We start from the raw sequence: 56,859 nt of genomic DNA, 5'->3' as shown, positions 1-56,859 counted from the left end.
AGCTCAATAATCGTTGACATGTGACCATTGGGCGCCCATATGCGGGCCAACCGTCAAAGTCCTGCCGCGTGAGCAGGTGGGCAAAGCCCCCCTTTGACGCCTTACCCCATGATCCCCTCACGCAGGGTTCAGACGCGGCCATTCGGTCTGGGCCATGAGGCTCCGGATCAGCAATTCGTCGCCCTGTGCGTTGCACCCCTTGGCCATATGGCCTGGGCGTTTTCGCTTTTGTGAAAGGGTCATCTTGTGACCGACTTTACCATGCTGGGGCTTAACCCCAAGCTTATGAAAAACATTGCCGATGCCGGCTTTGATAAAGCCACGCCAATTCAGGCGCAGGCAATTCCACTGGTGCTTCAAGGTACTGACGTGATGGGCCTTGCCCAAACAGGTACTGGCAAAACTGCTGCTTTTGGCCTGCCAATGGCAGAACTACTGATGGACCAAATCGGCAAGCCGATGCCCAAAACAGTCAAGGCCCTCGTGCTGGCGCCAACCCGCGAGTTGGTGAACCAGATCTGCGACAACCTGAAAATCTATGTGGCCGGCACACCGCTTAAGGTGAACTCGGTCGTTGGTGGTCAATCCATCAACAAGCAAATCAACCTGCTGCAACGGGGCACGGATATTCTGGTGGCGACACCGGGCCGTTTGATGGACCTTGTTGACCGCAAAGCAGTTTATCTGGACAGCGCCAAGATGCTGGTACTCGATGAAGCGGATCAGATGCTGGATATGGGCTTTATCCACGCGCTGCGCAAAATTGCACCGCTGTTGGGCACCCCGCGTCAAACCATGTTGTTCTCGGCTACAATGTCGAAACAGATGGAAGAGCTTGCGGGCGCGTTCCTGAACAACCCCAAGAAAATCCAAGTCAGCGCACCAGGCAAAGCCGCAGACAAAATCAAACAATCGCTTTGGTACGAACCCCAAGCCTACAAAGCCGATAAGCTGGTTCAGCTGCTATCAGAGCACAAAGGCGATCAAGCGATTGTCTTTGGCCGCACCAAACACGGCTGCGAAAAGCTGATGAAATTCTTGGTCGCCCAAGGGTATGAGGCAGTGTCGATCCACGGCAACAAATCGCAAAACCAACGCGATCGCGCCCTGAACGCGTTCAAAAAAGCCGAAGCCACTGTCTTGGTTGCAACGGACGTTGCCGCACGCGGCATCGACATTCCGGATGTGCGCTATGTCTACAACTTCGAACTGCCCGAGGTGGCTGAAAACTACGTGCACCGCATTGGCCGTACGGCCCGCGCAGGTGCCCAAGGTGAAGCAATCGCTTTGGTTTCAGCCCAAGAAATTGGCTACCTACGCCAGATCCAGAAAGTCATGAAGTTCACCATTCCCGTTGCGGGTGGCCGTGAGCCAATGGAAGAAGATCCCCCCAAGCGCGGTGGTGGCGGCGGTGGCCGTCGTCGCGGTGGTGGTGGGGGCGGTGCTCCTAAGGCGGGCGGCAAGCCACGTCGCTTCGGCAAACCATCTGGTGGTGGCGGCAATGGCGGCCCCGGTGGTGGTGCAGGTGGCGGCAAACCGCGTCGCCGTCGCAAACCCGCAGCGTAACTGCTGATCCCCACAAGAAATTCAGTGCGGCGCGTTGCTAAAAACCCGCCGCACCGCTCTTTGATCTAAAACTTGGTTAACACGTTTTGGATAAACCTATGCGCAAGGACGTCCCCGCATTGGTTTGACACGCTGATGCACTCACGAGCTACTGACACGCAGCAGGCTTTCCACCTGATCTGACGTGTCGTCCAACGGACTGCGAGAGGGGTAAAATCCACCGCGCAAGGACACAGCATATTGGGCGGCGCCGCCTTATTTAACGGCCACTTCCCTTACATAATAATTGAGCGATGACGCAGCAACGCTGCCGACAGCCGATGCCTCAAAACGGGACATGGGCCAATTGGCGTTTCTCAATCACGATTTAGCGGAACAACAACAGCGGGACATGGGCCGAACGCACCATCTCGGTGGTGGTGGAACCGATTATCAAACTGCGCACACGGCTGTGCCCATAAGCACCCATCACCAACATATCCGCACCCTCATCACCCACCAGACCGGCAATCGCTGTCTCGGGCTGTCCATCCACAAACGACGCAGTAATCTCAAGGCCCGCACCGGACAACAACGCCGCAGCACCGTCCAGCTTTTGCTTAGCCTCGGCGGTTTGGGTGCCAACCGTTACAACTTGGCCAGGCAACCCTTGGAACAGCTTTGCATTCGCCACATGGTCCGCCGCTTTCAACGAAGAGGTGCCGCCGTCAAACGCAAGCGCAAAGCTTTCAACCGGCTTGAACGCGCGTGATGTAACAAGGATCGGCTTTTCGCAAGAACGCACGACGCGCTCAACGTTGGAGCCAAGATGCAGCTTGGCAAAATCCGCTGCCTCGCCGCGCTTACCGATCACAACCAACTCAGCATCCGCCGCCAATGTCGCAAGCTCAGCCAGCAGATCACCTTGGCGCAAAACCGTGCTGACCGAAACACCGGCGGCAGCGATACGCGCCTCGGCATCTTCCAAAATGGCACGGCCCCGCACTTGGTTCAGTTTGGCGCGTTCTTCATCAAGGGCCGCAAGGTCCTCCATCAACTTGGTACGTGCGCCCAGTCCAATGTTGCCCGAACGATCCGCCTTGGCTTCGCGGCGCCCCAAAATATGCGCCACAACAACGTGGCCGCCAATTTTGCTGGCGACCCAAGCCGCATGATCACACACGCTGTGCGAATACTCAGAGCCATCAACAAGTGCGACAATCTTTTCCAACGTATCAGCCATGTTAGTGTCCAATCATATCTTCAAGCGCGCCCGGTTTGTCCGCGACACCCAGTTTATCAACGATGGTTTCTGATGCCTCATTCAGGCCAATCACATCCACCTCTGCACCGTCGCGGCGGAACTTCATCACAACCATATCAAAGGCCGCCACTGACGAAATATCCCAAATATGCGCGTTGCTTACGTCAATCGTAACACGTTCAAGCGCTTCGCCAAAATCAAACGATTTGGTGAACTGATCAGACGAGGCAAAGAAAATCTGACCCTCAACAGTGTAGGTGCGGTGACGCCCATCATCAGACAACACACTGCGCACCCGAAAGATTTGCGCAATTTTGCCAGCAAAGAAAATGCCCGACAGCAACACACCAGTCAGAACACCGATGGCCAAGTTGTGCGAATAGACAGTGACCGCAACTGTGGCCAACATCACGATAGACGATGACATCGGGTGCTCACGCAGGTCTTTCAGAGAGGACCAGCTGAACGTGCCGATCGACACCATGATCATGATCGCCACCAAGGCAGGCATCGGAATTTGCTTCACGATATCGCCCAGCACAACAATCAAGAACAGCAAGAAAACACCCGCCGCAAAGCACGACAAACGCCCGCGCCCACCGGATTTCACGTTAATCATCGATTGGCCAATCATCGCACAACCGGCCATGCCGCCGATGAAACCAGTGGCCGTGTTGGCCAAACCTTGGCCAATGCATTCGATGTTTTTGTCAGAATTTGTATCCGTCAGATCATCAACCAATGAAGCAGTCATCAAGCTTTCCAGCAGACCCACAACCGCAATAGCAAGCGCCACAGGGAAGATGATCTGCAATGTCTCAAACGTCAGCGGAATGTCAGGCAACAAAAAGATCGGCAGGGTATCGGGCAGCTCGCCCATGTCGCCCACAACGCGCACATCAAGCCCCATGAACATCGCAAGCGACGTCAGCACAACAATCGTTACCAGCGGCGATGGAATGGCCGTGGTCACGTAAGGGAACAGATAAATAATCGCCAAACCCGCCGCCGTCATCACATAGGTCAGCGTGTTCACACCACCTGTAGCGGGGTTCAGTTCCGGCAATTGCGCGAGGAAAATAAGGATCGCCAGCGCATTCACAAAACCTGTCATCACAGATTTGGAAACAAAGCGCATCACACTGCCAAGCTTTAACACACCCGCACCGATCTGGATCAGACCTGCCAGAACCGTGGTCGCCAACAGATATTCCAGACCGTGATCGCGCACCAACGTCACCATCAAAACAGCCGTCGCGGCGGTAGCAGCACTGATCATACCGGGGCGGCCGCCCGTGATCGCGGTAATCACCGCAATGCTGAACGAGGCATAAAGACCAACCTTAGGATCAACGCCCGCAATGATCGAAAACGCAATCGCCTCGGGGATCAGCGCAAGCGCCACCACAAGGCCCGCAAGCAAATCATTGCGGATGTTGCCAAACCAATCGTTGCGAAAGTTCGTTATATAATACGCCAGCATCTTTATGTGTCCTCAGTCGGGGTTAGGCGCGATGTAACAGGGGCGCTGCGCGATGCATACCCCCCTCCTCACATACGGCCCTTTGTGACCAAAGACGCTATGCAGTGCGCGCACTGTTCCGGCCTAGTCCGTGCGGTCTTCAGAAAAAGCGTAAATCACCAAACCGATGGTAATGGTCACAGCGAACAAACCAAAGATTACTGGATATGCACCCTGCGCGCCAAAACTGTCGTAGATGCGCCCTGTGAGCATCTGAAAAATGCCAACGCCGCCAATCCCGAACAAGTTCAACAACGTCACACCGCGCCCCGTCAGATGGGACGGGAAAAAGCTGCGCGCGTGGGCGGTAATCACCGGAAATCCGGACCCCGCCATGCCAATCACCGCAAGCAAGATCACCGCAGTCCAAACTTGTGGCACCGGATTAATCGCCAGAAACGCCAGACACAGCACACCGATGCTGTTGCCAATAATGATGACCCATTTGCGCGTGCCAAAAATGCGGTCTGCCGGCGCATAAAGGAATGTGCCCGCAACCATGGCAAGCCCCATCACAAGACCCGCTGTGCCAATAAACGCCGGAAGCGCGCCGTGCAGATCATCGAAATACGGCCCAATCCAAAGCCCCCTAATCCCTGCGGCGGCGGCATAATTCACAAACATCAACGGGAAAATTAACCACAGCGCGGGCATCCGCAACAGCGTAAGAACAGAGCCGTCTTTGGGCGCGTCCACTTCACGCGCAGGATCGCGGATCAGGGCAAACATCACCACAGCCGTGGCTGCCGTAAGTGCCGCAAGCCCCATCAACGTGGCGCGCCAGCCAAAGGCCTCAACCGCCCAAGCAGTGGGTGCGGCAGATAGCAAATTACCCAAACTCCCAATCCCGATCATCACACCCGCAAGGGTGGCAAACACAGCCGGTGCATAGATTTTGGCAAAGATGAAATACCCCGCCATCAACACCGCTGAACATCCGATGCCAATCAAAACCATCGCCAATTTGATGTGCAGCACAGTGGTGGCCATCGCAAAAACCACCGCCCCAAGCGCGCCAATCATCAACAATGCGGGCGCTGTTTTGCGCGGCCCGATTGTATCAAGCGCCCAGCCCACGGGGATTTGCATGACCGCAAATGTCAAAAACCACAGGCCCGAAGCCGCCGCCAGATCATCAGGCGTGGCGCCAATATCGCGACCTAGAACACCTGTCAAAACCGCCAAAAACGCGCGGTAGAATTGCGACAACACATAAGCAAAAATCAATGCGGCGATGCCAGCTTTCATGGGGGTGCTCGGGTTCAAATTGTCCTAGGGCGTACCGCTGCCATGCAACGGGCAGCCGCGCAAGTCTGCAATCAACTTTGCGGCGCAGCGCGCCTATGCCATAAATCACACCATGACAGTCCTGACCCCCTCCGCCGGCCCTGCTGAATCCCGTGGCCTTTGCACAGATTGCGGCGTCTCGCGCATGGGGATCGCCAAGTCCTGCGGCACCGCGTGCCAGTTCATCAAACCAGACTACCCCGCGATGGAAACCGTCGTACAAGGGCGCACACGGCGCGCAACGGGGGACGAGGTTTTCTTTGGTCCGTTCCAGGCCATGTACCGCGCCGCTTTAACCCCCGCGCGCGAGGGGGCGCAATGGACGGGGCTGACCACGCGGCTCGCTGAAAAGATGCTGGAAGACGGCAGTGTGGACGGCGTGATTTGTATGGTGCCGGACGCTGATGATCCGTGGAAACCCGTTCCCGCGATCATTACTGAGGCCGCCGATATGGCCCAAGCCCGCGGGATGCGAATGGGTTACGCACCGCTGCTGGCCATGCTGGAACCCGCCGCCGAAATGGGCCTTAAACGGCTGGCGATGATCGGCATCCCCTGTCAGGTGTATGCCCTGCGCCGCATCGAAGAGCAGCTTGGATTTGAGTCCATCACAGTCATCGGAACACCGTGTTCCGACAACACCACCACCGCCAATTTCCATGACTTTTTGGCGCGCCTGTCCGACAAACCCGAGACAATCACATATCTTGAGTTTCGCGCTGATTATCACGTTGAGCTGCGCTTTGACGATGGCCGCTCGCAGACCATCCCGTTCCTGCAGTTGCCGCTGTCTGATTTATCGCCTGACTTCTTTCCACTGACCTGTCGCACCTGCGTGGATTACACCAACACGCTGGCTGATATTACCGTGGGCTACATGGGCGGCACCGGTGAGCAATGGGTGATCGTGCGCAATGACCGCGGCGCCCGCGCCCTTGAGGCCATCCGCCCAGAGGTCAAACTTTCAGCCCCCGCCGGTAAGGGCAAACGCGCCGGTGCGGTGGCCGGTTTTCGTGACAACACTGCGCGCGCGGCGGGCGGGCTTCCCCTGCGCAAAATGCCAAATTGGTTGCGCCCAATTGTAGGCTGGCTCATGCCCCGCATCGGACCGCGCGGCATCGAATTTGCCCGCGCAAGGCTTGAGATGAAAGCAGTTGAAGCCGTGTTGCACCTGCGCCGCGAAGAGCCTGCAAAGATGAAGAATATGATCCCCGATCATGTCTGGGACCTTGCTGCGCCCTATGATGTGACCCCCCAAGAGGGCGAACGTCAAAAGCCGTAAAGCCGCGCAGGTGTATCGACCAGAATGCGGCGGCGGGTGTCCTCATCGGTGACGATCCCCATGAAGTGGTTCAGCAAGACCCCCGCATCCGGCAGTTTCGCATCCGCCAGCATAATATGGGGCCAATCGCTGCCCCAAACGCAGGCGTCAGGATTGGCGCGCGCCAGTGTTTCGATAAAGCTGCTGGCAGCTTCATACGGCGCATCGCACAGCCTGTAAGGGGCGCTTAGCTTTACGTGACAAGCCCCATCGGACACCAATTGGCGCAATGTCTCAAAGCCTTCTTGCTGGGTGCCAAGGCTTAGATCAGGCCAACCGATGTGGTCAAAACATACGGGCACCGGCATGGCACGCACATCATCCGCAAGTTCTTGCATGTGTTTGTGAGTGTTCATCAGCATCTGCACATGCATCCCGCGCGCCGCAAGCATCGGCGCAATCCGCTTCACGCCGTCCCACGACAATACACCACCGTGCACATAGTTCAGACGCACGCCCACAATGCCCGCATCACGCAGATCATCCAGATCCGCCTCGGTCGCCTCATCCGTGACAAGCCCGATCCCCCGCGCAGCATCGCCCATCGCCGAAACAGCGGCTTTCGTCACATCGTTATTCGCCCCGTAGAGGATCGAGTGCACGATCACGCAGCGCTCCATGCCCAGCACGTCCATATGATGGCGGTAGCGCGTGACATACTCATAAAGGCTGCCGGCGGCCGGGTCCTCAACACGGCCATCCCACAACGGCATATCATCGCCCACCATATGAATATGCGCATCACACGCCCCACGCGGCACGTTTCCAATGGGCGACGTGGGTGTGTCAATCGGGGGCAAGGCAGCGGGCAGCATGTCGGCTCCTATCGGATTTATGGCGTTTCTTAGCTTTGGAGTAGCCCAGCAGGTTTGGTAGAGACAAGGGATGGAAACATTTGCCGACATACTGCTGCGCGCCTTTGCTCTGATCGCCCAAGGGGATCCGGTGCTGCGCGGTGTTGTGGGGCTGTCACTTTATGTCACCCTAAGTGCGACTGCAATTGCCTGTGTGATTGGCCTGCCGTTGGGCGCGGTTGTGGGCGGCACACAGTTTGCCGGACGCGGCGGCGTTATCATCTTTCTGAACGCGTTGATGGGCCTGCCGCCTGTGGTGGTGGGTTTGGTGGTGTATCTGCTGTTGTCAGCAAGTGGGCCGCTTGGGGTGCTGGGCCTGCTTTACACGCCTGCCGCCATGATTATTGCGCAGACCATTCTGATCACGCCGATTGTTGCGGCCCTAACGGTGCAAGTGACATCGGATATGCACAGCGAATACCGCGAGCAGTTCCGTTCTATGGGCGTTGGACGGCTGGCACAGATTGGAGCGCTGATGTGGGATGCGCGGCTGGCGTTGGTGCCTGTGGCGCTTGCGGGTTTTGGCCGTGCCGTGGCCGAAGTAGGCGCGGTCATGATTGTGGGTGGGAACATCAACCACGTCACCCGTGTCATGACCACCTCGATCGCGCTTGAAACCAGCAAGGGCAATCTTGAGCTGGCGCTGGCCCTTGGGATTGTGCTGTTGCTGATCGCACTTCTGGTGAATGCGGCCGTGATGACATTGCGCTCTGCCTCTGTGAGGGCTGCTTATGCGTGAGCCCGCAAATATCATCCGCGCTGATTTCGGCGGCACCCTTCTTGAGACACGCGGGCTAACCTACCGCGCCGATGGCACGCGCTTTGTGGATGACGTTTCGCTTCGTCTGCGCGAGGGGCGCATCACCACAATTTTGGGGCCCAACGGTGCGGGCAAAAGCCTGTTGCTGCGTTTGATCCACGGGTTGATCGCGCCGACATCTGGCGATGTCATCTGGAACGGGCGCACCCTTGATGCCCCTGCCCGCGCGGCCCAAGCGATGGTGTTTCAGCGCCCCGTGATGATGCGCCGCTCTGTTGCGGGCAACTTACGATTTGCGCTGAAGGTAAAGGGTGTGCCCCGCAACGCGCGCGCCGCCCAAGTAGAGGCGCTGCTGACCAAGGCGGGCCTTCAGGATATGGCAACACGCCCCGCACGGCTTTTGTCCGGTGGTGAGCAACAAAAGCTGGCGATTGTGCGTGCCACCATTGGTGCGCCGCGCATGCTGATGCTTGATGAGCCGACGGCCAACCTTGATCCATCAGCCACGCGCGCCGTCGAAACATTGGTGCAAGATGTCCAGGCCCAAGGCACCACGGTGGTGATGGTCACCCACGACCAAGGACAGGCCAAACGCCTTGCTCAAGATGTGGCGTTTTTACAAAGCGGCCGCCTTGCCGAGGCCGGTCCCGCCGCGCGCCTTTTGACCGAACCACAATCACGCCCCATGAAAGCGTGGCTGGGTGGAGAGCTTTATGTGGACTAAATGCGCGGGTCTGATTTTTGCGTTGGTACTGTCTGTGCCGGTGATGCCAACGGGGGCAAAAGCTGAGCAATTCATCGTGGTACAATCCACCACATCTACCCAAAACTCTGGGCTGTTTGATGCGATTTTACCTGTGTTTGAGGCCGCAACCGGCATTGAAGTCCGCGTTGTGGCAGTTGGCACAGGACAGGCGTTGCGCAATGCCCAAAACGGCGACGGAGATGTTTTGCTGGTGCATGCCAAAGCTGCAGAGCAGGCCTTTGTGGATGCGGGCTACGGCCTGCCGCGCCGCGATGTGATGTATAACGACTTCGTGCTGATCGGCCCAAAAGACGATCCTGCGGGCATTCGCGGAACACGCAGCGCGGCTGGGGCGCTGGCCCGTATCGCCGCCCAAAAAGTACCCTTTGCCAGCCGCGGTGATGACAGCGGCACCCACAAAGCCGAGATGCGGATGTGGGGCGCGCTTGACCCAACAGATGCCTCAGGCACGTGGTACCGCGAAACGGGCAGCGGCATGGGCGCGACCCTGAACACCGGCATCGCCATGGGGGCGTATGTGCTAAGCGACCGCGCCACGTGGCTGGCCTTCGGCAACAAAGCAAACCACGACGTACTGGTTGAGGGCGATCCGGCGATGTTCAACCAATACGGCGTGATCGTGGTAAACCCCGCGCGCCACCCTCACGTCAAAGTGGCCGAGGCCCAACGCTTTGCTGCCTGGTTAACCCAAGATGAAGGACAGAGCGCCATCGCCGCGTTCACCGTCGCCGGCACCCAGCTTTTCTATCCAAACGCAACACCACGTTAAGGGCTGTCATTTGCCGCGCGATGGTGATTTATCACGGCGGAGTTTGACGGACGTTTTACAAGGGACATCCAAATGGACAAAGATCTGAGCTTTTTCTTGATCATCGGCCTAATGCTTGTGGTCGGTGTGATGGTTGCCCTTCAAGGGCCGCTTAACGCCAAACTGTCACAAAACATCGGCAGCTTTGTTCTTGGCTCAGCCATTTCATTTGCTGTTGGCTTGGTCGCGCTGATCATCTTGTGGTTTGCGGGCGGCGCACAAGGCAGCCTTGCCGCAATCAAAGTGCAGCCACTTTATCTGTTAAGCGGTGGTTTGTTGGGCGTATGCTTTGTGTGGGCCTTCACATGGGCAGTGCCGCAAATTGGTGTGTTCTTCGTGGTGATCTCGGCAATCATCGGACAGATGATCGGCGCAGTTGTGATTGCGCGGATCGGCATGTTTGGGGTCGCCCCCAGCTATCTCGGCCTATCACAGTTTGTCGGGCTTGGCTTTTTGACTGTAGGCGCCGTGCTGATCTATCGCTAGATCATTGGGCCTGTTGCGACCGGCCTTTCAAACAGAAATCATTGCTGATCGATAATCCCGCGTTTGCGCAACGTGGGGCTAAGACGGGCGGCTGTACCTGTTTCAAACCGTGAACGGGTGCGCAGAACCGGCGTCGTTTCAGAGGCGTCTTTTGTACCCTCGCGGAACACAATAATCAAACCACTGGCAATGATGATCGCTGCACCAAGTAGGGTCGTCGCGTCAGGGAATTCCGAAAAGAGCAGCACGCCAAAAATGGTCGCCCAAATGATTTGGCTATACTGCATCGGCGCGACGATTGCCGCGTCCCCCTTTTTGTAGGCCACAATCATGCAAAGCCCCGCAAGGTTCACAAGGATAGACATAGCGAGGGTACCGACCAAATCAGGAAGGGTCATGGGAACATAGACAAACGGCAGGGCCACGCCCATCAACACAAAGTTGGCCATCATGGGGTACAACATCAAAACAATCGTACGTTCGTCCTTACCAATTTTGCGCACGATCACCGAGGCAAGCGCTCCGCCAAACGCGCCCATCAACGCAGCGGCATGGCCAAGCCCCAGCTCGGTTCCCCCCGGGCGCAGCACCACCAAAACACCGCTTAGGCCCAGCGCAACCGCAACCCAGCGCCGCCAGCCGACAGTCTCCCCCAAGATCGGAATGGACAGTACGGTAATGATCAGCGGACTTGCGAAAATAATGGCGTAGGTCTGGGTCAACGGCAGCACGGAGAAGGCGTAGAACACGCTGATACCTGTGGCGACTGCGGCAAGGGTGCGCAGGGCGGTCCACCACGGGTGACGCGGAATAAGGTTGGATTCGGTCTGGTCGCGCATAAGCATCATCATGACCATCGGAAAGCCGAACAGCCCGCTGAAGAACAAAATCTGGAAAGGCTGATAGCTTACGCCCAGTACTTTGACGATCACATCATGAGTCGAGAAAATAGCAAAACCCAAAAGGGCATAAAGCGCGGCAGATGTATTGTTGGACATAAAGGCGGCCTGACTGGTTTTAGTCATGGCTAAAACAAACGCCCGCCCTGTGACAAGATGCATCAGGGCGGGCGCTGTGAATTGTTGTGAAGCGTGCCCTTAAAGGGACGCGTCCAAAGCGGCCAAGATAACGTCGCCCATCTGGCTGGTGCTGATTGGGGTGCCACCGTCTGGGCCCATCAGATCACCAGTACGCGCACCATCGGCAAGCACTTTTTCAACCGCTGCTTCAAGGCGAGCAGCCTCGGCGCCTTGGTCAAACGAATAGCGCAGCGCCATCGCGAAGGACAAAATACACGCGATTGGGTTCGCTTTGCTTTGGCCTGTGATGTCAGGTGCGGAACCGTGTACCGGCTCATAGAGCGCTTTGGGGCGACCGTTTTCGCCAATTGCACCAAGAGATGCGGAAGGCAGCATGCCAAGCGAGCCAGTCAGCATTGCAGCACAGTCAGACAAAATATCACCAAACAGGTTGTCTGTCAGGATCACGTCAAACTGCTTAGGCGCGCGGACCAACTGCATTGCGCCGTTGTCTGCGTACATGTGGCTTAGCTCAACTTCGGGGTATTCAGCGTGCACTTTGGTCACGACTTCGCGCCACAAAATGCCGCTTTCCATCACGTTCGCTTTTTCCATAGAGCAAACGCGTTTGTTACGGCGCATAGCCAACTCAAACGCAGAGCGCGCAACGCGGTCAATCTCGGCTTCGGTATAGCGCTGGGTGTTGATGCCCACGCGTTGGCCGTCTTCTTCGAAGATGCCCCGTGGCTCGCCGAAGTATGAACCTGATGTCAGCTCACGAACGATCATGATGTCGAGGCCAGAGACGATGTCACGCTTCAGGCTTGAGAAGTCAGCCAATGCGTCAAAACACTGTGCCGGGCGCAGGTTTGAGAACAGATCCATCTCTTTGCGCAGGCGCAGCAGGCCGCGCTCGGGCTTCACGGAGAAGTCCAAATCATCATAGGCAGGGCCACCAACGGCACCGAGCAAAACGGCGTCCGCGGCATGTGCTTTGGCCATCGTGTCATCGTGCAAAGGCGTGCCGTGAGCATCGTAAGCCGCACCACCGACAAGGTCGGTTTCAACGTCAAACAACAGGTCGCGCTTGTCGCCGAACCACGCGATAACGCGCTCAACCTCGGCCATGACTTCGGGGCCAATGCCGTCACCGGGCAGGATCAAAAGGGAGGGGTTCGCCATTGCAACAAGTCCTTCTTAAAATTGGTTGCCTAGCGGGTAGCCCGTTCGCCCCCAATGGTCAAGAAATCAGGGCCTCAGGGTAACGTCCGCCCAGACCAAACCGTGCCGCCCCATGCCGGCAGACGGCCATAAAACACCGCTGCTGCGCGGTGTAATATCGGGCGAGGCCAGAACATAACTAAGCCGTAAGCGGTAGGCATTTCGAAATTCAGCTGTGTGGGCAGTTGGTGCTGCATCCTGCAGATCAGCGCGCGCAAACATTTGCCCCATCAGTGGGCCCTGCGTTGGATCAAGATTAAAGAGGCCCGCAAGAATGAAGGACTGAGACATGCTTGCGGCCCCGTTTGGCGCACCACGCTCGGCCAAGGCGGTATCAAGGCGACCATCCAATAGATGCGCCCAAAGGCGGATCTCGTCTGCGTTACGTTTGCCGTTGCGGTCTTCGTCCCTATCAAAAATGGGTGGCGTTGCCGCAAAAGTAGCTAGGACAAAGCCATCAAACGGCACGATCCAATGCACCTGAGATGACAGCCGTTGCGCCGCTTGGGCGCGCGCAGACGGGAAAGGGGCGCCATCGGGATAAGTTGGCAAATCAGCATCAGGCAAGTCGCGCCATAACAGATCAGACAGATCGATCACTGGCCCAGCGATGGGGCGTTTTGAAAGCACTGCAACACCGCCGTGGCCCGCAAACCGTCCGTACCCTTAGGCGTCGCGGGGTTGGCCCAGCTTACCGTCGCCATCCATATCAAGCCCCGTAGCCATGCCCGCGTTAGGCAAGCTGGTAAACATATGATCAAAACCAAGATGGGCGTTCAGGACGGTAAGCGCGCGGGCGTCATAATCCCAATCAATGCCCTGCAAGATCAAAACATCCGGATTTGCCTGTTTGATCAGCGCGACGCGGGCCATGACTTCATCAGTTTCGCGTTTGATATCGCGGAGCAAAAGCGCGGGACCACGGGCCTGAAGTTCTGCTTGATAGGTTGCAATGCGCAGGGTCTGAGACATCGCCAAGCCCGCGCAAACTGTTACCCAGATACAAAGGGCCGTCAAGATTGGTTTCGCAAAGCCACTGAAGCCTAGGCCACCAGAAAATCGTCGGCCTCGGCGACTTCTGCGGCATAGGTGCGGCGGCGTTGGTCGGCGATCATATGGGCCACGCGGCTCATCGCGATGCCACGCATAAACAAAGATGCCGGTAAAATGCCCACGCTGCCATCGTCCATACCAAGGTCTGCGGATTGGTCATTGCCATCGGGCCAAAGAAATCAGCCGAAAGCTGAACCACCACAGGGATGATGAATGGCAGCAGAAACCTTAACATAATGTTAAAACGCGCATCCTTGTTGAGGCGGCGCACCACATCACCACCAGCGGTTGGATCGAACATAGGCAGGTTGATCCACACGTTGAACGTGCCCGAATTACTCGGCCAACGGGACAAACGAAGCGCGGCCAAAAATACCGCAAGCGATAGCAGCGAGGTCAGATAGCTGATGCCTGCGGCGGTGCGCACGGCATTGACAATCTCGGCGGGGCTGTCCGCAGGAAGCATGCCCACCACCAGACGCACGGGCGAGAACGGAAAATCAATCGATGCGCCAATCAGCTGGCCGATGGCGGCGGTAAATTCGGTTACGGGCGTGGCGTCGTACTTCCCACTACAAATAATCGACAGAACCAAAACGGTGAAAAATAGAGAACCGAAACGAATCCGATTAAAGGGCGGTGCAAAGCGGAACTCAATAAGCGAGGGATAGTCCGATTTATATTCGATGAACGTCAGAATGGCCGCAGCGATGGCGATGAAGGATACAATTTCCGACCCACCAGCGATGGTTGTGGGCAACATCACTGACGGCAACGCGATAAGCAGGATGACACAAAAGGCGCGAATAGCTGCGCCAGCAAAACGGGAAAACATCACCAAAACCTCAAACTCGTTATGCATAAACCAGGTATACACACGCTTATTTACGCACCCTTTTGCGCGAAAACCTGCGCATGGGCGTCTAGTTAATGATCAAGATATGCCCATATTCAAAAATCCAAACAACTGTTTTGCATCTGTGATGTCTGATTTTGATACTACTTTAGGGAGGAAGTAGTGCGGGTTTGCACCACGTTTGGAAATCCCAAAAAACAAGGCACAAGATGTTGCGAGAGGCAAAAATGAAGGCACAAGTCCGTTAAGCCAAGATGAACAGCAACAGTCAGCTATTTACGCAAACTTGCCCAAACCCGCGGCCCAAAACGAAAAACGCCCACCCAGAAACCACTGGATGGGCGCATAATCTGAAAGCCTAAGGGCGTTAGACCCAAGGACGGCTTTTGGACAGCTCGGCCTCGAATGTGTCGATGGAGGCGGCCTTTTCCATGGTCAAGCCAATGTCATCAAGACCGTTCATCAGGCAGTGCTTTTTGAACGCATCAACTTCGAAAGAGAACGCTTCGCCGTCGGACGACGTGACGGTTTGCGCTTCCAGATCGATGATCATGCGCGCGTTCGAGCCTTTCTCCGCGTCTTTCATCAACACATCAACGGCCTCTTGGGGCAGCACGATCGGCAGAATGCCGTTCTTGAAGCAGTTGTTGAAAAAGATGTCTGCAAAGCTGGTTGAGATGACAGACTTCACGCCGAAGTCTTTCAGCGCCCACGGCGCGTGCTCGCGCGAAGAGCCGCAGCCAAAGTTATCGCCAGCGACCAAAATCTCGGCGTTGCGGTAGGCGTCTTGGTTCAGAACGAACGTAGGAATTTCCGCGCCGTCGTCATCATAACGCATTTCGTCGAACAGGTTCACACCTAGGCCCGAACGTTTGATGGTTTTCAAAAATTGCTTTGGGATGATCATATCAGTGTCGATATTGATCAAAGGAAGCGGCGCGGCGATCCCAGTAAGGGTTTCGAATTTATCCATAATGGTCTCCTTCGTGAGACAGAAATTTATGTGGCCCGCTGCTGCGCATTTTGCGGCGTGCAGCAGGCAAAAGACTTAGCTAAAATCCCGAATGTCAGTAAGCTTGCCGGTTACAGCAGCCGCCGCCGCCATGGCAGGTGACATCAAGTGCGTACGACCACCGCGGCCCTGACGGCCTTCGAAGTTACGATTGGACGTTGCCGCACAGCGCTCGCCGGGGGCGAGTTGGTCGGGGTTCATCGCAAGGCACATAGAACAGCCCGCAAGGCGCCATTCGAAACCGGCTTCCTTGAAGATGTCCGCAAGGCCTTCTTCTTCGGCTTGTGCGCGCACAAGGCCGGAACCGGGTACGACCATTGCGCGCATACCGTCTTTGATCTTTTTGCCTTTGAGGATTTCCGCCGCTGCGCGCAAATCTTCGATACGGCCGTTGGTGCATGACCCGATGAAGACTGTGTCAATCTCAACGTCAGTCAGCGGTGTTCCTGAGGTCAGGCCCATGTAATCAAGCGAGCGTTGCGCTGCGTCGACTTTGCCGCCTTGGAAATCAGCCGCCGCTGGAACATCTGCGGTGATTGGCAGCACATCTTCGGGGGATGTGCCCCATGTGACGACCGGTGCGATGTCTTCTGCTGCGATGGTCACAACCATGTCCCAATGCGCGTCATCGTCGGAATAGAGCGTTTTCCACCACGCAACTGCAGCATCCCAATCAGCGCCTGTTGGCGCGTTGGGGCGACCTTTGCAGTAATCGAATGTTTTCTCATCAGGGGCGATGATACCCGCACGGGCACCACCTTCGATGGCCATGTTGCAAACCGTCATGCGGCCTTCCATAGACAGATCGCGGATCGCTTCGCCGCAATACTCAATCACGTAGCCAGTACCACCTGCCGTACCGGTTTTGCCGATAACAGTCAGGGTGATGTCTTTTGCAGTTACGCCTGGGCGCAGTTTGCCTGTGATCTCAACCTTAAGGTTCTTTGACTTTTTCTGGATCAACGTTTGTGTCGCCAGAACGTGCTCAACCTCGGATGTGCCGATGCCGTGGGCCAGCGCACCAAATGCGCCGTGGGTGGCCGTGTGGCTGTCGCCGCACACAACAGTCATACCCGGCAGGGTCCAGCCTTGCTCGGGGCCGACGATGTGCACGATACCTTGGCGCACGTCAGACACGGGATAGTAGTGAATGCCGAATTCTTTGGCGTTGCTGTCCAGCGCGGCCACTTGAATGGCGCTGTCTTCGGTCATGTTTTTAGGATCATCGCGGCCCGGCGTTGTTGGCACGTTGTGATCCGGAACAGCGATTGTCTTTTCTGGTGCGCGCACAGTGCGGCCAGTCATGCGCAGACCTTCGAACGCTTGGGGTGACGTTACTTCGTGCACCAAGTGGCGGTCGATGTACAAAAGGCACGTGCCGTCTTCGGCTTCGTGGGCCACGTGGGCATCCCAGATTTTATCGTAAAGTGTTTTGGGGGACATGTTGGTCCTCTCCCGTAATATATGTGTGAAGAATAGAAGGTGGATAGAGAATTGAGGGCTAGCGCCTAGTGTAGTCGCGCAAGCACAGTCATGGACGCGCCGTAAAAGCGTTCGCGCAGGCGGGCTCGGTCTTCCATGATGTATCGTTGTTCCATAGCGCTCAGATACAGAGAATCGGCCCTTCTCGCAAGAAGTTAGGCTTGAGATATCTGTATGCGTGGCGCAAACTCACCCCATGGCAGGACATATTGGTGAGACGCGGAGCGATTGGGGCCCAGACCCCGAGACGGCAACAGCCGCCCCTGACGCGTTTCAACCCGCAACGATCGAAGTCATAACAGACACCGCGACGGGCATTTTGCGCCAAGCCGAAATTTTCGCCCAAGGGCTGCTGCGCCCCTCAAGTCTTGTGCAGATCGCAGTTGTCGTTGTTCTGCTGATTATTGCCGAAGTATTGCGGCGGCTGATTAAACCCAGAATGCAGGCGTGGGTGCGCGGCAAGCAGGGTATTCCCAAGTGGCAATTAAGGTGGTTTTTGGTGATCCAGAACCGTCTGCGCGGCATCATGTTTGTGCCCCTTGCCTACGGCGCTGTGGCGATCATGCAGGATCTCTACCGCTTTCCATCAAAATATTACCTGTTGGTTATTGTTGCCAACCTTGCCACGGCTTGGCTGATCGTGGCGTTTGCCACACGGCTTATTCACAACAACCTCTTGCGGCGCGTGGTGAATTGGGCGGCTTGGACGTGGATCACTTTGCGCATCGTCGGGCTGGATAGCGAAATCCAACAGATGCTGGAAAGCGCGCGCATTGGCCTTGGCGAAAGCACCATCAGCGTCTGGCAGATTTTGCAGGGTCTAACCCTGTTGGCGCTGCTCTTTGTTGGCGCGCGCTTTCTGACCCGAACGACCACAACGCGGGTAAACAGCAACGAGGAAATGTCGCCTTCAATGCGGGTGTTGGTGGTAAAGGCCACGCAGGTTGCCCTGTACGGTGCGGCGTTTTTCATTGGGATGCGGGCAGTTGGAATTGATCTGACCGGGCTGGCAGTGCTGTCTGGTGCTATTGGTTTGGGGCTTGGTTTTGGGCTTCAAAAAGTGGTCTCGAACCTTGTGTCCGGCGTGATCATCTTGCTGGATAAGTCCATCAAACCAGGCGACGTGATCAGCCTTGGCGACACATTTGGTTGGATCAACAGCCTTGGCGCGCGGTACGTCAGCGTCGTGACACGCAACGGCAAGGAATACCTCATCCCAAATGAGGATCTTATCACCGGCCAAGTGGTGAATTGGTCTCACTCGAATGATTATGTGCGTCTCGATATTTATTTTGGCACCGCCTATCACGATGACCCCCACAACGTCCGCACCCTTGCGATTGAAGCCGCCAAAAGCGTGGACCGCGTCCTTAGCAGCCCGCGTGCACCAGTCTGTCATATTGTTGGTTTTGGAGATTCGTCCGTTGACTATATCCTGCGGTTTTGGATCAAAGACCCCACAGGCGGGCTGACAAACGTGCGCGGACAAGTCTTTTTGGCCCTGTGGGACACCTTCAAAGCCAATGATATCTCTATTCCGTTCCCGCAAAGGGAGGTAAAGATGATAGAAGGGTCACAGTTAAGCACCAATGCGCTCGACTAGGCGACAGACCGTCACGTTTGTGTTTACATCCTGATTATTGAGATTTAGCAGGCCCGATGCTACTTTGGTGGCAGGCCCAGCGTCGGGGCTTTGGCGACGCGTATAAAGGAGGACAATGTTCTGTCTCTTTCTACAGATGCGGCCCATACGGGTGCCGCAGGTGCAGGTGCCCCGATGAGCACTAAACCCGATACCGCCAAAAGCGATGCGCTGCTGGTGACTATCCTTAAATCCCTCGATGACATGAAGGCCGAAGACGTTGTGCAAATTGATCTGCGCGGCATGTCTGAGATGGGTGATTACATGATCATCTGCTCGGGGCGTTCAAGCCGTCAGGTTGCTGCGATCGCGCAAAACCTTGTGACCGACGTAAAAGCCGCTCACCGTCGCAACGCCAAGCTGGAAGGCAAAAGCGCAGGCGATTGGGTGTTGGTCGACACCGGTGACATCATTGTGCATGTGTTCCGCCCCGAAGTGCGCGAGTTCTACCAGCTTGAAAAGATGTGGCTTAGCCCAGAAGAACAAGCAGAACGCGGCATGCCAACAGGTCCGTCCACACACGATCCATCCGCCGAATAGCACCGCCCGATGACGCGCGTGCACCTATGCGTTGTGGGCCGGCTGCGTGCTGGCCCTGAACGCGACATGATCCAAGACTATGTTGACCGCTTTGACAAAACAGGGCGCAACATGGGGCTTGGACCGATCACCATCACCGAAGTCGATGCAAAAGGTGCCGGTCAACAGACCGAGCATGAGTTGCTGTCGCGTGCGTTGCCCAAAGGGGCCGTGTGCTGCGTTCTGGATGAGCGCGGCAAAGTGATGAGCTCGCCTCAGTTTGCCGAAAAGCTATCGGGCTGGCGCGATCAAGGGGCACAAGACATTGCCTTTATCATCGGTGGTGCCGATGGGTTACTGCCCGAAATGCGCGCCAGTGCTGACGCAAAGCTTAGCTTTGGCGCGATGGTTTGGCCCCATATGCTGGCACGGGTGATGTTGTGCGAACAACTTTACCGCGCCGCATCAATTTTGGCAGGCAGCCCCTATCACCGCGCCTGACATGGTGGGCTTTCGCGCCGGCGTCAGTTTGCCAGTCTTTGATCAATTTTCAGCGCCACTATTAAATGGGGAACCCGTCAACTGTGCGCAGCTCACCTGTTTTGGTGCCACGCCAGTTCATAATGTCACCCCCGATACGGCGCAGCGCGGCGGGATGTGCGGGATCAAGGTGACCAAGGTGGATAAGTAAGGTCGCGATCATCGCCTCTGCAGCGCGGGTTGTGCCACAGGTTGCTTTCACTGCAATGCCCATCTTGGTCTCGGGGATAATGGCGATGAACACGCCTTCTGCACCCGTTTTGATCATTACTTTGCCGCCCATGGCGCGCATCAATTCGGTGCAGGCGCGACCCTCACCCGCGACTAATTCGGGATGCAGAGCCATCGCTTCGCGCAGCGAGACCATAACGCGGCCGCGGCTATTGCCTTCGGTCGCAGATGCAAATGTCGCCATACCACGCGCAAGACCGTGCATCGTGGTGGCAAAGTTAGGGGCAGAGCACCCATCGATCCCAAAAGTAGGGGAGGCAACTTCCGTCACTTCTTCAAACGCACCTTTGCAGGCCTGCTGCACAGGATGATCAAGCAACTCGTAATCCGCATCCCCGCGTAGATGTTTATTCAACAGCAAGAACCCCGCGTGTTTACCAGAGCAATTGTTGTGCACTTGGCACGGGCTTGCATCTGTTTTGATCAGGCGCGCGGCCTCTGGTTTGTCGGCGGGGTGTTGTTGGCCGCAACGCAGATCGTCATCGCCCAAATCCATTTCTGATAGCCATGCCTGAACACGCTCCACATGGATGGCCGCACCATTGTGGCTGGCACATAAAAGTGCGCGTTGTTCAGTGGTCAGATGCTCCGCTGCACCGCTTTCCAAAAGCGGAAGTGCTTGGATCATTTTGCATGAAGAACGCGGGAATATCACCGCATCAGGATCGCCCCATGCCTGCACGATATCGCCTTTTTCGTCGCAAACCACCGCATGCCCCGTGTGCAGGCTTTCGAGCAAATCGTTGCGCCAAAGCGCGATCATGGGGTGAGGAGCCATCAGTTAAGACCTTTTTGGGGCGGTTTTCCGCGTAAATGCTGGGCACAAGGGGTTTTCCCATTGGCTGGTTTCAGGCTAATGTTGCACCATCGAGTTGAAAACCCGCCAATTGCGATGACCCAAGAAAAATCTGGGCCGCAGCGGTGGATCCACAGGCAAAACAGCTTGGAGGCTGTGAACATGATTTCGAAATTGACGACTGCATGCGCGGTGCTGGCCCTTTCGGTTACAGCGAGTTTTGCGCAGGAATCGAGTAACCAAGTGGCGGCCAAAACGGACTGGAGCGTCTTTGTTGAAAGCAACCCGACTGAATGTTGGGCAGTCTCGGCCCCTAAAGAAACGGTAAACACCAAGGATGGCCGCGTCGTTGCGGTGCGCCGTGGTGACATCTTGTTGTTCACATTCTTCCGCCCCGGCGCGTCTGTGAAAAACCAGCTGACCTTCACGGGCGGTTATCCTTTCGCAAACGGATCGACTGTTTCCATGAAGATCGGTTCTGCGTCATTTGATCTGTTTACTGACGGCGAGTGGGCATGGCCCGCAACACCCGAGGATGACGCTAAGATCGTGACAGCCATGAAGCGCGGCGCGACTGCGACGCTTACGGCCCGTTCATCACGCGGCACGATCACCAAAGATACCTTCAGCTTGTCTGGCTACACCGCCGCAGTTGATGACGCCGCAAAGCGCTGCGCAGGCTGATCCCATAATCGCCCATGTGGACTTTGAAACAAAGGACTGGTGCGCGCACTGGTCCTTTTGCGTTTTGACAGGCAGTGCCGTATGAGATGCGTCATATTCCAATTCGGAGATTCCCCAGCATGGCCAATGCACCCGTTACGCCAGATGTATTGACGATCCCGCGCAAGCAAGTGGACGGGCCAGTTAACCTGATCGGACTGACACGCTCTGCGTTGCGCGAAGCACTAATCGAGGCGGGTGCGCCCGAAAAGCAGGCCAGAATGCGAGCAGGCCAGATTTGGCAGTGGCTCTATCAATGGGGGGTGCGCGACTTTGATGCGATGACAAACCTGTCCAAAGCATACCGTGCCGAACTTGCAGAGAATTTCATAATTGAGATCCCCGAAGTTGTATCAAAACAAGTAAGCAGCGACGGCACCCGCAAGTGGTTGGTACGTATCGCTGGCGGCCACGAAGTTGAGGTGGTTTATATCCCCGAAACAGATCGCGGCACCTTGTGCATCAGCTCGCAGGTTGGCTGCACGCTGACGTGTTCATTCTGTCACACGGGTACGCAAAAGCTTGTCCGTAACCTGACCGCGGGTGAAATCATCGGCCAAGTTATGATGGCGCGGGACGATCTGGAAGAATGGCCAACACCGGGTGAAAAGCATGTTGAAGGGCGATTGCTGTCGAACATCGTTCTGATGGGCATGGGTGAGCCGCTTTACAACTTTGAGAACGTCCGCGACGCGATGAAGATTGCGATGGACCCAGAGGGCATCCAGCTGTCACGCCGCCGTATCACTTTGTCGACCAGCGGTGTGGTACCCGAGATTGCCCGCACCGCCCAAGAAATTGGTTGTCAGTTGGCGGTGTCTTTCCACGCCACCACAGACCCCATCCGTGATACCCTTGTACCGATTAACAAGCGGTGGAACATCAAGGCGCTTTTGGATGCGTTGCGCGCCTATCCAAAGGCAAGCAACTCTGAACGGATTACGTTTGAATATGTGATGCTTAAGGGCGTGAACGACAGTGACGAAGATGCGCATCGCTTGGTAAAATTGATCGAGGGCATCCCGGCTAAGATCAACTTGATCCCGTTCAACGAATGGCCAGGCGCACCTTATGAACGCTCGTCGAACAACCGCATTCGTGCGTTCGCAGATATTGTTTACAACGCAGGCTACTCAAGCCCAGTGCGCAAACCGCGCGGCGAAGACATCATGGCAGCATGTGGTCAGCTAAAGTCCACGACCGAGCGCGAGCGTAAATCACGCAAGCAAATTGAGGCCGAAGCAGGCATGGCCGCGCAGGATTGATCTAAAGATCAACCTCTAGCACCCCATCTTTTTCAGCAGCGCGCGACTGGCACAAAATGATTGTGTCTGCGCGCTGTGCTTTTGACAGCACAAAATCACGGTGCTCAACATCACCGCTTTTCACACTGCATTTACACACGCCACAAATCCCATCCGAGCATTTTACATCCACGCGGATACCGTTTTCATTAAGAACATCCGCCGCCGTTTTATCTTTGGGCACCTCAAGCGTACGCCCGTCATTTAGCTTAATGCCAAACGGCTCATTCACGTAATCAGGCTGCTCTGGCACAATGAAATACTCCAGATGTCGCGCTTCTTCTGGAAAGCCCCGCGCCGCAGCAGATTGAATGACAGACTTCATGTAAGCCTCACCGCCACAGGTATAGATGTGCATACCCTGCTGATAGGCGGGTATGCTTTCATCCAGATTAACCCGCGTACCTTCGTCAGTGATGTGTAGATGTACATGGCTGGCCCATGGCGCATTTGCCAGATCATCCAGATACCCCATCGAAGCGCGCGTGCGGCCAGAGTAGTGCAACGCAAACGGACGGCCTTCGGCATGTAATTCATGGGCCATTGCGATCATCGGCGTAATGCCAATCCCGCCACCAAACAAAAGCGTGGTATGTTCTGTCTGCTCAAGGGCAAAGTGGTTGATGGGGGGCGATACAAAGACCCTGCGGCCTTCTTCAAAAATGCGGTGCATCAACTTAGATCCCCCGCGGCCATCATCCTCGCGTAGCACACCGATTTGATAGGTGGTCCTGTCAGCGGGATTACCGGACATGGAATACTGGCGAAGATATTCTGGGGATACCAACACGTCCAAATGCGCACCCGCCTGCCACGCAGGAAGGGGCGCGCCGTCTGCGGCAGTGAATTCATATTTCGTAATATCGGCCGTCATCTTTTCGACTTTTGAGATGCGCATCTCAATCACAGGGCTGTCCCCATCGGCGGTGTAGGTGTGCGCAACCTCGGCCACTTCGCCGCCCGCCAGCTTGGCCTTATAGGCGTCTGCGGTGATCATATCGCGGTAGGCTTTAATCCCGGCTTCTCGGTCCATCTCAAAAGGGTACGGATAGGGGTGCGGCGCAAGGTTGGCCGGATAAACCGCAAGGGTTTGGTCTTCGTATCTCAGATCAAGATCCTTTTGCAGATCGCGCGCATTGACAGGTTTATCCGTAGGTCGGTAGCCGCCATCCTCAGTAATTTCGAGATCCCACCACCACTTTTTGACGCTGTTCAAACCGCCATTACCAACCGCATCATCAAGCTTTGCCAGTAACGGTGCTGCTTTTGGCACATTCATCGCAGCCCACCGAAAGGGCTTTTCCTTGAAGACCCCCTCAAGGTTCCACGGGCAAGTTTTCATACAGCGACCACACATCGCGCCACCTGGTGTTGTAACACGGTATGTTGTGCATTTCTGGCTATCAGATTTCCAAATCTCATAGCCATTGAACATCAGCTTTGGTCCTGCGGTGATCGCCCCGCTTGGACACTCACGCGCACATTTGTTGCACGCGTTACAAAAGTTCTGCAGCCCGAAATCAATCGGCTTGTCGTGACTAAGCGGCAGGTCTGTGGTCACCACACCAGATTTCAGGCGCGGCCCCAAAAAGGGGTTAAGGATGACTTCACCAATGCGGCTGACCTCGCCCAACCCTGCCAAAAGCAACAGCGGCGGCTGCAATACCTCACCGTCCATCACTGTGTGGGCCTTGGCGGAATAGCCAAGATTACGGATTTGTTTAGCCAACACACCGCCCAACAAAGAGAACCGCAAATATGCGCGCATGGATTGCGCAACCGCGATCCAATCATCCCCCGACGACCCCTCCATCGACGGATAGCCCTGATCAACAATCATCGAAATTGCCTGATCATGGGTAGGCGTGATCGGTGTACCCGTTGCATCGTGCGAATACCACGTCCAATCAGGGCAGCGCGAAATGCCAACAGCGTCGACGCCCAAAAAGTAGCTGGTGGCTTTTACCAAATTGGCGGCCTCAGTCGGGCTTAGCTGCGCTTTTTCCGCCGCTGGCACACCGTCTTGCAATAGAACAAACGCCCCAAGCGCACGGCGCTGCGCCGATGACGGAGCAGATTTTCGCACATACAAGCCACCCGTAGAGGCCTTTTGCAGCGGCTTGCCCATATCGCCGAACTGCGCACGCGCAAACATGTCTGTGCGCTTTGGAACGCGCGCCACCCGCGCCTCGTCAATGTAAGTTGTGGGGTCATCTACACGTTTAAGTGTCTCGAACGCATGCGCCCCATCCACAAAGCGCCGCTTGGCAAAAGGCGCCGCGTTCAATGCATTTTTCGCTGATTTTGTGCCAAGTTTCCAACGGATGCCAAACGCACTTTTGGGTTGCTCAGCCAACGGGACAAGCGGGCGATCGGCCGCAAGATCAAGCGAGGTTGTCACAACAGCCAGACCAAACCGCGTACCAACGTAAGGATGGGTCAGCGCACCATTTTCAACAGTTGTAAGGCCAGCGCTGACCGAAAGACGGCCAAGGTCCACATCACTGGTGCTGGCCGTATGCGCGCGCGCCGAATACCCCAAAACGCGTAAGTAATTGGCAATGACAGTCGCAGACTCAGACGCCAGCAAAGCCGCGCGGTGGGCATAGGCACCCTCGATCCATTTTGTACCAATTTCATCCGGTAAAATATCCCGCGGATTTTCGTACAAAAATACAATGGCGTGGGTGTGATCATCAATTGAGGTCACAGGCGCTTGGACCGAGTCTTTCAGATCGGCCATAATCATATCAATGCCTGATGCCAGCGATTTGGTTTGCCGCGTTTGCAGGTCATGGGCCAAACGGTCGATGTCAGGGTTGCGAAACGGCGCCTCGAGGCGATCCGTATCCATGATGCGGCAAATACCGACAGCGGCTGCATCGTTGAAAAAGCCAAAGGCCTTAAGATGGTCCGCGCGCTCTTGAATATCCGATGGGATATCGCTTTGCCCACGGTTAATCAGCCCGTCACGGATGGCATCTAGCATTGCTTGATGTTCGCGCATGGCATTGATGACAGAATGTGGCTTATCAGACGTGAACGTCAGTTGGGTCTGCTTTGGAACGCCGCGCAACATCGGCTGCTCGCCCCGCGCCAAAAGCTCTGAGGGGTATGGCCCCATATGAATGGGACGCGTTTTGTCAGAGAAGAAGCGAACAGTCATAAAGCTGTGATCCAAAGGTTGTTTGGAACAGTGGTAGCAGCATTATGTGACGAAGTGGAATGCCTTGCGGCGGCATCCGGTGCCTCGCGTGTTCACGCATCACTCTCATGGTAGAAGTGAGAGAAAATGGTGAGCCCTACAGGGTTCGAACCTGTGACCTACTGATTAAAAGTCAGCCGCTCTACCAGCTGAGCTAAGGGCCCACACAAGGCGCTTGTCTAGAAAGACACTCCAATGGGGTCAACCCCGTTTTTTCAGAATCTCTTTCCCTTTTATTATGAAATCCCTATATCCGCTCAAATGACCAAAAATACTGATCATATGCCCGTCAATTTTATGAAAATGCACGGTGCCGGAAACGATTTTGTCGTGATCGACAGTCGTAATGGTGGTCCTGTGGTGTCTGCAAAGCTGGTTGCGGCCATCGCTGACAGGAATCGCGGCGTGGGATTCGACCAACTGGCCGTCATCGAGGACGGGCTGCGTCTGACGTTTTACAACTCGGACGGATCCACATCGGGGGCGTGTGGAAATGCGACCCGCTGTATCGCTGAGCGCGAAATGGCAATGACGGGCGTGACAGAGCTTGCGCTTCACACGGGCCGCGGCGCACTTCAGGCAGTGATGGTTGAAGGTGAAACATGGATCAACATGGGCCAGCCGCAACTTGAGTGGCACGACGTGCCGCTTGCCGAGCCACTGGATACCCTATCACTTCCGATTGATGGCAGCCCTGCGGCGACTGGCATGGGCAACCCGCATTGCACTTTCTTTGTGGATGATGCCGAGGCAGTTGATCTGACGTCTTTTGGTCATAAGCACGAGCACCATCCGCTTTACCCCGAACGGACCAATGTCCAAGTCGCTCATGTTTTGGGTCCTGACCATCTGCGGATGCGCGTATGGGAGCGCGGCGCAGGTATCACGCTGGCCTCTGGTTCGTCTTCCTGCGCCACTGCTGTTGCTGCGCATCGTCGCGGATTGACCGGACGCAAAGTGCAAATTGATTTGGATGGCGGTACGTTAGTGATTGATTGGCGTGATGATGGCGTTTGGATGACCGGCCCGACAGCCCATGTTTTTGACGGTGTTCTAACAGCCGATTGGTTGGCGGGCTTATGAGCGCACCTATTTTCTCAAACCACGGATGCCGCCTGAACGCCTATGAGACCGCGGCGATGAAAGAGCTGGCCCAAGGCGCTGGCCTAAATGATGGAGTCATCATCAACACCTGCGCTGTGACCGCCGAGGCTGTGCGCAAAGCGCGCAAAGACATCCGTAAGCTTCGTCGTGAAAACCCCGACGCCAAGGTTATCGTGACCGGTTGCGCCGCACAAATTGACCCCGACAGTTTCGCCCAAATGGATGAGGTCGACGCAGTTATCGGCAACACTGAGAAAATGGACGCCGGCACATGGTCAGGGCTTGCGGCGGACTTTGTCGGTAAGGTTGAGCCCGTTCAAGTTGACGACATTATGTCTGTTACGGAAACCGCAGGGCATTTGATTGACGGCTTTGGCACACGCAGCCGCGCCTATGTGCAGGTCCAGAACGGATGCGATCACCGCTGCACATTTTGCATCATCCCTTACGGTCGGGGCAATTCACGATCCGTAGCAGCAGGCGTGGTGGTTGAGCAGATCAAGCGGCTTGTGGGCCGCGGATATAACGAGGTCGTTCTGACTGGTGTTGATCTGACCTCATGGGGTGCGGATTTGCCGATGGCACCCAAACTGGGTGACTTGGTGATCCGCATCTTGAAATTGGTGCCTGACCTGCCCCGCCTACGTATTTCAAGCATTGATAGTATTGAGGTCGACGACGCCCTGATGGAAGCCATCGCCACACAGCCGCGCCTGATGCCACATCTGCACCTTTCGCTGCAGGCGGGGGATGATCTGATCCTCAAGCGAATGAAGCGGCGGCACCTACGCGGTGACGCGATCGCGTTCTGCCAAGAAGCGCGAAAGCTACGCCCTGACATGACTTTTGGCGCAGACATCATTGCAGGTTTTCCGACCGAGACCGAAGAGATGTTTGAGAATTCTTTGAAGCTGGTTGAGGAATGTGATCTGACGTGGCTGCATGTCTTTCCCTATTCACCACGCCCCGGGACGCCTGCTGCGCGCATGCCTGCGGTGCAAGGTGGCGCAATCAAAGACCGTGCAGCACGGCTGCGGGCCGCTGGTGATGCGCAGGTCAACGCGCATTTAGCCCAGCAAGTGGGCCAGACCCACAACGTGCTGATGGAAAACCCACGGATGGGGCGCACGGAGCAATTCACCGAAGTGCATTTTGAAACAGATCAGCCAGAAAGCCAGATCGTGCAGGCGGTGATCACAGGGCACACGGCAACACATCTGGTTGCATGACACCTGTACTGTATTCATTCAGGCGCTGCCCCTACGCGATGCGCGCACGCTTGGCGATTACGCTGTCGCAAACCCGCGTTGAGCTACGCGAAATCATCTTACGCGATAAGCCGGCGGCAATGCTTACTGCATCCCCCAAAGGCACAGTTCCCGTTTTGATGATTGGCGATGAGGTGATTGAAGAAAGCCTTGATGTAATGAAGTGGGCGTTGGCAGATCATCCGCTTGGTGCATTGTCAGGCGAGGATGCCGAGTTAATCGCCCTGAATGACGGGCCATTCAAATCCGCCCTTGATCGCACGAAATACGCAACGCGCTTTCCGGGCACCGACCCAAACGCCGAGCGTGAAAAAGCCTGCACATTTATTGCAACGCTTGAGGCGCGCCTGTCAGGACCTTGGCTTGGCGGTCATACAGCATCGCTGGCCGATTACGCCATTCTCCCGTTCATTCGCCAATTTGCAAACACGGACGCGACATGGTTCGCCGAGCAGCCCTACCCATGCGTTCAAAAATGGCTAGGTGATTTTTTGGCGTCGCCTCTGTTTCAATCGATCATGAACAAATACGAGCGATGGGACGAGCTAAACCCTTCAGAGCCCGTTTATTTCCCTTCAAATCCGTAAACACATGCAAAAAATAGGTATGTTTGTGCGACATACTGGAGCAGTTTGGCGGGCAGACTTCAATGTGTGCTGGACGGATTGCAATCCGCGTTCTAAATACCGTGTCGATAGCGGCTGCAGGATTCCCTGTGGCCTGTTCATATTTGATCGACCCATTCGGCCGATCCGCCTAATGGAAACAAGGGGAGAACACGATCGTGTCTCACGCAGAAAATACGCAAGGCACCCGCCGCGACTTCATCTACTACGCCACCGCTGGCGCAGGTGCTGTGGTTACCGGCGCTGCCGTTTGGCCACTGGTCAACCAGATGAACCCAAGTGCTGACGTTTTGGCATTGGCATCCATCCGCGTGGATGTGGCCGATGTTGAGCCCGGCACGCAAATTACTGTTCTTTGGCAAGGTAAGCCTGTGTTTATCCGCCGCCGTAACCCAGAAGAAATCGCCGAAGCGCGCGCGGTTGATCTTGGTGCTCTGCCGGATGCGAACGCTGACAACGCGAACATTGCTGCGGATGCGGATGCGTCCGATGAGAACCGTTCTCTTGATGAAAACGGCGAGTGGTTGGTTATGATGGGCGTTTGTACCCACCTTGGTTGTGTGCCTCTTGGCGACGGTGCTGGTGAATTTAACGGCTGGTTCTGCCCATGCCACGGTTCACACTACGACACCGCAGGCCGTATCCGTAAGGGTCCAGCGCCACGCAACTTGCCCGTTCCAACGGCATCGTTTGTCGACGAAACAACAATCCAACTCGGTTAAGGGAGATACCATATGTCTGGAATTCCACACGACCACTATGAACCAAAGTCAGACGGCCAGAAATGGCTGCACAAGCGCCTTCCCATTGTAGGCCTGCTTTATGACACACTTATGCTTCCCACACCAAAGAACCTTAACTGGATGTGGATCTGGGGTATCGTTCTGACGTTTACTCTGGCACTTCAAATCATCACCGGCATCGTGCTGGTTATGCACTATGTACCGCACGTTGATATGGCGTTTGCGTCTGTTGAGCACATCATGCGTGACGTGAACGGCGGCCATATGATCCGCTATTTCCACATGAACGGTGCGTCGCTGTTCTTTGTCGCTGTATATGCCCACATTTTCCGTGGCCTATACTATGGCTCGTACAAAGCGCCACGTGAGGTGACATGGATCATCGGCATGCTGATCTACCTGTTGATGATGGGTACAGCATTCATGGGTTACGTTCTCCCTTGGGGCCAGATGTCGTTCCACGGTACAGCGGTTATCACTGGCCTATTCGGTGCGATCCCGTTTGTTGGTGAAAGCATTCAAACATGGTTGCTTGGTGCATCCGCTGTTGGCCAGCCTGCGCTGAACCGTTTCTTCAGCCTGCACTATCTCATGCCGTTTATCATTGCCGGTCTGGTGATCGTTCACATTTGGGCGTTCCACACAACTGGCAACAACAACCCAACTGGTGTTGAAGTACGTCGCACATCCAAAGAGGAAGCAGAGCGGGACACACTCCCCTTCTGGCCATACTTTGTGATCAAAGACTTGTTCGCATTGGCAATCGTGCTGGTAGTGTTCATGGCAGTTGTTGGCTTTATGCCAAACTACCTTGGCCACCCAGACAACTACATCGAAGCGAACGCGCTGGTGACACCTGCGCACATCGTTCCCGAGTGGTACTTCTTGCCATTCTACGCAATCCTACGCGCCTTCACAGCGGAAGTATGGGTTGTGCAGTTGGCTGATTTCGTAACATTCGGCATTGTTGATGCGAAGTTCTTCGGCGTTCTAGCTATGTTTGGTGCGATTGCTGTGATGGCATTGGCACCATGGTTGGACACATCATCAGTTCGCTCTGGCCGCTACCGCCCAATGTTCAAATGGTGGTTTGGCCTTCTGGTTGTCGACTTCTTCGTGCTGATGTGGGTGGGCGCACGCCCGGCTGAGTTCCCATACGATCTCATCTCGCTTATCGCGTCGACCTACTGGTTCGCTTACTTCCTCGTCATTCTGCCGTTGCTTGGAATCATTGAGAAACCGATGACACCGCCAACAACAATCGAAGACGACTTCAATGCCCACTACGGCAAAAAAGATGGCGCTGCGGATGCAGTAGCCACACCAGCCGAGTGAGAAAGGACTACCCAATGTTGAAGAAACTCGCCCTTACCACAGCAGTTGCCCTCGGCCTTTCGGCCGGCGGCGCGCTTGCTGCTGGTGGATCAGACGCAAAAATTGAAAACTACGCGTTTTCATTTGAAGGTCTGACAGGCTCGTTCGACCAGAACCAACTTCAGCGCGGCCTTCAGGTTTACACTGAGATCTGCGCAGCGTGTCACGGTTTGAAATACGTCTCATTCCGTAACTTGTCTGACGACGGTGGCCCTGCACTTCCTGAAGATCAGGTCTTTGCGTACGCCGAAGAATATGAAGTCTTTGATGCCGCCATCGATGATTTCCGTTCTGCGACGCCTGCCGACAAATTCCCAGCATCCGCACTGGCTAACGCACCTGACTTGTCTTTGATGGCAAAAGCGCGCGCTGGCTTCCACGGCCCTGCGGGTACAGGCATCAGCCAGCTTATCAACGGCATGGGCGGGCCAGAGTACATTGCGTCACTCTTGGCCGGCTACACCGGTGAGGAAAAAGAAGAAGCGGGCACCATCCTTTATGAAAACACTGCCTTCCCAGGCGGCTGGATTTCAATGGCGCCCCCACTTTACGGTGATGATGTTGAATTTACAGACGAAGATGCATCAACCGAGTTGGAAGACATCGCTCAGGACGTGTCTGCGTTCTTGATGTGGACAGCTGAGCCCAAAATGATGGCGCGCAAGCAAGCAGGTCTTACCGGCCTGATCTTCTTGTCTGTGCTTTCAGTTCTGCTTTACCTCACAAACAAGCGTTTGTGGGCGGCAGCAAAGGGTAAAAAATCTGCATAAGCCTATCAATTAGGTTTTACGAATTTAACGCCCCGTCCACTGTGATGGGGTGTTTTTCTTTGGGCTACACTTGAGGCCGAGCCACCCGCGCTTTATGCAATCTCAAAAGGGGAGTGCACCACCGATGAGCATGAACAGCTTTGGACATTTGTTCCGCGTGACAACTTGGGGCGAGAGCCACGGCCCTGCTTTGGGTACTACCGTTGACGGCTGCCCTCCCCAAGTGCCTGTAACGCCGGAAATGCTTCAACACTGGTTAGACAGGCGCAAACCGGGTCAGAACAAAAACACGACACAACGCCAAGAGCCGGACGCAGTAGAAATTCTATCTGGCGTCTTTGAAGGCCAAACAACCGGTACGCCAATCCAACTAATGATCCGCAACACGGATCAACGGTCGCGCGATTATGGCGATATCGTTGAGAAGTTCCGCCCCGGCCATGCAGACATTACCTATTGGCAAAAATACGGCATCCGCGATTACCGTGGGGGTGGCCGATCAAGTGCGCGTGAGACCGCGTCACGCGTTGCTGCGGGTGGTGTCGCGCGTGAGGCGATTAAGGCGATGGCCCCTGCTATGTCTGTGACGGGCTACATGGTTCAGATGGGCGAGATGAAAATCGATCGCGCAAAGTTTGACTGGGATGTGATCGGACAAAACGACTTTTGGTGCCCTGATGCGGATGCCGCAAAAGAATGGGAAGACTATCTGACGTGGTTGCGTAAAGACGATCACAACAGCGTCGGAGCAATCATTGAAGTCGTTGCACGCAATGTTCCCGCTGGCCTTGGTGCACCTGTTTACGGCAAACTTGATACAGATTTGGCCGCTGCAATGATGTCGATCAACGCGGTCAAGGGCGTCGAAATTGGTGAGGGGATGGCTGCCGCCGCACTTACCGGACGCGACAATGCTGACGAGATTTTCATGGGGCCGAACGGCCCAGAGTATTCAAGCAACCATGCCGGTGGTATCCTTGGCGGCATCAGCACAGGTCAGGATGTCGTGGTACGTTTCGCCGTTAAGCCGACTTCGTCCATATTATCGCCGCGCAAAACAATTACCAAAGCCGGTGAAGAAACCGAGATCATCACCAAGGGCCGTCACGACCCATGTGTTGGCATCCGTGCGGTTCCTGTCGGCGAAGCCATGATGGCCTGTGTGATGCTGGATCATATGCTGCTGCACCGCGGCCAAACCGGCGGCAATCGCGGCACAATTGACTAACTCAGACTAATCAAGCGACAGTTCCAACAGGTCCTTTATAGCGCTGTCGTTCATAACTGCGCCCTCAACGCGGCCAAGCTCACGGCTTCCACGCAACAGCAAAAGTGTGCCGTTTTGTGTTACCCGTCGCTTTTTGGCCATGCCAGATTCACCGTAGGTATCGTAGTCCACAACAATGTAGGTGATCGCCGCGCGTAACGCTGGATTTTGCTCTTTGAGCGTATCAATAATGGACGCGTGCCGCGCACATGCGATACACCAATCGGTCCGAAAATCGAGCAACACAGTTGCGCCTTGCGACAGTTTATCTCGGTCAAGGCGAGGCTGATATTCAAGACCCCGCGCCTGCACGACAGATGCGACCAAACACAAACCTAACGCCATCCACAAAACTTTCATACTCGGAACCCTCTACTAAGTTTGCTTTGACACCTGCACCGCAAAAATTCCTGCGGCGATAATGGCAACGCCAAGAACGTCGATCAACCCTATCTGTTCCCCAAGCAAAATTGCTGCCAATGCGACACCAAAAAATGGGTTAAGAAAATGGAAAGTCGCGGCGCGCACTGCACCAATCCGGCTGACCAAGACGAACCAAATTACCGTCGCCGCCAAACCAGGGACAAGGGTCGTATATATAAATGCGCTGGCAAGAAGCGGGGTGATCGTGACATTCCACGTCTCAAAAAGTAGCGCGGGCACAATAAGCGCGGCAGAGCCTACAAGCATCTGAAGCCCCACAATCATCAGGACCTGCCCATTGGAAACCGCGTTACGGACCGATAGCGTCGCAACTGTCAGCGACGCCACGCCCAGCACACATAGCAAAACACCCCACGGATCAAGCCCGCCTTGCAGCCGTGGCACCATAATAACCAGAACACCAGCGAGGCCCGTGACCAGCCCAAGCAGCGCAACAATAGGCAGACGCTGGCGCAAAAATACCCAGCCAACCAAAGCGACCAAAAGAGGCATGGTAGACGCGATGATCGCTGCAATAGACGCTTGAACCGTTTGCATTGCGATAAAATTCAGACCCAAATACAGGGCGTTCTGACATAATCCAAAAACAACGGTCGCGCGCCACTGCGCTTTAGTCAGCCGCCAGCTTTGTTTGAACAGCAATGCAATGCCAACAGCGACCGTTCCAGAAATGAAGAAGCGTAACGACAGCGCCATGAGAGGCGGCGCCTCAAGAACAATAATACGTGCAGATGCAAACGCTGATGACCACATCAAGGCAAACGACAGCCCCAGAAAAACCGAACGTAGATCCACGCTGCTACACTCCTGACGCAATAGGGCCGAAAACAAAAAAGGGGCCGCATCATGGCGACCCCTCTATTCACGATAAAGTCTGTGGTCGACTTAGCCGTTAACGCTGTCTTTCAGCGCTTTAGCGATTGTCATTTTGACAACTTTATCCGCATCTTTTTTCAGCATTTCGCCAGTAGCTGGGTTGCGCACCATACGCTCTGGACGCTCGCGGCAATAGATTTTGCCAACGCCTGGAAGGGTCACAGCGCCACCAGCACTTACTTCGCGTGTAATAAGCGAAACAACCGCTTCAAGCGCGCCGCCAGCAGATTTCTTGTCTACGCCCATTTCCTCAGCAAGTGCTGCTACGAGTTGGGTCTTTGTCATTGGTTTCGCCATTTTACAGGTCTCCTCATTCCGCCCGATCTTGGGCCTCATGGGCATAATCTAACGGTATATAGTGTCCCCACACAACTCTTTGTGATTGGAAAAACCGCAAAAACCGCCTTTTTTCGCCACTTTTACAAGAATGCGGTCTCTTCAAAGCTCCGGAGCTTGCGTGAATGGATGCGCTCAAGAGGCATATCGCGCAAGTATTCCATCGCGCGAATACCAATCATGAGGTGCCGCGCGACCTGAGTTGTGTAGAAATCAGAGGCCATTCCTGGCAATTTCAACTCTCCGTGCAGCGGTTTATCCGAAACGCACAGCAACGTTCCATACGGCACACGGAAGCGGAAACCATTCGCGGCAATTGTTGCACTTTCCATATCAAGTGCCACTGCTCGCGACTGCGAAAGGCGCTGAACTGGACCCTCTTGATCGCGCAGTTCCCAGTTACGGTTATCAAGGCTGGCAACCGTTCCTGTGCGCATGATTTGTTTTAGGTCATAGCCTTCGAGCTTCGTGACCTGCGCCACAGCTTTTTCCAGCGCGATCTGAATTTCGGCCAGCGGTGGAATGGGCACCCAAACAGGCAAATCATCATCCAGAACTTTGTCTTCGCGCAGATAAGCATGGGCCAGTACAAAATCACCTAAGGCTTGGGAATTTCGCAAACCCGCACAGTGACCAACCATAAGCCACGCATGCGGGCGCAGCACTGCGATATGATCCGTGGCCGTTTTTGCGTTTGACGGGCCGACCCCAATATTGACCAAAGTAATCCCACCGCCACCGGCGCGCTTAAGATGGTACGTTGGCATCTGGGGCAGCTTTGCAGGCGGGGTGCAGGCCATATCCGGGTCCGTAATCACGTCATTACCAGGACCAACAAATGCGGTATAACCACTTGCAGGTTCGCGCAGCATTTCGCGTGCGTAGGCTTCAAACTCCTCGACGTAAAACTGGTAGTTCGTGAACAGGACATGGTTCTGAAAATGACCGGGGTCCGTAGCCGTGTAATGAGAAAGCCGGGCCAGCGAATAGTCCACCCGTTGCGCAGTAAAAGGCGCAACGGGCATTGCCCCATCTTCATAAGTAAAGCCTAGGCCGTTTACGATATCATCGTTGGTTGTCGACAAATCTGGAACATCGAAAACATCACGCAGAGTAAACTTAACCGCCCCGTCTTGGGGGACATTCAGCCCACCTTTGTTAGCGACAGCAAAGTGGACGGGCATTGGCGTTTGGGACGTTCCAATTTCAACCTCGCCACCATGATTGGTCAGCAAAAGATCGATCTGCTGTTCAAGGTAGCTGGCAAACAAGTCAGGCCGCGTCACTGTCGTCGCGTAGATACCCGGACTTGGTACGTGACCAAACGACAGACGGCTGTCCGTCTGCGCAAAGCTTGTGGAATGCAGTCTGATTTCTGGGTAGAAGGCGCGGAACCGTTGGGTAGGGCTTTCGCCAGTCAGACTGGCTTCGAAATGGGCGCACAGAAATTCCACTGCTTCATCATAAAGCGCCCGAAGTCGAACCACCGCCTCAGCCGCGTTTTTGAAATGCTGTGGCGCACCTTGTTCGGGCGAACAAACCGGTAGCATTCTGGTAGGGTCAATCATCACTGGTCCGCCTGTTCTCATTTGTTATACCGTGCAAACCGTTGCACCCGAACTTAGCAACATCAACCAGATTTTCGCGTGTCGCTTAACGTGCCCTGTCCTGCTAACTTTCGGACCATTGCGGTAGATCAAGGAGTTTTCACATGACGACCCTACTTTCATTTGGACATGGATTTTCCGCACGCGCCCTAAGTCGAATTTTGCCTAGTGACTGGACCGTTTACGGCACCACACGCACCGAAGAAAAAGCAGCAGTTTTGCGCGCTCAAGGGATCAAGCCGGTTATATGGCCCGGCGAGACGCTTGATACCGCTTTGAGAGAGGCGACACATCTCCTGATCAGTGCAGGCCCGTCCGAGCAGGGCGATCCGGTTTTGAACAGCCTCAAAGACGAAATTACGACGCTAGCACCACGCCTTAAGTGGGCTGGCTACTTATCGACCACAGGTGTTTATGGCGACCATCGAGGAGACTGGGTGGATGAAAATACGGCGTTAACCCCCGCTACCAAGCGCGGGCAACTGCGCGTCACTGCCGAAGCAGAGTGGCAGAGCATCCCTAACCTACCGCTTCATATCTTTCGGCTGGCCGGCATTTATGGGCCCGGTCGCGGCCCTTTTGCCAAGGTCCGCAACAGAACTGCGCGGCGGATCATCAAACAAGGTCAGGTGTTCAGCAGAATTCACGTAGAAGATATTGCGCAGGTGTTATGGGCATCAATCACGCGCCCAAACGTTGGTGCGGTGTACAACCTGTGCGACAATGATCCCGCACCACCCGAAGACGTTATTGAATACGCAGCGCAATTGCTTGGCGCACCAGTTCCACCTGCAATCGACTACGAAACAGCAGAGATGACCCCAATGGCGCGCAGCTTTTACGCTGAGTCCAAGAAAGTCTCAAACGAGCGGATCAAAACGGAGCTGGGCGTTGAACTGAAATACCCAGATTACAAAACCGGCCTACAGGCGCTGTTGAAGTTAGAGCAGGACAGCGTTGAGCGCCCATTGTAAGCGCCGCATAAGCACACATATTACGTCCAACCAAAGGACCATAATCATGCACCAGTTGACTGTATTTCTTGAGCGCCCACTGACACGCAACATCATCATGGGCGTTATCATTTTCAACGCAATCTTGTTGGGAATGGAAACGTCAAACGGGTTGATGCAAAACTATGGGACGCTGATCACAACGCTCGATAGCGCGTGTTTAGCCGTATTCGTAATTGAGTTGCTGGTAAAGCTGGTAGCCTATCGCGGTCGATTTTTTCGATCGGGCTGGAACTGGTTCGACTTCATTATTGTGGGCATTTCCCTCGTCCCTGCAGCGCAGGGGCTTAGCGTTTTGCGGGCCATGCGCATCCTGCGGGTGCTGCGCGTCATCACTGTGGCTCCATCGTTGCGGCGGGTCGTCGAAGGTTTTGTGAACGCGCTACCTGGCATGGGCAGTGTCTTTTTGTTGATGGCGCTGATCTTCTATATCAGCGCAGTTATGGCGACCAAGCTCTTCGCCTCTGCGTTTCCGGAATGGTTCGGAAGCTTATGGCTTTCGCTTTATTCACTGTTTCAAATCATGACGCTGGAAAGCTGGTCAATGGGCATCGTGCGCCCTGTGATGGAGGTCTATCCCTATGCTTGGCTCTTCTTTGTGCCGTTCATCATGGTCACCACATTCGCCGTGGTGAACTTAATCGTAGGTCTGGTTGTGAACTCGATGCAAGAAGCGCACGCAGAAGAAACGAACGCTGTCACAGACGCCTACCGCGATGAAGTTTTGGAGCGGTTAAAATCAATCGAAGAGCAATTAGGCAAACGCTAAGCGCGTTTGCTATCAAGCTTCGCAACCCCAAGAACATCGAGAACTTTTGCCTCAATGTCTGCTGCATTAAGGCCAGCCATCGCATACATATCTTCGGGGCTGGACTGATCGATAAACGTATCAGGCAACACCATCGAGCGGAACTTCAGGCCAGTGTCAAAAACGGCCTCATTCGCCAAAAGCTGCGCCACGTGTGATCCGAAACCACCAACAGCACCTTCTTCAATGGTAATCAGCGCCTCGTGCTTTTCCGCCAAATCCAAGATCAATGTGCGATCAAGGGGCTTGGCAAAACGGGCGTCAGCGACTGTTGGGGTTATACCGCGGGCCGCGAGCGCTTCACACGCTGCCTCTACTTCCGCCAAACGGGTGCCAAAAGACAAAATGGCAACGCGTGCGCCCTCACGGATCATACGACCTTTACCAATTTCAAGCGCTTCGCCGCGTTCAGGAAGCTGAACCCCTACACCCTCGCCCCGCGGAAAACGGAAAGCGATAGGGCCGTCATCATAAGCCGCAGCTGTGGCAACCATATGCACCAACTCTGCCTCATCAGCGGCCGCCATAACAACAAAGTCAGGAAGGTTGCTCAGATAAGCAACATCAAACGCACCCGCGTGCGTTGCCCCGTCCGCACCCACAAGCCCGGCGCGATCAATCGCAAAACGGACAGGTAGGCGCTGAATGGCAACATCATGAACGACTTGATCATAGCCGCGCTGTAGGAACGTTGAATACATCGCGCAAAACGGCTTCATGCCGCCCGCCGCAAGAGCCGCGGAAAACGTAACCCCATGTTGCTCGGCAATGCCCACATCAAAGCACCGGCTTGGGTAGCGTTCAGCGAATAAGTTTAACCCAGTCCCATCGGGCATCGCGGCGGTTACGGCGCAAACTTTATCATCGCGGCTGGCTTCATCAAGAAGGGTTTGCGCGAATACCTTGGTGTAGCTTGGCGCATTGCTGGGTGCCTTTTTCTGCTCACCTGTCACAACGTTGAACTTGGAGACACCGTGCCCTTTGTCACGCGCCTGCTCAGCCGGAGCATAGCCTTTACCTTTTTTCGTAATGCAGTGGATCAAGATTGGGCCAGTCGCGCGATCATGGACAGTTCGCAACACTGGCAAAAGCTGATCTAGATCGTGACCATCGATTGGGCCAACATAGGAAAAGCCCAACTGTTCAAACAATGTGCCGCCCACAGTCATGTGTTTCAGCATATCTTTCGCCCGCTTCGCCCCTTCGCGGAAAGGTTCCGGCAGCAAACTTACTGCACCCTTTGCGGCGGACTTAAACTCCTGAAACGGCGCGCCCGCGTAAAGCTGGCTTAGGTAAGAAGACAGTGCGCCAACGGGCGGCGCGATCGACATCTCATTGTCATTCAACACAACGATCATGCGTTTTTTCAGATGGCCCGCGTTGTTCATCGCTTCAAATGCCATGCCCGCTGACATGGAGCCGTCACCAATGACAGCAATCGCATCGCCGTTTCCTTCGGGTGGGGCGCCCCCCAAATCACGAGCGACCGCAAAGCCAAGTGCAGCAGAAATAGACGTGGAACTATGGGCAGCACCGAAGGGGTCAAACGGGGATTCACTGCGTTTTGTGAAACCGCTCAGCCCGTCTTTTTGGCGCAATGTACGGATGCGGTCACGACGTCCAGTCAAGACTTTGTGGGGGTAGCATTGATGACCAACGTCCCAGATGATCTTATCTTTCGGGGTATCAAAAACAGCGTGAAGCGCCACCGTCAACTCGACAACACCAAGGCCAGCGCCAAGGTGACCGCCCGTGACCGATACTGCGCTAATCACCTCAGACCGGACATCATCAGCAAGCTGGTGCAGTTCTGCATCGCTAAGGCTTTTCATATCTGCAGGTGTGCTAACGCGGTCCAAAACCGGTGTGTGTGATCTTTCAGACATGATCGTTATCCTTAATGGCCACGAGTAATCACAAAACGTGCCGCTTGCTTTAGCGTATCGGCATCGTCGCCGAAACCCGCAAGGGCGTCGCAGGCTTCATCAATCAGACTAGATGCGCGAGCTTTTGCCCCCTCAAGTCCTAGCAATGAGACAAATGTCGCTTTACCTGCGCTTTGATCTTTGCCAACGGCCTTACCAACCGTCGCCGCATCGCCTGTGACATCCAACACGTCATCAGCAATCTGGAACGCAAGACCAAGTCGATCTCCATAGGTTTGCAGGGCATCTGTTGAAGCTTCTGACATGACGGCGCCAGCCATCGCAGACCATTCAATCAGTGCGCCAGTTTTGCCTTTTTGCAATGCAATGATTTGGTCCAAGGTCAGCGGAATTTGTGCTGTCTCGGCGGCAATGTCTGCAGCCTGCCCTCCGACCATCCCATTAATTCCACTGGCACGTGCAAGGCTTAGGGACAAATCCAATCGCGCTTGTAGACTACACTCAGTCCGGGCGATCAACTCAAACGCCAAAGTCTGCAAGGCGTCACCAGTCAAAACAGCTGTCGCTTCATCCCACTTCACGTGAACAGTCGGGTTGCCCCGGCGTAAATCATCGTCGTCCATGCAGGGTAAGTCATCATGCACCAAAGAATAAGCATGCAAACATTCAATCGCTGCTGCAGCGTTTCTCGCCTCCTTAGGACCAATTGCGTGAAGGCGTGCGCTTTCCAAAACCAAAAAGGCGCGCAATGCTTTGCCACCACGTGTCGCATAAATCATTGGCTCCGCGATAGCGCTTGCGCAGCCCTTCAACGCATCAGCAATACAGGCCTCAGATACTTTTGCCGCATCGCCTAGCGCCGCCTGAAAGCTCATTTATTCGGCGTCCAACGGAGTCGTACCAACAGCAGCGCTATCTGCGCTTAACGTAAGCTTGGCCACTTTTTCTTCAGCGGCGTTCAGCTTCGCTTCGCAATGTTCTTTTAGTTTTGCCCCGCGCTCATACAGCGCGATGGATGCCTCAAGCTCAACAGAACCGCTGTCCAATTGGGTCACCACACGCTCCAATTCGGCAATTGCCTGCTCGAAGCTCATCTCTGCTACTGGTGTCTCGCTCATTGTCCGCGCTCCATTAATACTTCAACATGCGCCTTCGCCGACGTGGCCAAAGCACCAAGATCATAACCGCCCTCGAGGGTCGAGACCACCCGCCCGCCACAATATTCATCGGCGATATCACACAGCTGATGCGTCACCCATGCAAAATCATTCTCAGATAGATCCATACCAGCAAGCGGATCAGCACTGTGTGCGTCAAACCCTGCTGAAGTTAACAACAACTCGGGCTTAAAGCGCTTTAGCATCGGCAAGACTTGTTCCGTTATAGCTTGCTTAAAAATAGCAGAGCCAGCGCCCCCCGGAAGCGGGACGTTCAAAACGTTATTGTAAGCGCCCGTTTCATGGGCATGACCCGTCCCTGGGTAAAGCGGCATTTGGTGGGTTGAGCAGAATAGAATGCGCGGATCACTCTCGACCAAGTCCTGTGTGCCGTTGCCGTGATGCACATCAAAATCAACAATTGCCACACGGCTTAGGCCGTGATGGTCCAGCGCATGTTTAGCTGCAATGGCGACCGAACCGAACAGACAAAACCCCATTGGTGTTTCGCGTTCTGCGTGGTGACCAGGTGGGCGGACCGCAGCAAATGCATTCTGAACATCGCCCGCCAAAACCATATCGACAGCCTTAACATTTGCACCCGCAGCCCGCAGTGCCGCACCAAGCGAGCCGACGGACATATGCGTGTCAGCATCAAGAGAGGTCCAGCCGCTGTCAGGTGCAGATTGTCGAATGGCGCTGACATGAGATTTGGGATGCGCGCGCAACAAATCGTCATCGGCCGCAAACGGAGCAGGTACCCGCACCAAATCAAGACCATCCAACGCACTCAGCACCGCATCAAGCCGCGCAACTTGTTCGGGGTGGCCCGGAGGCGTGACATGCTCGAGGCATTCGGGGTGGGTGATCAATGCAGTGGCCATGATCGCTCCTCCATTTTTTGGTGTTTCGAATGAGCGTAAGTTAGTCTGGTGCTAACATGTAACCGGCACCGCGCACAGTTTGTAGATACCGCGGTTGTTTTGGATCGGCCTCAATCTTGCGACGCAACCGCGTGATTTGCACATCAACTGCACGCTCTTGGGCCTTGCCGCCGTCTTTGCCACTGTCACGACCAAGATCTTCGACCAGTTTGATACGGCTGATCGGCTCGGAAGGCTGCGCGCTAAAAATTTTCATCAACTGAACCTCGGTCGCTGTTAGGCGGACCACCTCATCGCCACGACGCAACTCGACACGGTCAATATCATAACGGCAAGGTCCAAGGTGCAACACTTTTGGCAAGCTATCCGACATCGTATCCGAAGGAATCCGCCGTAAGATCGCGTTTATCCGCAACAACAGCTCTTTAGGCTCAAACGGCTTTGCCAAGTAGTCATCCGCGCCAGCTTCCAGACCCGCGATGCGGTCGTCCGTTTCGCCTTTGGCTGTCAACAATAGAATTGGCGTCTGTAGCGTCTCGCGCAAATTCCGTGTGAGACTAATGCCATCTTCGCCCGGCATCATGATGTCCAGCACGATCAGATCAAACTCAAGCCCCGCCAACACACGACGTGCGTGTGCGGCATCGCGGGCCGCACTGACCAAAAAGCCGTTCTTCATCAGAAACTTTTGGAGCAGCCCACGAATACGCTCGTCATCATCAACAATCAGAAGGTGGGCTTCGTTTTCCATTACTCAGTCTCTTTCAACTTATCAAAATACCGACGCATTTCTGTGTCCATCATCGCCTCTAACACCGTTCGAAACCCCTGCACCGCTTCTGGACCGGCCGCGCGGTATGCACTGCGCACCCGCGCCGTTTGCACCTCCGACAGCTCTGTCTCTAAGGCGTGACCAGCAGGCGTCAGATACAAATGACGCTCACGTTTATCTTGGGTTCCGACCTTACTTTCAACAAGACCATCATCGATCAAACTACGCAAGACACGGTTCAGCGACTGTTTTGTTACGCCCAAAATCCCCAACAGGTTGTTAACAGTCGTTCCGGGCGAGCGGTGGATAAAGTGAACTGCGCGGTGATGCGCGCGGCCGTATCCTTTTTCAGACAACACACGATCCGGATCTGCTGTAAAGCCACGGTAGGCAAAGAACATTGCCTCAATACCTTTGCGAAGCTGTTCATCCGTCAAAAACAGCAGGTTCGGGCCGCGCATTTCATTCCGGTTATCTTGCATATTTCTATCCTCCTTAGCCGCGACAATACGTCAGTGTTGTTGACATTCCAAGAATCGATTGCTAGCCAAGCCTATAATTTACGCAACTTTATGACCGTTTCGGTCTTAATTTGAGCAACATTAGCAAATGGAGGCTGAAAATGGCTGGCTATGATGACCGTGATGGAAAAATCTGGATGGACGGCAAATTGGTCGAATGGCGGGACGCAAATGTCCACATTCTGACCCACGCCATGCACTACGCCTCCTCTGTGTTTGAGGGCGAGCGCTGCTACTCAGGCAAAATCTTCAAGTCTAAAGAACACTCCGAGCGATTGATCCGTTCTGGTCAGCTTATCGACTTCGAAATCCCCTATACCGTTGAAGAAATCGAAGCGGCGAAACAAGCCGCACTTGATGCAAACAGACTGACAGATGCGTATGTGCGTCCCGTTGCCTGGCGCGGATCCGGTGAAGATATGGGTGTCGCAGCTGCGCGCAACCCTGTGCATCTGGCCGTCGCGGTTTGGGAATGGGGCAACTACTACGGCGACGCCAAAAACAAAGGCGCCAAACTGGACATCGCAAAATGGAAGCGCCCAAGCCCTGAAACGGCACCGTCCCAAGCCAAGGCTGCGGGTCTTTACATGATTGCGACCATGTCCAAGCACGCCGCCGAAGCAAAAGGCTGCTCGGATGCGATGATGTTCGACTACCGCGGGTACGTGGCCGAAGCCACCGGCGCCAATATTTTCTTCGTAAGAGACGGCGAGGTTCATACACCAATCGCTGATGCGTTCCTAAACGGGATCACCCGCCAAACAGTGATCCAGATGCTGAAAGAAAAAGGCATCACCGTGAACGAGCGGATCATCATGCCAGAAGAGCTTGAAGGCTTTGAGCAATGCTGGCTAACTGGCACAGCCGCAGAAGTCACACCAGTCGGCACAATCGGTGACTACAATTTTGAAGTGGGTGCTTTGGTCAAAGACATCGCTAGCGATTATGAAAAGCTGGTACGCGCTTAGACAGTCTCTAAATTGCGGCTTAGATACTGAAGCAATAAGGCCATCGCTGAAACGCGGTGGCCTGTTTTGTATCAGCTATTTGAAGCGAATCTGCCGCTCTGCAGCCAGCTTGATCCCCAAATGACGCTCGCGAAGCACGATCACAACACCAGAAAGCACAATCAACGCAGCGCCCGAAATGACACCCAAAGTAGGCACTTCGTTGAACCAAACATACCCAATGCCAACGGCAAGCAGCATCGCGGTATAATCAAAGGGAGCCACAACAGAAGCTGCCGCGAACCGGTAAGACTGCGTCAGGCACAATTGCCCCACCCCACCGATAATACCACCCAAAATAAGCAGCAACGTCGTTTCAAGTGGGGGTACAACCCAACCAAAAGGCAGCGATAGCAACGACAAAACCGAAGTGGTCAGCATGAAGTAGAACACAATCGCTGTTGAACTTTCTGTCGCTACCATCTTGCGCACAAACATCTGCGCCAATGCCGCCATAGAAGCGCTAACCAGCATCAAACCAACGGCGATGGTCTTCATCCTCTCACTGGTATCGAAGCTAAGCTGGTCCCACAAAATGATCAGCACACCCGCAAAACCAAGACACACCATACAGATACGGAACTTGCCTACGGTCTCACTTAAAAAGAGCGCCGCAAAAACAGTTAGAACAAGAGGTGTGGTAAAGCTAAGCGCGGTGACGTCCGGAAACGCCAGAATACCAAGGCAGAAAAACCTTAGCCCCATTGATGTGCTGCCGGCCAAACCACGCAAAACATGACCAAGCGGACGCTCTGTTTTTAGTCCCGTAGATAAATTGCCGCTCCACCACAAAAAAGCGAACAGCACAGGAAGTGTGAAAACGGACCGGAAGAAAACGGCCTCACCGGTTGGAACCTCATCCGCAGTCGCTTTGATTATGCTCATCAGCACCGTAAACAGCGACACGGCCAAAATTTTCAGTGAAATGCCTTTGATGGTGTCGGTCATGATAGCCGCCCAACTGCCCATTCTGCAGCATCCCGAACAACCGGATCACTATCATCTAGCAAAGCCTGCGCATGAGGCTTCAACTCAGGCTTTGCTGAATTTCCAATCGCGTAAAGGACATTGCGGGTGAACCGATCTCGACCGATCCGCTTGATTGGTGAGCCAGAAAAATGTGCGCGAAACGACGCATCGTCAAAAGACACTAACGCAGTCAGCTCAGGGGCTTTTAACTCCTCGCGGGCGGCGTATTTCATCTCGCTCGCGGCGACAGAAAATTTATTCCATGGGCACGCAGCCAGACAATCATCACAGCCGTAAATATGGTTACCCATCTTCTCACGCAACTCAAGCGCAACAGGGCCTTTGTGCTCAATTGTAAGGTATGAAATGCAGCGCCGCGCATCCAATTGAAACGGCGCGGGGAACGCATCAGTGGGACATGCATCAAGGCACGCTGTACACGACCCGCAATTGTCAGTTTGCGCTTCGTCCGGCTCAAGCTCTGCCGTCGTGAAAATCGCCCCCAGAAAAAACCAGTTCCCAAGATCGCGTGCCAACAGGTTTGTATGCTTACCCTGCCAACCTAAACCAGCCGCTTGCGCCAGTGGCTTTTCCATCACTGGTGCCGTGTCAACGAAGACTTTAATCTGAATGTCGCCCTGCTCTACCAGGCAGCGCCCCACCTTCTTAAGCCGTTTTTTAGCAACATCATGATAATCTTTATTCTGCGCATAGACACTAATTGCGCCCAGCTCTGGCCTGCTCAAAACTGTGCGTGGATCATGTTCAGGCGTGTACATTTCCGCCAACATGATGACAGATCGGCATTCGGGCCATAGGTCTTGCGGACTGCCGCGCCAGTTCATGCGCTCGGCCATCCAAGTCATCTGACCGTGATATCCCGCGTCCACAAAAGCAGATAGCCGTTTCGCCGTTTCCGGAGCAGCGTCAGGTTTGCACACCCCCATTTTGGCAAAACCGGCGTCTTGCGCCACATCCCAAAGGCGGGCCTTCAAGGACATTTAAAAATCCAAATTGGAATAATGCGCAGGCTGCGGAAAGCCAGAAACCTGATCGGCCAAAATTGAACGAAACGCAGGGCGAGACTTAATTTTTGCGTACCAGTCTTTCACATTCGCCGATCGGTTCCAGTCCACATCACTGATGTAGTCAAGGGATGACAGGTGCGCGGCAGCGGCAAAATCAGCCAAAGTCATTTGATCACCAGCGAGCCAACGGCGCTGATCCAAAAGCCATGTCATATAGTCGAGGTGATACTTAATCGCACGCGCACCCGCTTTGATATTGGCGCTGTCTGGGTAGCCGGTCTTCTGCACTTTTTTGTTCACGCGCTCATAAAGAAGCTTGGTCGTAACTTCGTGATGAAACTTGTCATCAAACCAGGAAACCAGCCGGCGCACTTCAAAACGCAACTCAGGCGATGCAGGCAAAAGCGGCGGCGTGGGATGCTTTTCTTCAAGATACTCACAAATCGCCGCGCTTTCGCTCATCAAACGACCGTCTAATTTCAGGATCGGAACTTTGGCAGCGGGATTACGTCGCAAAAATTCGGAATCGCCTTCCCAATAGCGCTCTTCAACCAGCTCAACTTCGATCTTTTTTTCAGCAAGGCTCAGACGAACTTTGCGGCAAAAGGGTGAAAGCGGAACATGATAAAGACGGTTCATAATTGGCTCGATTAGTTGTTTGTACCGTCATGCCCTAAGCCGCTGTTGCGTTCAACTCTCGAAGCACGCTGCGCGGCCATCCGCCTTGATTGTAGCCTCACCTGACAAAATAGACCGCGTGCGCGCCCGTACAAAATCAGTCGGACGGCTAGCAGACCGGCTTTTGGGAGCTGGTAATATCGCGGCAAGACGTGAGGCTTGAAGGCGCGTTAACTCCGACGATGAGACTTGAAAATAATGCAAAGCCGCGGCCTCAACGCCAAACACACCTTCGTCAAACTCAGCAATGTTCATATAAACTTCTAAGATGCGGCGCTTTGACCAGAACAACTCCATCACCGGCGTCATCAGAGCCTCAAGCCCTTTGCGGGGATAAGAGCGCCCATGCCAAAGAAAGGCGTTCTTTACGACCTGTTGGCTGATGGTTGATCCGCCGCGATTGCCATCTTCTGCAGCCTCAACAATTGCATCCAAATCAAGCCCCCAATGCAAACAGAAATCAGCATCCTCAGCTGCCACCACAGCGCGCGCCATCAGCGGCGCAATTTCTTCAATAGGCTTCCACTCACGCGCTACGCCGCCCAAGCGTAACCCTTCGGACATAATATAGGGTGTCGTCGGTGGATTGATTAGAGAATACGCCGCGATCCACAATACAAGGAACGCACCAACTGCCAGAACCATGCGCAGCAACCAGCGCCGAATGAACAACATAGGGCGCATAAAAAACGGCACCATTTTATCGGATGCCGTTTTCTTATTCTTGGTTTTTTTCACCATGCTGTAATCATGCCAGCGCACTCATGCCTCTGCAACGGCTTATTCTGCTGGTACGGATGCTTCTTCGATACCCAGCGGAACGGGCAAATGAGCCAACATTTCTGTTGAGCAAACCTGCAAAAAGTTTGACCGCTCCATGTCCCAGTCTTGCAAGATCTCGGCCGCCTTACGGCTGCCTGTTTCTTCCAAGTGCCGCTCGATGAGGCCCTTAAGCTGCGCTTCCCAATGCTCCATCGTTACAGGGCATGTGACCAGAGTTTCCATGTTCATCATGCTTTGGGCCGTTTGCTCAGGGTCATAAATGTACGCCATGCCGCCAGTCATACCCGCGCCAAAGTTAGCACCAATATTTCCAAGGATTACAGCAACGCCGCCAGTCATATATTCACAACCGCACGCGCCACACCCCTCAATAACCACTTTCGCGCCAGAGTTACGAACGCCAAAACGCTCACCGGCACGACCTGCTGCAAAGAGATACCCATCCGTCGCACCGTACAAAACAGTGTTCCCAATGATTGTATTCTGATCCGCTTTCAACGGGCTTGCCATTGGTGGACGGACAACAATCATGCCGCCCGAAAGGCCTTTTCCAACGTAGTCGTTGGCATCGCCAGAAACTTCAATCTTAAGCCCCAGAGCAGCAAACGCCCCCAAAGATTGCCCTGCAGAACCTGTCAATTTAACAGTCAGGTGATCGGGTTGCAGCGAGTTGCGCATACCGAAATTCTTTACAATGTGGCTTGATGTCCGCGTGCCAATTGTACGAAGCGTGTTCTGTACAGCGTATTGAAGCTGCATCTTCTCGCCATCATTCAGGAAGCGCGCTGCGTCTTGAACGATTTGCGCATCAAGCGTTTCTGGCACGGCGTTACGTGGCTTGGAGCGATCATAAACAACCTTCTCCGCCCCATCGACCGTGATCAAAAGTGGGTTCAAATCGAGATCATCAAGATGCGCAGAGCCACGGCTCACCTGAGCAAGCAGATCAGCGCGGCCAATGATGTCATCCATGCTGCGGGCACCAATGCTTGCCAGCAATTCACGCACTTCCGTGGCGTAGAAGGTGATAAGGTTTACCACTTTGTCAGCATTGCCCGTGAACTTGTCACGCAGTGCTTCGTCTTGGGTACATACCCCAACGGGGCATGTGTTTGACTGACATTGGCGCACCATGATGCAGCCCATCGCGATCAACGCAGCAGTGCCGATACCGTACTCTTCGGCGCCCAACATCGCCGCCATCACAATATCACGACCTGTACGCAAGCCACCATCAGTCCGCAGCGTAACGCGTTCGCGCAAGTTGTTCATAGAAAGAACCTGATGCGCTTCGGTCAGGCCCATCTCCCACGGTAGGCCTGCATATTTGATGGATGTCGCAGGTGACGCGCCGGTGCCGCCATTATGACCCGAGATCAAGATCACGTCCGCTTTTGCCTTCGCAACACCAGCCGCGATTGTACCAACGCCACTGGATGCAACCAGCTTCACGGTCACCTTACAGCGCGGGTTGATTTGCTTCAGATCATAGATCAACTGCGCCAAATCCTCGATCGAGTAAATATCGTGGTGTGGCGGGGGTGAAATAAGGGTCACGCCCTTGGTTGAATGACGCAATCGCGCAATCAAATCCGTAACTTTCATACCCGGAAGCTGGCCACCCTCGCCTGGCTTTGCGCCTTGTGCGACTTTGATCTCAAGCTCTTCACAGTGGTTGAGATACTCAGCTGTCACACCAAAACGACCAGACGCGACCTGCTTGATTTTAGCAGATGGGTTGTCGCCATTTGGCTCAGGCAAGAAGTGTGCTGGATCTTCTCCACCTTCGCCGCTGTCAGACTTTGCGCCAATGCGGTTCATCGCAACATTCAGCGTCTTGTGCGCCTCAGGGCTGAGCGCGCCCAGAGACATACCCGGTGTCACGAAACGTTTGCGGATCGACGTAATGCTTTCAACCTCTTCGATAGGTATTGCTTTACCCATCGGCTTGATGTCGAGCAAATCACGAAGATGAATTGGCGGGTTGCTACGCATCTTTGCGGAATACTGACGCCACAGTTCATAGCTGCTGCGGTTACATGCAGCCTGCATCATATGCATGCTTTGCGCTTCCCACGCATGTGTTTCACCAGAACGGCGCGACTTATAAAAGCCACCAATCGGCATCACGTTATCCGCTTGGAACGCCTGACCGTGGACAGCTTCAGCTTTGCGTTGAATGCCAATTAGACCAATGCCTGAAATACGGCTCTGCATGCCGGGGAAATACTCAGCGACCATAGCACGCGACAAGCCGACTGCTTCAAAGTTAAGCCCACCACGGTAGCTAGAAATCACAGAGATCCCCATCTTGGCCATGATCTTCAACAAACCTTGATCAATCGCGCTACGATAACGCGCAACAGCCTCGGTCAAGGTGCATTCTAACAAACCTTTTTGGATACGGTCATTCAGGCTATCTTCCGCCAAATAGGCGTTGACAGTCGTTGCACCACATCCAATCAGAACAGCGAAGTAATGCGGATCAATGCATTCCGCAGACCGAACGTTGAGAGACGTGAACGTGCGTAGCCCCTTGCGCGTCAGCCATGAATGGGCGGCACTTGTCGCCAAAATCATAGGCATGGCAACACGGTCGCCAGAAACATTTTCATCCGTCAGAACAAGATGCCCTGCGCCGGACCGCACTGCGTCTTCCGCTTCTGCCCGTATCCGCGCCAAACCATCGGTCAGATTGCGGCCACCTTTTTCAAAGGTACAATCGATCTCAACCAAATTAGCGTTAAAGTTTTGCTTCAGCTCTTCCCACTGGGCGTTTCCGACAAACGGGCTGTCAAGTACCAAAATCTCGGTTTGGCTACTGTCTTGGTCCAGCACGTTCTTAAGATTACCGAACCGTGTTTTAAGGCTCATCACGCGGTATTCGCGAAGGCTGTCAATCGGTGGGTTGGTAACTTGGCTAAACGCTTGGCGGAAGAAGTGGCTAAGCGGGCGGTATTTCTCACTAAGGACTGCAGATGGGGTGTCATCACCCATCGAAGCAATTGCCTCTTTGCCGTCTTCGGCCATCGGCGCCAGAATTTGCTCAAGTTCTTCAACTGTGTAGCCAGCTGCGATCTGACGCTGGCGCAGTTCAGCACCCTCAAACATGGGTGCTTCGGTTACACCCGCAAGCTTTGGTTCAAGGTCGTTGATCTTTCCAACCCACTCGCCAAACGGCAACTCAGAGGCCAACGCATCTTTCATCTCTTGATCGTGGAAAAGGCGACCATCTCGCATATCAACAGCAATCATTTGGCCAGGGCCAAGCGCGCCTTTTTCAACTACATTTGCTTCGTTCACAGGAACCATGCCCGCTTCAGAACCCGCAATAAGCAGTCCATCACCCGTTACGACATAGCGCATCGGGCGAAGGCCATTGCGGTCAAGGCCAGCACAAACCCAACGGCCATCCGTCATTGCAAGTGCTGCGGGACCATCCCATGGCTCCATCACAGAGTTACAGTATGAATACATATCGCGCCAAGATTGTGGCAGCTCAATCGCCTGCTTGGACCAGCTTTCGGGCACCAACATTGTCTTCGACATAGGCGCAGAACGGCCCGCACGCACAAGCACTTCGAACACCGCATCTAACGCAGCAGAGTCAGATGATCCACTTGCGACGATTGGCTTAATGTCTTCTGCCATGTCACCAAACGCGCCAGAAGCCATACGGATTTCGTGTGACTTCATCCAGTTAAGGTTACCCTTCAGCGTGTTGATCTCGCCATTGTGCGCCAACATGCGGAACGGCTGGGCCAGCCACCACTGTGGGAATGTGTTTGTAGAGTAACGCTGGTGATAAATCGCGAAGGCACTTTCAAATCGCTCATCCATCAAATCTGGATAGAACTCCGCGACCTGCTCAGCCAACATCATGCCTTTGTAAATGATCGAACGACACGACAGCGATGCCAAATAGAGGTCTTTCACGCCTGCCGCGACAGCAGCCTTTTCGATACGGCGACGGATCACATATAGCTCACGCTCAAATGTTTCTTCATCAACACCTTTGGAATTTGAAATGATGATCTGCTCAATCTCAGGACGGGTCGCGTTTGCTTTCTCACCCAAGCAGGACACATCCACAGGAACGTGGCGCCAACCGTAGATATAGTAACCCATTCGAAGAACTTCCGCCTCGACAATTGTCCGGCAGGTTTCTTGAGCACCAAAGTCAGTACGCGGTAGAAAAACTTGACCAACAGCGACCAACTCATTGCGGCGCGGCTCATGGCCCGTGCGTTCAATCTGATCATAAAAGAAGGGTACTGGAATTTGGACGTGGATACCGGCGCCATCGCCAGTTTTGCCATCCGCATCTACAGCACCACGGTGCCAGATCGCCTTCAACGCAGTAATACCCGCTTCAACCACTGCTCGCGAGCGTGTGCCATCAACAGAAACCACAAGGCCAACGCCACATGAGGAATGCTCATCCTCAGCGGAATAGAGGCCATTCTGCTCCATCCATGCGCGCTTTTCTTCTTCTGCCTTTACCCAAGCTTGATCAAAATTGGTCATTGCGTTTCTCCTTGAAAGGCACGGGGGCCCTAAATTTGAATTCGGGCGCGACCGATTAATTTGGTCCGTCTGCCCGTGAAAATCTGTGATGCCATTTAAGGCGGATGACTGGCTTATTCGGCGGCCACGGTAAGGTTGCTATCGAGATAGCTCAGCATCGCCTCGGCTGCATCGCGACCATCCTTGATTGCCCAAACAACAAGGCTCGCGCCACGAACAATATCACCAACCGCAAACACACCATCGAGGCTGGTTTTGCCCGTAGTAAAGTCTGCTTTGATTGTTCCCCAACGGGTCACTTCAAGACCGTCTGTGTTCCAAAGCTTAGGAAGTTCTTCAGGCTCAAACCCAAGCGCTTTGATGACAAGGTCCGCTTCCTCAACATAATCTGCACCCTCAATTTCTTCGGGGCTTTGACGGCCTGACGCATCAGGTGCACCAAGACGCATTTTGCTTACCTTCACGCCTTCGACGTGATCGTCACCCACAAACGCTTTGGGGGCAGACAGCCAAACAAACTCGACACCTTCTTCTTCAGCGTTTTGAACCTCACGCTGTGATCCCGGCATATTCGCGCGGTCACGGCGATACAGCAGCTTCACACTTTCGGCGCCTTGGCGAATGGACGTACGGACACAATCCATCGCCGTGTCACCACCACCAATAACCACGATCTTTTTGCCGTCTGCATTCAACGTACCATCGTCAAATTCAGGAACGTCATCGCCAAACGACTTACGGTTAGACGCGGTCAGAAAATCAATCGCATTCACAATACCATCTACCCCGACTCCTGGCGCTTTAAGGTCACGGGTTTTGTAAACACCAGTAGCGATCAGAACTGCATCGTGCTTGCCACGGATTGCATCGAAAGTGATATCCTCACCAACGTTGCAGTTAAGTACAAACTCAACACCTGCGGCCTCAAGCTGTTCGTTGCGGCGCAGTACGATGTCTTTTTCAAGCTTAAAGCCGGGGATACCGTAGGTTAGCAGACCACCTGCACGGTCATAGCGATCGTAAATCGTAACTTGAATGCCCTGACGGCGAAGCACGTCAGCCGCTGCCAAGCCACCGGGGCCAGCACCAATAATGCCAACTGCTTCTGTGCGTTCTTGGCGGGGCTGGATCGGTTTTACCCATCCATTTTCCCAAGCAGTGTCCGTGATGTATTTTTCAACCGCGCCGATGGTAACAGTGCCGTGGCCAGACTGTTCAATAACGCAGTTGCCTTCACACAGGCGGTCTTGCGGGCAAATGCGGCCACAGATTTCCGGGAATGTATTCGTAGCTTGGCTGACTTCATATGCTTCTTGCAGACGGCCTTCAGCTGTTAGGCGCAACCAATCAGGGATGTTGTTGTGCAAAGGGCAATGGGATTGGCAATACGGAACACCACACTGTGAGCATCGTGAGGCCTGCTCTTCAGCCTTGCGCGTTGCGAATTCTGCGTAGATCTCGTTGAAATCTTCACGGCGCTCAGACGCACCGCGTTTCTCTGGCATTTCACGCTCTACTTTCGTGAACTTCAGCATCTTTTGACCAGCCATGAGAACTCTCCCTACATCAATCCAGAATGTCGGTTTACGCTAGGGCGCACAAATATAAAAGGCAGTAATACTTACCTACTTATCATTATCTAAGTGTTTTGGAATATTTTCCGCCAGTCTATTAATATATTTAAGTCCGAAGCGGACTTAAATAAGAATGTTGTCCAGTAGTTACAATGAGTTAAGCTTTAGCATCGCTAAGTTAGAGAGGGCATCAATGCCGCTATATTATCTCGTCATTATTGCACTCATACAGGGCATCACAGAATTCCTACCTGTATCGTCGAGCGGCCATCTTATCTTATTGCCAAGCCTAACGGGTGCAAAAGATCAGGGGCAAGTTATTGATGTTGCAGCGCATTTTGGCACTCTCTTTGCCGTAATCGCATTTTTCTGGGCAGATGTTCGGAGTGCAATGATTGGGCTACCCAAGGCGCTGGTCCGCCATGGAACAACGCAAGGCGAGCGACTCGCCCAGTTACTGATCATTGCGACAATTCCTGTAGTCATCGCAGGATTTGCCCTCAAAATGTCGGGCTATAACGATGCGCTACGCAATATTACTGTCATAGGCTGGACGATGATTATTTTCGGAATCGTACTTTGGTATTTTGACACCAGAAGCTCAAGCCTCAAAAATACACCCGATTGGACAAGAAAAGACGCTATTATCATGGGGCTGTGGCAAGCAATCGCGTTGATCCCGGGCGTGTCACGGTCTGGCGCGACGATCAGCGGCGCACGCGCCCTTGGCTATACACGCTCAGACGGTGCAAAACTTGCAATGCTCATGTCGATCCCGACCATCATTGCGTCGGCCACGCTGTTAATCTTGAGTTTGGATGCACAGTCGAGCGCAACCCTCTGGCGCGACATATTGATCGTTGTCGCTCTGTCATTTGGCGCAGCGTTAGTCGCGCTAAGCTTAATGATGAAGCTGCTGAAATCTGTCAGCTTCACCCCTTATGTTATCTATAGAATCGCACTTGGCGCAGTACTTTTAGTTATTGCGTACACCTAAGCCTTTAGATTCTTTGCGCTTTCTTTGATTGCGTCATACTGCCCTGACGGACGGAATCGCCACAGGTATTCTGGCAGAACTGGCTCCAAAGCTGTGGGCGCAATACCCAGATCCGCAAACGTTTTTGCATCGTCCGATACGACATTATCACGACGCAAGTTACGCACCTGATCCGCAGTAATTGCAGGCGCAATAATACCCAAGGACAGCACCTTCGCGACAGAAAAACCAAATGCCATTACATTTGCAACGGGGAATGGAATGTTCACGACAAGCTTACGACGGCGGATCACACTAAGCATCTCACCCATCAAGTCTTTGAAGTTATGTACTTCTGGTCCGCCGAGTTCATATACGCCAACACTCGCCTTACCCAAAACGCCCAGAACAACAGCCTGAGCAACGTCATCAACGTAAACTGGTTGGAACTTTGTGGCCGCACCAACGACTGGAAGGATGGGACCCATGCGCGACATCGCCGCGAACCGGTTAAAGAATTCATCTTCTGGACCAAAGACAATTGACGGGCGCACGATCATCGCATTTGGCATATGCGCCAAAACGCCCTGCTCACCTAATGCTTTGCTGACCGCATACTGGCTATCGCTTTTCTCATCCGCACCGATTGCGGAAACCAAAACCATGCGCTCAATACCAGCCTGAGCTGCAAGACGCGCAATACGCTCGGCGCCTTCGTGCTGCACTGCGTCAAACTTATTCTTGCCGCTTTCGGCCAAAATGCCCACGCAATTCACGACAGCATCAGCGCCCTGCATTACCGATGCAACAGACGCATCATCTCGGATATTGCACAACACAGGCTCGACCTGACCAACCACACCATACGGCTTTACAAAAATCGCCTCGTTCGGGTTACGCACTGCGACCCGCACGCGCCATCCCTCTTTGGCCATCCGCCGAGCAACATAGCGACCAACAAAACCAGAGCCGCCGTAGATTGTGACCAGCTTAGACATAATAATAATCCTGTATTCTTTGGCTGCCTAGCGATGTAACGCCCAACGCCAATTCAGACAAGCCGCATTTCGCCGCGCCCAAGTGCTTGTGTTATTGACAGCGCCCCCACCACCGCCTAAACGCCACTTAATGACACCTGCCCAGGTGGCGGAATGGTAGACGCGCTAGCTTCAGGTGCTAGTGTCCGTATGGACGTGGAGGTTCGAGTCCTCTCCTGGGCACCACTACCTTACTTAAAGCATTGTAATACCTCACTAATTCGACTGAGCGAGTGAGCCGTAGACCATGCTGGCAACCAAATCTAATAGCTATACGTTCCAAAAGGACGGCATTTGGTATTTCTCCCGTAGAGTTCCCGCTGATTTGCGTAGGCATTACCGTACAGGCAGGATTGCTATTCTCTGAGGACTAAATCAGTCAGGGATGCTCGTGTTAGGGCGATGTCCGATGCTGCTAAGTTAGACAGGCACTAAGTTTTATTCTGACCCAAGATGTTCCAATATAAAATATCATGACGGCGCTAAAAATGAAACAAACATTTACATTAACCTCCCGTAAAGGTATCATTATGATACTTTCAAGGGGCCATCACCATGGACTACATCAAACAGTCACTGAAAGGCTTAACTATTACTTGCTTCTTTTC

General features: G+C 54.3%; 53 protein-coding genes, 2 tRNA genes and 1 pseudogene. 24 read left to right on the top strand and 32 right to left on the bottom strand.

Annotation, left to right across the window (positions count from 1 at the left end):
* The first annotated feature begins 246 nt into the window (after nt 1-246).
* Nucleotides 247-1,566: a DEAD/DEAH box helicase gene (locus tag ACTF5M_RS04320; RefSeq protein ID WP_438959847.1), complete on the top strand. Its 1,320-nt coding sequence runs from the start codon at nt 247-249 to the stop codon at nt 1,564-1,566.
* A 367-nt stretch (nt 1,567-1,933) separates the two neighbouring features.
* Here the strand turns inward: ACTF5M_RS04320 and ACTF5M_RS04315 are convergent, their stop codons facing one another.
* The 3 genes from ACTF5M_RS04315 to ACTF5M_RS04305 all read right to left on the bottom strand — a co-directional run bounded on the left by ACTF5M_RS04315 (nt 1,934) and on the right by ACTF5M_RS04305 (nt 5,579).
* Nucleotides 1,934-2,788, bottom strand: a complete 855-nt coding sequence (locus ACTF5M_RS04315; protein ID WP_438959846.1) for a universal stress protein — start codon at nt 2,786-2,788, stop codon at nt 1,934-1,936.
* Between the two features lies 1 nt (nt 2,789).
* A complete protein-coding gene (locus tag ACTF5M_RS04310; protein ID WP_048598456.1) occupies nt 2,790-4,292 on the bottom strand; it encodes a SulP family inorganic anion transporter in 1,503 nt (500 codons plus the stop codon).
* A 123-nt stretch (nt 4,293-4,415) separates the two neighbouring features.
* Nucleotides 4,416-5,579 (bottom strand): MFS transporter, encoded by a 1,164-nt coding sequence (locus ACTF5M_RS04305; protein WP_438959845.1) that lies wholly within the window; start codon nt 5,577-5,579, stop codon nt 4,416-4,418.
* A 112-nt stretch (nt 5,580-5,691) separates the two neighbouring features.
* Between ACTF5M_RS04305 and ACTF5M_RS04300 the strand changes: the two genes are divergently transcribed.
* On the top strand, nt 5,692-6,900 hold the full coding sequence (locus tag ACTF5M_RS04300) for a Coenzyme F420 hydrogenase/dehydrogenase, beta subunit C-terminal domain (RefSeq protein WP_438959844.1): 1,209 nt from the start codon (nt 5,692-5,694) through the stop codon (nt 6,898-6,900).
* On the opposite strand, the gene ACTF5M_RS04295 is transcribed toward ACTF5M_RS04300, so the two are convergent.
* Nucleotides 6,888-7,754, bottom strand: a complete 867-nt coding sequence (locus ACTF5M_RS04295) for an amidohydrolase family protein (RefSeq protein ID WP_438959843.1) — start codon at nt 7,752-7,754, stop codon at nt 6,888-6,890. The two genes, ACTF5M_RS04300 and ACTF5M_RS04295, sit on opposite strands and share 13 nt — an antisense overlap.
* A gap of 70 nt (nt 7,755-7,824) precedes the next feature.
* Here ACTF5M_RS04295 and ACTF5M_RS04290 point away from each other — a divergent pair, with 70 nt between their 5' ends.
* From ACTF5M_RS04290 to ACTF5M_RS04275, 4 genes are all read left to right on the top strand, one after another.
* The gene (locus ACTF5M_RS04290; protein WP_438959842.1) at nt 7,825-8,532 is read left to right on the top strand and encodes an ABC transporter permease; all 708 of its coding nucleotides are present in this window, start codon (nt 7,825-7,827) and stop codon (nt 8,530-8,532) included.
* Nucleotides 8,525-9,277 carry an ATP-binding cassette domain-containing protein gene (locus ACTF5M_RS04285; protein WP_438959841.1) on the top strand — a complete coding sequence of 251 codons (753 nt, stop codon included), beginning with the start codon at nt 8,525-8,527 and terminating at the stop codon, nt 9,275-9,277. Before ACTF5M_RS04290 ends, ACTF5M_RS04285 begins: the two co-directional genes overlap by 8 nt.
* Entirely contained in the window at nt 9,267-10,088 is an 822-nt protein-coding gene (locus ACTF5M_RS04280) for an extracellular solute-binding protein (protein WP_438959840.1), read from the top strand. Before ACTF5M_RS04285 ends, ACTF5M_RS04280 begins: the two co-directional genes overlap by 11 nt.
* Nucleotides 10,089-10,160: 72 nt before the next feature.
* A complete protein-coding gene (locus ACTF5M_RS04275) occupies nt 10,161-10,613 on the top strand; it encodes a DMT family transporter (protein WP_048598460.1) in 453 nt (150 codons plus the stop codon).
* A gap of 38 nt (nt 10,614-10,651) precedes the next feature.
* Here the strand turns inward: ACTF5M_RS04275 and ACTF5M_RS04270 are convergent, their stop codons facing one another.
* From ACTF5M_RS04270 to ACTF5M_RS04235, 8 genes and pseudogenes are all read right to left on the bottom strand, one after another.
* A complete protein-coding gene (locus ACTF5M_RS04270) occupies nt 10,652-11,611 on the bottom strand; it encodes a DMT family transporter (protein WP_438959886.1) in 960 nt (319 codons plus the stop codon).
* 99 nt (nt 11,612-11,710) lie between these two features.
* Nucleotides 11,711-12,814, bottom strand: coding sequence for a 3-isopropylmalate dehydrogenase (gene leuB / locus ACTF5M_RS04265; protein ID WP_438959839.1), 1,104 nt, complete (start codon nt 12,812-12,814; stop codon nt 11,711-11,713).
* Between the two features lie 66 nt (nt 12,815-12,880).
* A pseudogene (locus ACTF5M_RS04260) lies at nt 12,881-13,501 on the bottom strand (endonuclease/exonuclease/phosphatase family protein); the annotation flags it as partial.
* Nucleotides 13,502-13,519: 18 nt separating this feature from the next.
* The gene (locus ACTF5M_RS04255) at nt 13,520-13,825 is read right to left on the bottom strand and encodes a hypothetical protein (RefSeq protein ID WP_438959838.1); all 306 of its coding nucleotides are present in this window, start codon (nt 13,823-13,825) and stop codon (nt 13,520-13,522) included.
* Between the two features lie 157 nt (nt 13,826-13,982).
* Nucleotides 13,983-14,768: a hypothetical protein gene (locus ACTF5M_RS04250; protein WP_438959837.1), complete on the bottom strand. Its 786-nt coding sequence runs from the start codon at nt 14,766-14,768 to the stop codon at nt 13,983-13,985.
* 361 nt (nt 14,769-15,129) lie between these two features.
* Nucleotides 15,130-15,735, bottom strand: a complete 606-nt coding sequence (leuD, locus tag ACTF5M_RS04245) for a 3-isopropylmalate dehydratase small subunit (protein ID WP_341246204.1) — start codon at nt 15,733-15,735, stop codon at nt 15,130-15,132.
* Nucleotides 15,736-15,810: 75 nt separating this feature from the next.
* Nucleotides 15,811-17,217, bottom strand: a complete 1,407-nt coding sequence (gene leuC / locus ACTF5M_RS04240) for a 3-isopropylmalate dehydratase large subunit (protein ID WP_438959836.1) — start codon at nt 17,215-17,217, stop codon at nt 15,811-15,813.
* Nucleotides 17,218-17,282: 65 nt separating this feature from the next.
* The gene (locus tag ACTF5M_RS04235) at nt 17,283-17,372 is read right to left on the bottom strand and encodes an isopropylmalate isomerase (RefSeq protein WP_218151592.1); all 90 of its coding nucleotides are present in this window, start codon (nt 17,370-17,372) and stop codon (nt 17,283-17,285) included.
* Nucleotides 17,373-17,452: 80 nt separating this feature from the next.
* Between ACTF5M_RS04235 and ACTF5M_RS04230 the strand changes: the two genes are divergently transcribed.
* The 3 genes from ACTF5M_RS04230 (at nt 17,453) to rlmH (ending at nt 19,918) form a co-directional block, all read left to right on the top strand.
* Entirely contained in the window at nt 17,453-18,859 is a 1,407-nt protein-coding gene (locus ACTF5M_RS04230) for a mechanosensitive ion channel family protein (protein ID WP_438959835.1), read from the top strand.
* A gap of 174 nt (nt 18,860-19,033) precedes the next feature.
* A complete protein-coding gene (rsfS, locus tag ACTF5M_RS04225; protein ID WP_048598465.1) occupies nt 19,034-19,438 on the top strand; it encodes a ribosome silencing factor in 405 nt (134 codons plus the stop codon).
* 9 nt (nt 19,439-19,447) lie between these two features.
* The gene (gene rlmH / locus ACTF5M_RS04220) at nt 19,448-19,918 is read left to right on the top strand and encodes a 23S rRNA (pseudouridine(1915)-N(3))-methyltransferase RlmH (protein ID WP_438959834.1); all 471 of its coding nucleotides are present in this window, start codon (nt 19,448-19,450) and stop codon (nt 19,916-19,918) included.
* Between the two features lie 61 nt (nt 19,919-19,979).
* On the opposite strand, the gene ACTF5M_RS04215 is transcribed toward rlmH, so the two are convergent.
* Nucleotides 19,980-20,969 carry an asparaginase gene (locus ACTF5M_RS04215; RefSeq protein WP_438959885.1) on the bottom strand — a complete coding sequence of 330 codons (990 nt, stop codon included), beginning with the start codon at nt 20,967-20,969 and terminating at the stop codon, nt 19,980-19,982.
* Between the two features lie 177 nt (nt 20,970-21,146).
* On the opposite strand from ACTF5M_RS04215, the gene ACTF5M_RS04210 reads away from it, so the two are divergent.
* Both ACTF5M_RS04210 and rlmN read left to right on the top strand, forming a co-directional pair.
* On the top strand, nt 21,147-21,668 hold the full coding sequence (locus ACTF5M_RS04210; protein ID WP_438959833.1) for an invasion associated locus B family protein: 522 nt from the start codon (nt 21,147-21,149) through the stop codon (nt 21,666-21,668).
* A 119-nt stretch (nt 21,669-21,787) separates the two neighbouring features.
* Nucleotides 21,788-22,972: a 23S rRNA (adenine(2503)-C(2))-methyltransferase RlmN gene (gene rlmN, locus ACTF5M_RS04205; protein ID WP_438959832.1), complete on the top strand. Its 1,185-nt coding sequence runs from the start codon at nt 21,788-21,790 to the stop codon at nt 22,970-22,972.
* Between the two features lies 1 nt (nt 22,973).
* On the opposite strand, the gene ACTF5M_RS04200 is transcribed toward rlmN, so the two are convergent.
* A complete protein-coding gene (locus ACTF5M_RS04200) occupies nt 22,974-26,177 on the bottom strand; it encodes a 2Fe-2S iron-sulfur cluster-binding protein (protein ID WP_438959831.1) in 3,204 nt (1,067 codons plus the stop codon).
* Nucleotides 26,178-26,304: 127 nt separating this feature from the next.
* A tRNA-Lys gene (locus ACTF5M_RS04195) sits at nt 26,305-26,380 on the bottom strand.
* Nucleotides 26,381-26,477: 97 nt separating this feature from the next.
* On the opposite strand from ACTF5M_RS04195, the gene dapF reads away from it, so the two are divergent.
* The 7 genes from dapF to aroC all read left to right on the top strand — a co-directional run bounded on the left by dapF (nt 26,478) and on the right by aroC (nt 33,329).
* A complete protein-coding gene (gene dapF / locus ACTF5M_RS04190; protein ID WP_438959830.1) occupies nt 26,478-27,299 on the top strand; it encodes a diaminopimelate epimerase in 822 nt (273 codons plus the stop codon).
* On the top strand, nt 27,296-28,549 hold the full coding sequence (mtaB, locus tag ACTF5M_RS04185; protein ID WP_438959829.1) for a tRNA (N(6)-L-threonylcarbamoyladenosine(37)-C(2))-methylthiotransferase MtaB: 1,254 nt from the start codon (nt 27,296-27,298) through the stop codon (nt 28,547-28,549). The genes dapF and mtaB overlap by 4 nt, the downstream gene beginning before the upstream one ends.
* Nucleotides 28,546-29,175, top strand: a complete 630-nt coding sequence (locus ACTF5M_RS04180; RefSeq protein WP_438959828.1) for a glutathione S-transferase — start codon at nt 28,546-28,548, stop codon at nt 29,173-29,175. The genes mtaB and ACTF5M_RS04180 overlap by 4 nt, the downstream gene beginning before the upstream one ends.
* A gap of 197 nt (nt 29,176-29,372) precedes the next feature.
* Entirely contained in the window at nt 29,373-29,936 is a 564-nt protein-coding gene (gene petA / locus ACTF5M_RS04175; protein WP_438959827.1) for a ubiquinol-cytochrome c reductase iron-sulfur subunit, read from the top strand.
* Nucleotides 29,937-29,948: 12 nt separating this feature from the next.
* On the top strand, nt 29,949-31,292 hold the full coding sequence (locus ACTF5M_RS04170) for a cytochrome b (RefSeq protein WP_438959826.1): 1,344 nt from the start codon (nt 29,949-29,951) through the stop codon (nt 31,290-31,292).
* Between the two features lie 14 nt (nt 31,293-31,306).
* Nucleotides 31,307-32,101, top strand: a complete 795-nt coding sequence (locus ACTF5M_RS04165; protein WP_438959825.1) for a cytochrome c1 — start codon at nt 31,307-31,309, stop codon at nt 32,099-32,101.
* A 124-nt stretch (nt 32,102-32,225) separates the two neighbouring features.
* Complete coding sequence (aroC, locus tag ACTF5M_RS04160; protein WP_438959824.1) at nt 32,226-33,329, top strand: chorismate synthase; 1,104 nt, start codon at nt 32,226-32,228, stop codon at nt 33,327-33,329.
* Between the two features lie 6 nt (nt 33,330-33,335).
* Here the strand turns inward: aroC and ACTF5M_RS04155 are convergent, their stop codons facing one another.
* From ACTF5M_RS04155 to ACTF5M_RS04140, 4 genes are all read right to left on the bottom strand, one after another.
* The gene (locus ACTF5M_RS04155) at nt 33,336-33,728 is read right to left on the bottom strand and encodes a thioredoxin family protein (RefSeq protein ID WP_438959823.1); all 393 of its coding nucleotides are present in this window, start codon (nt 33,726-33,728) and stop codon (nt 33,336-33,338) included.
* 15 nt (nt 33,729-33,743) lie between these two features.
* The gene (locus ACTF5M_RS04150; protein ID WP_438959822.1) at nt 33,744-34,607 is read right to left on the bottom strand and encodes a DMT family transporter; all 864 of its coding nucleotides are present in this window, start codon (nt 34,605-34,607) and stop codon (nt 33,744-33,746) included.
* 90 nt (nt 34,608-34,697) lie between these two features.
* Nucleotides 34,698-34,985 (bottom strand): HU family DNA-binding protein, encoded by a 288-nt coding sequence (locus ACTF5M_RS04145; RefSeq protein WP_048598478.1) that lies wholly within the window; start codon nt 34,983-34,985, stop codon nt 34,698-34,700.
* Between the two features lie 122 nt (nt 34,986-35,107).
* A complete protein-coding gene (locus tag ACTF5M_RS04140; RefSeq protein WP_438959884.1) occupies nt 35,108-36,574 on the bottom strand; it encodes an AMP nucleosidase in 1,467 nt (488 codons plus the stop codon).
* A gap of 161 nt (nt 36,575-36,735) precedes the next feature.
* Here ACTF5M_RS04140 and ACTF5M_RS04135 point away from each other — a divergent pair, with 161 nt between their 5' ends.
* Complete coding sequence (locus ACTF5M_RS04135) at nt 36,736-37,605, top strand: SDR family oxidoreductase (protein ID WP_438959821.1); 870 nt, start codon at nt 36,736-36,738, stop codon at nt 37,603-37,605.
* Nucleotides 37,606-37,651: 46 nt separating this feature from the next.
* Nucleotides 37,652-38,413, top strand: a complete 762-nt coding sequence (locus tag ACTF5M_RS04130) for an ion transporter (protein ID WP_438959820.1) — start codon at nt 37,652-37,654, stop codon at nt 38,411-38,413.
* Here ACTF5M_RS04130 and dxs read toward each other — a convergent pair.
* Genes dxs through ACTF5M_RS04100 form a run of 6 tightly spaced genes read right to left on the bottom strand, consistent with a single transcriptional unit; the run spans nt 38,410 to nt 43,633 of the window.
* A complete protein-coding gene (gene dxs / locus ACTF5M_RS04125) occupies nt 38,410-40,338 on the bottom strand; it encodes a 1-deoxy-D-xylulose-5-phosphate synthase (RefSeq protein ID WP_438959819.1) in 1,929 nt (642 codons plus the stop codon). The genes ACTF5M_RS04130 and dxs overlap by 4 nt on opposite strands.
* Nucleotides 40,339-40,349: 11 nt before the next feature.
* Nucleotides 40,350-41,213, bottom strand: a complete 864-nt coding sequence (locus ACTF5M_RS04120) for a polyprenyl synthetase family protein (RefSeq protein ID WP_438959818.1) — start codon at nt 41,211-41,213, stop codon at nt 40,350-40,352.
* Nucleotides 41,214-41,456 (bottom strand): exodeoxyribonuclease VII small subunit, encoded by a 243-nt coding sequence (locus ACTF5M_RS04115; RefSeq protein WP_438959817.1) that lies wholly within the window; start codon nt 41,454-41,456, stop codon nt 41,214-41,216.
* Complete coding sequence (locus tag ACTF5M_RS04110) at nt 41,453-42,379, bottom strand: histone deacetylase family protein (RefSeq protein WP_438959816.1); 927 nt, start codon at nt 42,377-42,379, stop codon at nt 41,453-41,455. Before ACTF5M_RS04110 ends, ACTF5M_RS04115 begins: the two co-directional genes overlap by 4 nt.
* Nucleotides 42,380-42,419: 40 nt before the next feature.
* Nucleotides 42,420-43,130, bottom strand: a complete 711-nt coding sequence (locus tag ACTF5M_RS04105) for a response regulator (protein ID WP_438959815.1) — start codon at nt 43,128-43,130, stop codon at nt 42,420-42,422.
* Nucleotides 43,130-43,633, bottom strand: a complete 504-nt coding sequence (locus ACTF5M_RS04100) for a MarR family winged helix-turn-helix transcriptional regulator (RefSeq protein WP_438959814.1) — start codon at nt 43,631-43,633, stop codon at nt 43,130-43,132. Before ACTF5M_RS04100 ends, ACTF5M_RS04105 begins: the two co-directional genes overlap by 1 nt.
* 140 nt (nt 43,634-43,773) lie before the next feature.
* Between ACTF5M_RS04100 and ACTF5M_RS04095 the strand changes: the two genes are divergently transcribed.
* On the top strand, nt 43,774-44,640 hold the full coding sequence (locus ACTF5M_RS04095; protein ID WP_438959813.1) for a branched-chain amino acid aminotransferase: 867 nt from the start codon (nt 43,774-43,776) through the stop codon (nt 44,638-44,640).
* Nucleotides 44,641-44,715: 75 nt separating this feature from the next.
* On the opposite strand, the gene ACTF5M_RS04090 is transcribed toward ACTF5M_RS04095, so the two are convergent.
* The 6 genes from ACTF5M_RS04090 to ACTF5M_RS04065 form a co-directional block, all read right to left on the bottom strand.
* Nucleotides 44,716-45,627, bottom strand: a complete 912-nt coding sequence (locus tag ACTF5M_RS04090) for a DMT family transporter (protein WP_438959812.1) — start codon at nt 45,625-45,627, stop codon at nt 44,716-44,718.
* The gene (queG, locus tag ACTF5M_RS04085) at nt 45,624-46,649 is read right to left on the bottom strand and encodes a tRNA epoxyqueuosine(34) reductase QueG (protein ID WP_438959811.1); all 1,026 of its coding nucleotides are present in this window, start codon (nt 46,647-46,649) and stop codon (nt 45,624-45,626) included. The genes ACTF5M_RS04090 and queG overlap by 4 nt, the downstream gene beginning before the upstream one ends.
* Nucleotides 46,650-47,315, bottom strand: coding sequence for an FtsZ-binding protein FzlA (gene fzlA, locus ACTF5M_RS04080; RefSeq protein ID WP_341247148.1), 666 nt, complete (start codon nt 47,313-47,315; stop codon nt 46,650-46,652).
* 51 nt (nt 47,316-47,366) lie between these two features.
* Nucleotides 47,367-48,095 (bottom strand): monofunctional biosynthetic peptidoglycan transglycosylase, encoded by a 729-nt coding sequence (gene mtgA, locus ACTF5M_RS04075; protein WP_438959810.1) that lies wholly within the window; start codon nt 48,093-48,095, stop codon nt 47,367-47,369.
* 39 nt (nt 48,096-48,134) lie between these two features.
* Entirely contained in the window at nt 48,135-52,664 is a 4,530-nt protein-coding gene (gltB, locus tag ACTF5M_RS04070) for a glutamate synthase large subunit (RefSeq protein WP_438959809.1), read from the bottom strand.
* Between the two features lie 113 nt (nt 52,665-52,777).
* Complete coding sequence (locus tag ACTF5M_RS04065) at nt 52,778-54,214, bottom strand: NAD(P)-dependent oxidoreductase (RefSeq protein ID WP_438959808.1); 1,437 nt, start codon at nt 54,212-54,214, stop codon at nt 52,778-52,780.
* A 217-nt stretch (nt 54,215-54,431) separates the two neighbouring features.
* On the opposite strand from ACTF5M_RS04065, the gene ACTF5M_RS04060 reads away from it, so the two are divergent.
* Nucleotides 54,432-55,235 (top strand): undecaprenyl-diphosphate phosphatase, encoded by an 804-nt coding sequence (locus ACTF5M_RS04060; protein ID WP_438959807.1) that lies wholly within the window; start codon nt 54,432-54,434, stop codon nt 55,233-55,235.
* Here ACTF5M_RS04060 and ACTF5M_RS04055 read toward each other — a convergent pair.
* Nucleotides 55,232-56,212 (bottom strand): complex I NDUFA9 subunit family protein, encoded by a 981-nt coding sequence (locus ACTF5M_RS04055; protein WP_438959806.1) that lies wholly within the window; start codon nt 56,210-56,212, stop codon nt 55,232-55,234. The two genes, ACTF5M_RS04060 and ACTF5M_RS04055, sit on opposite strands and share 4 nt — an antisense overlap.
* A gap of 139 nt (nt 56,213-56,351) precedes the next feature.
* Between ACTF5M_RS04055 and ACTF5M_RS04050 the strand changes: the two genes are divergently transcribed.
* Nucleotides 56,352-56,437, top strand: a tRNA-Leu gene (locus ACTF5M_RS04050).
* 61 nt (nt 56,438-56,498) lie between these two features.
* Nucleotides 56,499-56,618, top strand: coding sequence for a DUF6538 domain-containing protein (locus ACTF5M_RS04045; RefSeq protein ID WP_438959805.1), 120 nt, complete (start codon nt 56,499-56,501; stop codon nt 56,616-56,618).
* The last annotated feature ends 241 nt before the right edge of the window (nt 56,619-56,859 follow it).

Source organism: Nereida sp. (genome assembly GCF_965655635.1).
Taxonomy (GTDB): Bacteria; Pseudomonadota; Alphaproteobacteria; order Rhodobacterales; family Rhodobacteraceae; genus Nereida.
Note: the sequence above shows the minus strand (reverse complement) of the source record. Positions and strands in the feature narration are given on the sequence as shown.

What these genes read in the sequence shown, in the direction of transcription:
- ACTF5M_RS04315 (WP_438959846.1), bottom strand. Translation starts at nt 2,788, where the DNA reads ATGGCTGATACGTTGGAAAAGATTGTCGCACTTGTTGATGGCTCTGAG.
- ACTF5M_RS04310 (WP_048598456.1), bottom strand. Translation starts at nt 4,292, where the DNA reads ATGCTGGCGTATTATATAACGAACTTTCGCAACGATTGGTTTGGCAAC.
- ACTF5M_RS04305 (WP_438959845.1), bottom strand. Translation starts at nt 5,579, where the DNA reads ATGAAAGCTGGCATCGCCGCATTGATTTTTGCTTATGTGTTGTCGCAA.
- ACTF5M_RS04300 (WP_438959844.1), top strand. Translation starts at nt 5,692, where the DNA reads ATGACAGTCCTGACCCCCTCCGCCGGCCCTGCTGAATCCCGTGGCCTT.
- ACTF5M_RS04295 (WP_438959843.1), bottom strand. Translation starts at nt 7,754, where the DNA reads ATGCTGCCCGCTGCCTTGCCCCCGATTGACACACCCACGTCGCCCATT.
- ACTF5M_RS04290 (WP_438959842.1), top strand. Translation starts at nt 7,825, where the DNA reads ATGGAAACATTTGCCGACATACTGCTGCGCGCCTTTGCTCTGATCGCC.
- ACTF5M_RS04285 (WP_438959841.1), top strand. Translation starts at nt 8,525, where the DNA reads ATGCGTGAGCCCGCAAATATCATCCGCGCTGATTTCGGCGGCACCCTT.
- ACTF5M_RS04280 (WP_438959840.1), top strand. Translation starts at nt 9,267, where the DNA reads ATGTGGACTAAATGCGCGGGTCTGATTTTTGCGTTGGTACTGTCTGTG.
- ACTF5M_RS04275 (WP_048598460.1), top strand. Translation starts at nt 10,161, where the DNA reads ATGGACAAAGATCTGAGCTTTTTCTTGATCATCGGCCTAATGCTTGTG.
- ACTF5M_RS04270 (WP_438959886.1), bottom strand. Translation starts at nt 11,611, where the DNA reads ATGTCCAACAATACATCTGCCGCGCTTTATGCCCTTTTGGGTTTTGCT.
- leuB (WP_438959839.1), bottom strand. Translation starts at nt 12,814, where the DNA reads ATGGCGAACCCCTCCCTTTTGATCCTGCCCGGTGACGGCATTGGCCCC.
- ACTF5M_RS04255 (WP_438959838.1), bottom strand. Translation starts at nt 13,825, where the DNA reads ATGTCTCAGACCCTGCGCATTGCAACCTATCAAGCAGAACTTCAGGCC.
- ACTF5M_RS04250 (WP_438959837.1), bottom strand. Translation starts at nt 14,768, where the DNA reads ATGCATAACGAGTTTGAGGTTTTGGTGATGTTTTCCCGTTTTGCTGGC.
- leuD (WP_341246204.1), bottom strand. Translation starts at nt 15,735, where the DNA reads ATGGATAAATTCGAAACCCTTACTGGGATCGCCGCGCCGCTTCCTTTG.
- leuC (WP_438959836.1), bottom strand. Translation starts at nt 17,217, where the DNA reads ATGTCCCCCAAAACACTTTACGATAAAATCTGGGATGCCCACGTGGCC.
- ACTF5M_RS04235 (WP_218151592.1), bottom strand. Translation starts at nt 17,372, where the DNA reads ATGGAACAACGATACATCATGGAAGACCGAGCCCGCCTGCGCGAACGC.
- ACTF5M_RS04230 (WP_438959835.1), top strand. Translation starts at nt 17,453, where the DNA reads ATGGCAGGACATATTGGTGAGACGCGGAGCGATTGGGGCCCAGACCCC.
- rsfS (WP_048598465.1), top strand. Translation starts at nt 19,034, where the DNA reads ATGAGCACTAAACCCGATACCGCCAAAAGCGATGCGCTGCTGGTGACT.
- rlmH (WP_438959834.1), top strand. Translation starts at nt 19,448, where the DNA reads ATGACGCGCGTGCACCTATGCGTTGTGGGCCGGCTGCGTGCTGGCCCT.
- ACTF5M_RS04210 (WP_438959833.1), top strand. Translation starts at nt 21,147, where the DNA reads ATGATTTCGAAATTGACGACTGCATGCGCGGTGCTGGCCCTTTCGGTT.
- rlmN (WP_438959832.1), top strand. Translation starts at nt 21,788, where the DNA reads ATGGCCAATGCACCCGTTACGCCAGATGTATTGACGATCCCGCGCAAG.
- ACTF5M_RS04200 (WP_438959831.1), bottom strand. Translation starts at nt 26,177, where the DNA reads ATGACTGTTCGCTTCTTCTCTGACAAAACGCGTCCCATTCATATGGGG.
- dapF (WP_438959830.1), top strand. Translation starts at nt 26,478, where the DNA reads ATGACCAAAAATACTGATCATATGCCCGTCAATTTTATGAAAATGCAC.
- mtaB (WP_438959829.1), top strand. Translation starts at nt 27,296, where the DNA reads ATGAGCGCACCTATTTTCTCAAACCACGGATGCCGCCTGAACGCCTAT.
- ACTF5M_RS04180 (WP_438959828.1), top strand. Translation starts at nt 28,546, where the DNA reads ATGACACCTGTACTGTATTCATTCAGGCGCTGCCCCTACGCGATGCGC.
- ACTF5M_RS04170 (WP_438959826.1), top strand. Translation starts at nt 29,949, where the DNA reads ATGTCTGGAATTCCACACGACCACTATGAACCAAAGTCAGACGGCCAG.
- ACTF5M_RS04165 (WP_438959825.1), top strand. Translation starts at nt 31,307, where the DNA reads ATGTTGAAGAAACTCGCCCTTACCACAGCAGTTGCCCTCGGCCTTTCG.
- aroC (WP_438959824.1), top strand. Translation starts at nt 32,226, where the DNA reads ATGAGCATGAACAGCTTTGGACATTTGTTCCGCGTGACAACTTGGGGC.
- ACTF5M_RS04155 (WP_438959823.1), bottom strand. Translation starts at nt 33,728, where the DNA reads ATGAAAGTTTTGTGGATGGCGTTAGGTTTGTGTTTGGTCGCATCTGTC.
- ACTF5M_RS04145 (WP_048598478.1), bottom strand. Translation starts at nt 34,985, where the DNA reads ATGGCGAAACCAATGACAAAGACCCAACTCGTAGCAGCACTTGCTGAG.
- ACTF5M_RS04140 (WP_438959884.1), bottom strand. Translation starts at nt 36,574, where the DNA reads ATGCTACCGGTTTGTTCGCCCGAACAAGGTGCGCCACAGCATTTCAAA.
- ACTF5M_RS04135 (WP_438959821.1), top strand. Translation starts at nt 36,736, where the DNA reads ATGACGACCCTACTTTCATTTGGACATGGATTTTCCGCACGCGCCCTA.
- ACTF5M_RS04130 (WP_438959820.1), top strand. Translation starts at nt 37,652, where the DNA reads ATGCACCAGTTGACTGTATTTCTTGAGCGCCCACTGACACGCAACATC.
- dxs (WP_438959819.1), bottom strand. Translation starts at nt 40,338, where the DNA reads ATGTCTGAAAGATCACACACACCGGTTTTGGACCGCGTTAGCACACCT.
- ACTF5M_RS04120 (WP_438959818.1), bottom strand. Translation starts at nt 41,213, where the DNA reads ATGAGCTTTCAGGCGGCGCTAGGCGATGCGGCAAAAGTATCTGAGGCC.
- ACTF5M_RS04115 (WP_438959817.1), bottom strand. Translation starts at nt 41,456, where the DNA reads ATGAGCGAGACACCAGTAGCAGAGATGAGCTTCGAGCAGGCAATTGCC.
- ACTF5M_RS04110 (WP_438959816.1), bottom strand. Translation starts at nt 42,379, where the DNA reads ATGGCCACTGCATTGATCACCCACCCCGAATGCCTCGAGCATGTCACG.
- ACTF5M_RS04105 (WP_438959815.1), bottom strand. Translation starts at nt 43,130, where the DNA reads ATGGAAAACGAAGCCCACCTTCTGATTGTTGATGATGACGAGCGTATT.
- ACTF5M_RS04100 (WP_438959814.1), bottom strand. Translation starts at nt 43,633, where the DNA reads ATGCAAGATAACCGGAATGAAATGCGCGGCCCGAACCTGCTGTTTTTG.
- ACTF5M_RS04095 (WP_438959813.1), top strand. Translation starts at nt 43,774, where the DNA reads ATGGCTGGCTATGATGACCGTGATGGAAAAATCTGGATGGACGGCAAA.
- ACTF5M_RS04090 (WP_438959812.1), bottom strand. Translation starts at nt 45,627, where the DNA reads ATGACCGACACCATCAAAGGCATTTCACTGAAAATTTTGGCCGTGTCG.
- queG (WP_438959811.1), bottom strand. Translation starts at nt 46,649, where the DNA reads ATGTCCTTGAAGGCCCGCCTTTGGGATGTGGCGCAAGACGCCGGTTTT.
- fzlA (WP_341247148.1), bottom strand. Translation starts at nt 47,315, where the DNA reads ATGAACCGTCTTTATCATGTTCCGCTTTCACCCTTTTGCCGCAAAGTT.
- mtgA (WP_438959810.1), bottom strand. Translation starts at nt 48,095, where the DNA reads ATGGTGAAAAAAACCAAGAATAAGAAAACGGCATCCGATAAAATGGTG.
- gltB (WP_438959809.1), bottom strand. Translation starts at nt 52,664, where the DNA reads ATGACCAATTTTGATCAAGCTTGGGTAAAGGCAGAAGAAGAAAAGCGC.
- ACTF5M_RS04065 (WP_438959808.1), bottom strand. Translation starts at nt 54,214, where the DNA reads ATGGCTGGTCAAAAGATGCTGAAGTTCACGAAAGTAGAGCGTGAAATG.
- ACTF5M_RS04060 (WP_438959807.1), top strand. Translation starts at nt 54,432, where the DNA reads ATGCCGCTATATTATCTCGTCATTATTGCACTCATACAGGGCATCACA.
- ACTF5M_RS04055 (WP_438959806.1), bottom strand. Translation starts at nt 56,212, where the DNA reads ATGTCTAAGCTGGTCACAATCTACGGCGGCTCTGGTTTTGTTGGTCGC.
- ACTF5M_RS04045 (WP_438959805.1), top strand. Translation starts at nt 56,499, where the DNA reads ATGCTGGCAACCAAATCTAATAGCTATACGTTCCAAAAGGACGGCATT.